The sequence below is a fragment of the Enterobacter sp. MGH 38 genome, from assembly GCF_000492855.1.
GTDB classification, from domain to species: domain Bacteria; phylum Pseudomonadota; class Gammaproteobacteria; order Enterobacterales; family Enterobacteriaceae; genus Enterobacter; species Enterobacter hormaechei_C.
In genome coordinates this window covers 1021781-1079451 of record NZ_KI535607.1, presented here as the reverse complement: position 1 = coordinate 1079451, position 57671 = coordinate 1021781, and the positions used below count along the sequence as shown (strand labels likewise).

At 56.1% G+C, this 57671-nt stretch carries 50 protein-coding genes, 1 tRNA gene, 1 rRNA gene and 1 riboswitch; of the genes, 28 read left to right on the top strand and 24 right to left on the bottom strand.

Annotated features, from left to right (window positions below; translation table 11 throughout):
* Positions 1–292 precede the first annotated feature (292 nt).
* Together rhaS and rhaR are read left to right on the top strand one after the other, a co-directional pair.
* On the top strand, positions 293–1129 hold the full coding sequence (rhaS, locus tag L384_RS15790) for an HTH-type transcriptional activator RhaS (RefSeq protein ID WP_022652068.1): 837 nt from the start codon (positions 293–295) through the stop codon (positions 1127–1129).
* 73 nt (positions 1130–1202) lie between these two features.
* Positions 1203–2051, top strand: a complete 849-nt coding sequence (gene rhaR / locus L384_RS15795; protein WP_022652067.1) for an HTH-type transcriptional activator RhaR — start codon at positions 1203–1205, stop codon at positions 2049–2051.
* Here rhaR and rhaT read toward each other — a convergent pair whose 3' ends face one another.
* Complete coding sequence (rhaT, locus tag L384_RS15800) at positions 2052–3086, bottom strand: L-rhamnose/proton symporter RhaT (RefSeq protein ID WP_022652066.1); 1035 nt, start codon at positions 3084–3086, stop codon at positions 2052–2054. It abuts the gene before it with no gap.
* A gap of 288 nt (positions 3087–3374) precedes the next feature.
* Between rhaT and sodA the strand changes: the two genes are divergently transcribed.
* Positions 3375–3995: a superoxide dismutase [Mn] gene (gene sodA / locus L384_RS15805; RefSeq protein ID WP_003861999.1), complete on the top strand. Its 621-nt coding sequence runs from the start codon at positions 3375–3377 to the stop codon at positions 3993–3995.
* A 66-nt stretch (positions 3996–4061) separates the two neighbouring features.
* Entirely contained in the window at positions 4062–4736 is a 675-nt protein-coding gene (gene yiiM / locus L384_RS15810) for a 6-hydroxyaminopurine reductase (protein ID WP_003862001.1), read from the top strand.
* 52 nt (positions 4737–4788) lie between these two features.
* Here the strand turns inward: yiiM and cpxA are convergent, their stop codons facing one another.
* Both cpxA and cpxR read right to left on the bottom strand, forming a co-directional pair.
* Positions 4789–6162: an envelope stress sensor histidine kinase CpxA gene (cpxA, locus tag L384_RS15815; protein ID WP_015569937.1), complete on the bottom strand. Its 1374-nt coding sequence runs from the start codon at positions 6160–6162 to the stop codon at positions 4789–4791.
* Positions 6159–6857, bottom strand: coding sequence for an envelope stress response regulator transcription factor CpxR (gene cpxR / locus L384_RS15820; protein ID WP_003862004.1), 699 nt, complete (start codon positions 6855–6857; stop codon positions 6159–6161). Before cpxR ends, cpxA begins: the two co-directional genes overlap by 4 nt.
* Before the next feature lie 150 nt (positions 6858–7007).
* Here cpxR and cpxP point away from each other — a divergent pair, with 150 nt between their 5' ends.
* The 6 genes from cpxP to L384_RS15850 all read left to right on the top strand — a co-directional run bounded on the left by cpxP (position 7008) and on the right by L384_RS15850 (position 13152).
* On the top strand, positions 7008–7514 hold the full coding sequence (cpxP, locus tag L384_RS15825; protein WP_003862006.1) for a cell-envelope stress modulator CpxP: 507 nt from the start codon (positions 7008–7010) through the stop codon (positions 7512–7514).
* Between the two features lie 153 nt (positions 7515–7667).
* Complete coding sequence (fieF, locus tag L384_RS15830) at positions 7668–8552, top strand: CDF family cation-efflux transporter FieF (protein WP_022652064.1); 885 nt, start codon at positions 7668–7670, stop codon at positions 8550–8552.
* A 184-nt stretch (positions 8553–8736) separates the two neighbouring features.
* Positions 8737–9699, top strand: a complete 963-nt coding sequence (pfkA, locus tag L384_RS15835; RefSeq protein ID WP_003862009.1) for a 6-phosphofructokinase — start codon at positions 8737–8739, stop codon at positions 9697–9699.
* Between the two features lie 230 nt (positions 9700–9929).
* Positions 9930–10919, top strand: coding sequence for a sulfate ABC transporter substrate-binding protein (locus L384_RS15840; RefSeq protein ID WP_003862012.1), 990 nt, complete (start codon positions 9930–9932; stop codon positions 10917–10919).
* A gap of 111 nt (positions 10920–11030) precedes the next feature.
* Entirely contained in the window at positions 11031–11774 is a 744-nt protein-coding gene (locus L384_RS15845; protein WP_003862014.1) for a CDP-diacylglycerol diphosphatase, read from the top strand.
* A gap of 73 nt (positions 11775–11847) precedes the next feature.
* Positions 11848–13152 carry an SLC13 family permease gene (locus tag L384_RS15850; protein WP_023323890.1) on the top strand — a complete coding sequence of 435 codons (1305 nt, stop codon included), beginning with the start codon at positions 11848–11850 and terminating at the stop codon, positions 13150–13152.
* Positions 13153–13199: 47 nt separating this feature from the next.
* On the opposite strand, the gene tpiA is transcribed toward L384_RS15850, so the two are convergent.
* A complete protein-coding gene (gene tpiA, locus L384_RS15855) occupies positions 13200–13967 on the bottom strand; it encodes a triose-phosphate isomerase (RefSeq protein ID WP_003862019.1) in 768 nt (255 codons plus the stop codon).
* 111 nt (positions 13968–14078) lie between these two features.
* Entirely contained in the window at positions 14079–14675 is a 597-nt protein-coding gene (locus L384_RS15860) for a DUF1454 family protein (protein WP_003862020.1), read from the bottom strand.
* Positions 14676–14787: 112 nt separating this feature from the next.
* Between L384_RS15860 and L384_RS15865 the strand changes: the two genes are divergently transcribed.
* Positions 14788–15207 carry a DUF805 domain-containing protein gene (locus L384_RS15865; RefSeq protein WP_003862022.1) on the top strand — a complete coding sequence of 140 codons (420 nt, stop codon included), beginning with the start codon at positions 14788–14790 and terminating at the stop codon, positions 15205–15207.
* Here the strand turns inward: L384_RS15865 and fpr are convergent, their stop codons facing one another.
* From fpr to L384_RS15885, 4 genes are all read right to left on the bottom strand, one after another.
* Complete coding sequence (gene fpr / locus L384_RS15870; RefSeq protein ID WP_003862024.1) at positions 15208–15954, bottom strand: ferredoxin--NADP(+) reductase; 747 nt, start codon at positions 15952–15954, stop codon at positions 15208–15210.
* Between the two features lie 96 nt (positions 15955–16050).
* A complete protein-coding gene (glpX, locus tag L384_RS15875) occupies positions 16051–17061 on the bottom strand; it encodes a class II fructose-bisphosphatase (RefSeq protein WP_023315041.1) in 1011 nt (336 codons plus the stop codon).
* A gap of 123 nt (positions 17062–17184) precedes the next feature.
* Positions 17185–18693, bottom strand: a complete 1509-nt coding sequence (gene glpK / locus L384_RS15880; protein ID WP_023323889.1) for a glycerol kinase GlpK — start codon at positions 18691–18693, stop codon at positions 17185–17187.
* A gap of 21 nt (positions 18694–18714) precedes the next feature.
* Positions 18715–19560: an MIP/aquaporin family protein gene (locus L384_RS15885; protein ID WP_003862030.1), complete on the bottom strand. Its 846-nt coding sequence runs from the start codon at positions 19558–19560 to the stop codon at positions 18715–18717.
* A 399-nt stretch (positions 19561–19959) separates the two neighbouring features.
* Between L384_RS15885 and zapB the strand changes: the two genes are divergently transcribed.
* On the top strand, positions 19960–20199 hold the full coding sequence (gene zapB / locus L384_RS15890) for a septal ring assembly protein ZapB (protein ID WP_003862031.1): 240 nt from the start codon (positions 19960–19962) through the stop codon (positions 20197–20199).
* An 80-nt stretch (positions 20200–20279) separates the two neighbouring features.
* On the opposite strand, the gene rraA is transcribed toward zapB, so the two are convergent.
* From rraA to priA, 7 genes are all read right to left on the bottom strand, one after another.
* A complete protein-coding gene (gene rraA / locus L384_RS15895; RefSeq protein ID WP_003862032.1) occupies positions 20280–20765 on the bottom strand; it encodes a ribonuclease E activity regulator RraA in 486 nt (161 codons plus the stop codon).
* 92 nt (positions 20766–20857) lie between these two features.
* Positions 20858–21784 carry a 1,4-dihydroxy-2-naphthoate polyprenyltransferase gene (gene menA / locus L384_RS15900; RefSeq protein WP_114078568.1) on the bottom strand — a complete coding sequence of 309 codons (927 nt, stop codon included), beginning with the start codon at positions 21782–21784 and terminating at the stop codon, positions 20858–20860.
* A 63-nt stretch (positions 21785–21847) separates the two neighbouring features.
* Positions 21848–23179, bottom strand: coding sequence for an HslU--HslV peptidase ATPase subunit (hslU, locus tag L384_RS15905; protein ID WP_003862035.1), 1332 nt, complete (start codon positions 23177–23179; stop codon positions 21848–21850).
* Between the two features lie 9 nt (positions 23180–23188).
* Positions 23189–23719, bottom strand: coding sequence for an ATP-dependent protease subunit HslV (gene hslV / locus L384_RS15910; RefSeq protein ID WP_003862036.1), 531 nt, complete (start codon positions 23717–23719; stop codon positions 23189–23191).
* 94 nt (positions 23720–23813) lie between these two features.
* Positions 23814–24782 carry a cell division protein FtsN gene (ftsN, locus tag L384_RS15915; protein WP_003862037.1) on the bottom strand — a complete coding sequence of 323 codons (969 nt, stop codon included), beginning with the start codon at positions 24780–24782 and terminating at the stop codon, positions 23814–23816.
* A 92-nt stretch (positions 24783–24874) separates the two neighbouring features.
* On the bottom strand, positions 24875–25900 hold the full coding sequence (gene cytR / locus L384_RS15920) for a DNA-binding transcriptional regulator CytR (RefSeq protein WP_003862038.1): 1026 nt from the start codon (positions 25898–25900) through the stop codon (positions 24875–24877).
* Positions 25901–26019: 119 nt separating this feature from the next.
* Positions 26020–28215: a primosomal protein N' gene (priA, locus tag L384_RS15925; RefSeq protein ID WP_023323887.1), complete on the bottom strand. Its 2196-nt coding sequence runs from the start codon at positions 28213–28215 to the stop codon at positions 26020–26022.
* Between the two features lie 200 nt (positions 28216–28415).
* Here priA and rpmE point away from each other — a divergent pair, with 200 nt between their 5' ends.
* Together rpmE and L384_RS15935 are read left to right on the top strand one after the other, a co-directional pair.
* The gene (gene rpmE / locus L384_RS15930; protein WP_003862040.1) at positions 28416–28628 is read left to right on the top strand and encodes a 50S ribosomal protein L31; all 213 of its coding nucleotides are present in this window, start codon (positions 28416–28418) and stop codon (positions 28626–28628) included.
* A 321-nt stretch (positions 28629–28949) separates the two neighbouring features.
* Complete coding sequence (locus L384_RS15935; protein WP_022652056.1) at positions 28950–29630, top strand: oligogalacturonate-specific porin KdgM family protein; 681 nt, start codon at positions 28950–28952, stop codon at positions 29628–29630.
* Between the two features lie 42 nt (positions 29631–29672).
* Here L384_RS15935 and metJ read toward each other — a convergent pair whose 3' ends face one another.
* Positions 29673–29990 (bottom strand): met regulon transcriptional regulator MetJ, encoded by a 318-nt coding sequence (gene metJ, locus L384_RS15940; protein WP_003862042.1) that lies wholly within the window; start codon positions 29988–29990, stop codon positions 29673–29675.
* A gap of 275 nt (positions 29991–30265) precedes the next feature.
* Here metJ and metB point away from each other — a divergent pair, with 275 nt between their 5' ends.
* The 4 genes from metB (at position 30266) to katG (ending at position 37303) form a co-directional block, all read left to right on the top strand.
* Complete coding sequence (metB, locus tag L384_RS15945) at positions 30266–31426, top strand: cystathionine gamma-synthase (protein ID WP_023323886.1); 1161 nt, start codon at positions 30266–30268, stop codon at positions 31424–31426.
* 2 nt (positions 31427–31428) lie between these two features.
* Positions 31429–33861 carry a bifunctional aspartate kinase/homoserine dehydrogenase II gene (locus tag L384_RS15950; RefSeq protein ID WP_003862044.1) on the top strand — a complete coding sequence of 811 codons (2433 nt, stop codon included), beginning with the start codon at positions 31429–31431 and terminating at the stop codon, positions 33859–33861.
* A 226-nt stretch (positions 33862–34087) separates the two neighbouring features.
* Positions 34088–34978 (top strand): methylenetetrahydrofolate reductase, encoded by an 891-nt coding sequence (gene metF / locus L384_RS15955; RefSeq protein ID WP_003862045.1) that lies wholly within the window; start codon positions 34088–34090, stop codon positions 34976–34978.
* A gap of 144 nt (positions 34979–35122) precedes the next feature.
* The gene (gene katG, locus L384_RS15960) at positions 35123–37303 is read left to right on the top strand and encodes a catalase/peroxidase HPI (protein WP_003862046.1); all 2181 of its coding nucleotides are present in this window, start codon (positions 35123–35125) and stop codon (positions 37301–37303) included.
* A 92-nt stretch (positions 37304–37395) separates the two neighbouring features.
* Here katG and L384_RS15965 read toward each other — a convergent pair whose 3' ends face one another.
* From L384_RS15965 to argE, 5 genes are all read right to left on the bottom strand, one after another.
* The gene (locus tag L384_RS15965; RefSeq protein ID WP_023315034.1) at positions 37396–38499 is read right to left on the bottom strand and encodes a bifunctional L-1,2-propanediol dehydrogenase/glycerol dehydrogenase; all 1104 of its coding nucleotides are present in this window, start codon (positions 38497–38499) and stop codon (positions 37396–37398) included.
* A gap of 12 nt (positions 38500–38511) precedes the next feature.
* Positions 38512–39174, bottom strand: a complete 663-nt coding sequence (fsa, locus tag L384_RS15970) for a fructose-6-phosphate aldolase (protein ID WP_023315033.1) — start codon at positions 39172–39174, stop codon at positions 38512–38514.
* A gap of 128 nt (positions 39175–39302) precedes the next feature.
* Complete coding sequence (locus L384_RS15975) at positions 39303–40067, bottom strand: helix-turn-helix transcriptional regulator (protein ID WP_023323885.1); 765 nt, start codon at positions 40065–40067, stop codon at positions 39303–39305.
* 57 nt (positions 40068–40124) lie between these two features.
* On the bottom strand, positions 40125–42776 hold the full coding sequence (ppc, locus tag L384_RS15980) for a phosphoenolpyruvate carboxylase (RefSeq protein ID WP_017383108.1): 2652 nt from the start codon (positions 42774–42776) through the stop codon (positions 40125–40127).
* A 271-nt stretch (positions 42777–43047) separates the two neighbouring features.
* Positions 43048–44199, bottom strand: a complete 1152-nt coding sequence (gene argE, locus L384_RS15985) for an acetylornithine deacetylase (RefSeq protein ID WP_023323884.1) — start codon at positions 44197–44199, stop codon at positions 43048–43050.
* A gap of 88 nt (positions 44200–44287) precedes the next feature.
* Between argE and argC the strand changes: the two genes are divergently transcribed.
* The 4 genes from argC to oxyR all read left to right on the top strand — a co-directional run bounded on the left by argC (position 44288) and on the right by oxyR (position 48777).
* Positions 44288–45292, top strand: coding sequence for an N-acetyl-gamma-glutamyl-phosphate reductase (gene argC / locus L384_RS15990; RefSeq protein WP_023323883.1), 1005 nt, complete (start codon positions 44288–44290; stop codon positions 45290–45292).
* Positions 45293–45298: 6 nt separating this feature from the next.
* A complete protein-coding gene (argB, locus tag L384_RS15995; protein ID WP_086527949.1) occupies positions 45299–46075 on the top strand; it encodes an acetylglutamate kinase in 777 nt (258 codons plus the stop codon).
* Positions 46076–46180: 105 nt separating this feature from the next.
* Positions 46181–47554: an argininosuccinate lyase gene (gene argH, locus L384_RS16000; protein ID WP_003862053.1), complete on the top strand. Its 1374-nt coding sequence runs from the start codon at positions 46181–46183 to the stop codon at positions 47552–47554.
* 305 nt (positions 47555–47859) lie between these two features.
* Positions 47860–48777 carry a DNA-binding transcriptional regulator OxyR gene (gene oxyR / locus L384_RS16005; protein WP_003862055.1) on the top strand — a complete coding sequence of 306 codons (918 nt, stop codon included), beginning with the start codon at positions 47860–47862 and terminating at the stop codon, positions 48775–48777.
* Here the strand turns inward: oxyR and sthA are convergent.
* Positions 48760–50160, bottom strand: a complete 1401-nt coding sequence (sthA, locus tag L384_RS16010) for a Si-specific NAD(P)(+) transhydrogenase (protein ID WP_003862057.1) — start codon at positions 50158–50160, stop codon at positions 48760–48762. The genes oxyR and sthA overlap by 18 nt on opposite strands.
* Positions 50161–50356: 196 nt before the next feature.
* Between sthA and fabR the strand changes: the two genes are divergently transcribed.
* Together fabR and L384_RS16020 are read left to right on the top strand one after the other, a co-directional pair.
* Entirely contained in the window at positions 50357–50995 is a 639-nt protein-coding gene (fabR, locus tag L384_RS16015; protein ID WP_003862059.1) for an HTH-type transcriptional repressor FabR, read from the top strand.
* A gap of 9 nt (positions 50996–51004) precedes the next feature.
* Positions 51005–51364 (top strand): YijD family membrane protein, encoded by a 360-nt coding sequence (locus tag L384_RS16020; RefSeq protein WP_003862061.1) that lies wholly within the window; start codon positions 51005–51007, stop codon positions 51362–51364.
* Positions 51365–51454: 90 nt separating this feature from the next.
* Here the strand turns inward: L384_RS16020 and trmA are convergent, their stop codons facing one another.
* Positions 51455–52555, bottom strand: coding sequence for a tRNA (uridine(54)-C5)-methyltransferase TrmA (gene trmA / locus L384_RS16025; RefSeq protein WP_003862063.1), 1101 nt, complete (start codon positions 52553–52555; stop codon positions 51455–51457).
* 104 nt (positions 52556–52659) lie between these two features.
* A riboswitch (cobalamin riboswitch) is annotated at positions 52660–52836 on the top strand.
* Positions 52837–52901: 65 nt separating this feature from the next.
* Here trmA and btuB point away from each other — a divergent pair.
* The 4 genes from btuB to L384_RS16045 all read left to right on the top strand — a co-directional run bounded on the left by btuB (position 52902) and on the right by L384_RS16045 (position 57623).
* On the top strand, positions 52902–54752 hold the full coding sequence (gene btuB, locus L384_RS16030) for a TonB-dependent vitamin B12 receptor BtuB (RefSeq protein ID WP_023323882.1): 1851 nt from the start codon (positions 52902–52904) through the stop codon (positions 54750–54752).
* Complete coding sequence (gene murI / locus L384_RS16035; RefSeq protein WP_003862067.1) at positions 54697–55548, top strand: glutamate racemase; 852 nt, start codon at positions 54697–54699, stop codon at positions 55546–55548. The genes btuB and murI overlap by 56 nt, the downstream gene beginning before the upstream one ends.
* A 386-nt stretch (positions 55549–55934) precedes the next feature.
* Positions 55935–57476: ribosomal RNA gene (locus L384_RS16040) — 16S ribosomal RNA — on the top strand.
* 70 nt (positions 57477–57546) lie between these two features.
* A tRNA-Ile gene (locus L384_RS16045) sits at positions 57547–57623 on the top strand.
* The last annotated feature ends 48 nt before the right edge of the window (positions 57624–57671 follow it).

Sequence of the window (57671 nt, the reverse complement as noted above, 5' to 3'; positions counted from 1 at the left end):
CTTTCTTAAGTCATTAGCGAGGAGTGTAAGAAAGGGAAGAAATAGCCACCTTCTCGCCACTGACAGCCCAAATCTCGCGCTGGCAAGAAAGCAAAGATGAACGTGAGGGAGTTCACAGTTTCCAGTAATGGCGGGGTTTGCAGGCAGTGTGACGCTGACCGCATTTCCCGATCTTTCCGCCTGTTTCTTGAAAAACCGACAGCTTTTGCGCGGTTTGCTGTCAAAAATTTAAGGTGAGCGTGAAAGGCCTTAATTACTATTTTGAGAACTTTTCTCATTGGTGGGGGCCGTTATGACCGTACTGCACAGCGTCGATTTTTTTCCTACGGGGGCTTCGCCGGTCGCGATTGAGCCACGGCTGCCTCAGGCTGCGTTCCCGGAGCATCATCATGATTTTCATGAAATTGTGATTGTTGAGCACGGAACGGGCATCCACGTGTTTAACGGTCAGCCGTATACCATCAGCGGCGGTACGGTATGCTTCGTGCGCGATCACGACAGGCACCTGTATGAACATACCGACAACCTGTGCCTGACCAATGTGCTCTATCGTTCTCCGGATGCGTTCCAGTTTCTTTCCGGGCTGAATCAGCTGTTGCCGCAGGAGAAGGACGGCCATTATCCGTCGCACTGGCGGGTGAATCAGTCCACGTTGCAGCAGGTGCGTCAGCTGGTGAGCCAGATGGAGCAGAGCGAGGATGGACAGGAGACGCACGCCATTGCTACCCGCGAGCTGCTGTTTATGCAGCTGCTGGTGCTGCTGCGGCGCAGCAGCCTGGTGGAAGGGCTGGAAAATAACGACGCGCGCCTGAATCAGCTGATGGCATGGCTGGAAGATCATTTCGCCGAAGATGTCTGCTGGGAAACGCTGGCGGATGACTTTTCGCTCTCGCTGCGCACGCTGCATCGTCAGCTCAAGCAGCATACCGGCCTGACGCCGCAGCGTTACCTTAACCGTCTGCGCCTGATCAAAGCGCGTCACCTTTTACGTCATACCGACGAAAGCGTCACCGATATCGCCTATCGCTGCGGTTTCGGCGACAGTAACCACTTTTCGACGCTGTTTCGCCGGGAGTTTAGCTGGTCGCCGCGCGATATTCGTCAGGGGAAAGACGCGTTGCTTCAGTAACGCGAGGGCAGTCACCGTTTTTTTGCTGCAAAAAGGCTAATAATGTCCGGTTATTCGCCGTAGAGGTTGTGGTGTGGCTGCTCAGCTCATTCTTCGCAAAGATGATTTTTTTGCCTCCGCGAGTCAGGCCGTCGCGGTGGCCGACCGCTACCCGCAAAACGTCTTCGCCGAGCACACCCACGAGTTTTGCGAGCTGGTGCTGGTGTGGCGGGGCAATGGCCTGCACGTCCTCAACGACCGTCCCTACCGCATCACGCGCGGAGACCTGTTCTACATCCGCGCTGAAGACAAACACTCCTACGCCTCGGTTAACGATCTGGTGTTGCAGAACGTCATCTATTGCCCCGACAGACTTAAACTGAATGTCGACTGGGCGGGCAATATCCCCGGTTTTCATAATGCCAGAGGCGAACCGCACTGGCGCTTAAGCAGCAACGGCATGGCTCAGGTGCGCCAGACGATTTCCCAGCTGGAGCAGGAGAGCCAGAAGAGCGATCCGGCGGCTAACCAGATGTCGGAGCTGCTTTTCGCCCAGCTGGTGATGACCCTGAAGCGCCATCGTTACGCTACGGATAATCCCTCTGCCACCATGCAGGAAGCGCTGCTGGATAAGCTCATCACCCGGCTTGCGGGCAGTCTGAACAAGAGTTTCGTGCTGGAAAAATTCTGCGAGCAGGAGCAGTGCAGCGAGCGCGCGCTGCGCCAGCAGTTCCGCACCCAGACGGGGATGACGGTAAACCACTATCTGCGCCAGCTGCGCATCTGCCACGCCCAGTACCTGTTACAGCATACGGAGCTGATGGTGAGTGAAGTGGCGATGCGCTGCGGCTTTGAGGACAGTAACTACTTCTCGGTGGTGTTTAACCGTGAGGTGGGGATGACGCCGGTTCAGTGGCGTCATCGCAGTCGAAAGGCAGCGTAATCAGTTCGCCATGCCGAGGCCGACGATATTGGCCGCAATGATAATCACCACGCAGCCCAGGCTCAGCACGCCAACCGGACGACGCCCGGCGTTGTTCCACTCTTTCAGCACCAGCCCAACCAGCCCGCCACACAGCACGTAGAAGCTCATGTGCAGCATCCAGCTCATGTAGTCATACTGCGCCGGAATACTGGCGTGACCCCAGGCGTAGAAGAAGAATTGCAGATACCACATCAGGCCGCCAAGGGCGGAGAGCAGGACGTTGGTGACGATCAGCGGTTTTGCCAGCGAGAAGTCGGCTTTTACCGACAGGTTGTTCACTTTTGCCAGACGAATAAAACAGAAGCCGAGGTTTACCAGCGCGCCGCCGCCCATGATCACCACGTAGCTTGGCAGGGCAACGTACAGCGGATCGACGCCCAGCGCCGCAGCGGCGTCGTGCATCGGTTTGGCGGCATTCATGGCGAACGACATGCCCGCCGAGAAGACGCCGCACATCACCGCCAGCAGCAGCCCTTTCTTCAGGTTGAACTCTTCGGCTTTGATGCCCATCTTGCGTTCTTTCAGCTGGCCCGCGCGGGTGACGATGCCCACGCCGATCACCGCCACCAGCACGCCCAGCAGGGTCATTCGCCCTCCCTGGGTGTTGATCAGCACATCGAAGTTGCCGTTGAGGATTGGCGTCATCAGGGTGCCAACAATCAACGTTATGCCAATCGCGATGCCAATCCCCATCGACATGCCGAGGTAGCGCATGGTGAGGCCGTAGTTGATATTACCGATGCCCCACATCGCGCCGAACAGGAATACCGGCAGCAGGGTGGAGGCGTTGAAGGAGGAGAAGTAGCCCCAGAAATCGGGCAGCAGCATGGCGCTGATTGTCCACGGCAAAATCAGCCAGGACACGGTACCGCCAACGGACCACATGGTTTCCCATGACCAGCCTTTCACCTTTTTAAACGGGGCATAGAAACAGGCTGCACTGGCCGCGCCTATCAAATGCCAGAAGATACCCATCGTAATCGCATGATTCATTTTTACATCCTCATCGTTTTTATAGCCGGAGGCTTCCCGCCGACTTGATGAGTGTAAAAATGAGGCGGTTTGGGAACCTTCAGAAGGTTGCCGCACTTTTGTTTTGAATGGCAATCAGCACGTTAACCGCGTGAGCAGACTCACAATTCCTTCATTTCTCAAAAACCGAATAACCTTATAAAAACTACGGCATTGATAATCATTTTCAATATCATTTAATTAACTATAATGAACCAACTGCTTACGCGGCATTAACAGCTGTGCCGCCCGACAATAATGGAGAGGATTATGAGTTATACACTGCCATCCCTGCCGTATGCCTACGACGCACTGGAACCGCATTTCGACAAGCAGACGATGGAAATCCATCACACTAAACACCACCAGACCTACGTGAACAACGCGAATGCTGCGCTGGAAAGCCTGCCAGAGTTCGCTAATCTGCCTGTTGAAGAGCTGATCACCAAACTGGACCAGCTGCCAGCAGACAAGAAAACCGTGCTGCGCAACAACGCGGGCGGTCACGCTAACCACAGCCTGTTCTGGAAAGGCCTGAAAACCGGCACCACCCTTCAGGGCGACCTGAAAGCGGCTATCGAGCGTGACTTCGGTTCCGTTGACAACTTCAAAGCGGAATTCGAAAAAGCCGCTGCAACCCGTTTCGGCTCTGGCTGGGCGTGGCTGGTTCTGAAAGGTGACAAACTGGCGGTCGTTTCTACCGCTAACCAGGATTCCCCGCTTATGGGTGAAGCTATCTCTGGCGCATCCGGCTTCCCAATTCTGGGTCTGGACGTGTGGGAACACGCTTACTACCTGAAGTTCCAGAACCGTCGCCCTGACTACATCAAAGCCTTCTGGGACGTGGTGAACTGGGACGAAGCAGCAGCGCGTTTCGCCGCTAAAAAATAAGGTTGCATTGACGCCTGTGAGAAGCGAGTCTGATGACTCGCTTTTTTTGTATCTGAAGGAGTGGAGATGCATTACCCGGTGAATGTGTTTACAGGCAAGGTAAGGGAGTACGAAGGCAGCCGCCCGAGTGCCATCGCCAAAGTGCAGGTCGACGGTGAGCTGACGTTGACCGATCTCGGGCTTGCGGGTGACCAGCAGGCTGAAAAGAAAATCCACGGCGGGCCCGATCGCGCGCTGTGCCACTATCCGCGCGAGCACTATCAGCACTGGAAAACCGAATTTCCTGAACAGGCTGACCTCTTCGTCGCCCCCGCGTTTGGCGAAAATCTCTCAACGGAGGGGCTGACGGAGAAGAACGTCTTTATCGGCGATATTTACCGCTGGGGCGATGCTTTGATTCAGGTCACCCAGCCGCGCTCACCGTGCTTTAAGCTTAATTACCATTTCGGCATTCAGGATATGTCGGCCCAGTTGCAAAACGCGGGTAAAACCGGCTGGCTGTATCGCGTTGTGCAGGCGGGACAGGTTTCGGCGGATGCGCCGCTTGAGCTGGCTTCGCGTTTGAGTGAGGTGTCGGTGTACGAGGCCTGCGCAATTGCCTGGCATATGCCGTTTGATGACGATCAGTATCACCGTCTGCTGTCAGCGGCGGGATTATCCACCAGCTGGACCAGAACGATGCAGAAGCGGCGGATAAGCGGCAAGATCGAGAGCAGTTCGCGGAGATTATGGGGGAAATAGTTCCCGCAGAAAGTAGGCCGGGTAAGGCGAAGCCGCCACCCGGCACATACGGTTACGAACGCTTATACAGCGGCAGCCACAGCGTTAACCTGAGCCCGCCCAGCGGGCTGTCATCGGCTTTCACCCAGCCACGGTGCTGTTGCATGGCGGTTTCAACAATCGCCAGACCCAGTCCCGTACCGCCAGATTCACGGTCGCGTGCCTCGTCGGTACGGTAGAACGGACGGAAAATCTGCTCGCGATCTTCCGGGCTGACGCCAGGACCGTCGTCGTCGACAATGACGGTTATCCCGTCTTTATCCACCGAGAACGCCACCTCAATCTTCGTGTGCGAGTAGCGCAGGGCGTTACGCACGATATTCTCCAGCGCGCTTTCCAGCGTGTTGGGGTTACCGTAGAGCGGCCACGGGCCCGGCGGGAAGTTGACGGTGAACGATTTGCCCATCTGCTCCGCTTCGAACGCCGCGTTGTCCAGCACCTCATGCCAGAGGTGATTGGCTTTCACCGTTTCGCTCACCAGCGCGTTTTTCTGCTGATTGCGCGACATCACCAGCAGATCGTTTATCATGCTGTCCAGGCGATGCGCTTCCGTCTCAATACGCTCCAGCTCTTTGCTCTCACCGCTGCGGCGGCGCAGCAGGGCGGTACCCAGCTGTAAGCGCGTGAGCGGGGTACGCAGTTCGTGCGAGATATCCGACAGCAGGCGCTGCTGGGCCGTCATCATGCGATCGAGCGCGCTCACCATCTGGTTAAAACTGGTCCCGGCGGCCAGGAACTCCTGCGGCCCGGATTCCAGCTCCGGATGCTGCCTCAGGTTGCCCTGCGCCACTTCGTCCGCCGCATTTTTCAGCTTACGCGCCGGTTTCGCCAGGCTCCACGCCAGCCATAACAGCAGCGGGGAACTGACCAGCATCGTGACAATCAACAGCAAAAGCGGACGGTCAAACAGCAGGTTGATGAAGTCGGACTGGGAACTGCTCGCAGGGCGAATCAGGTAGAGCTGATAATTGTCTTCCCCGTCCCGAACCGAGAAAGGACCAACCATCTCTACCCGACCATATTTCTTTTTCTGTGGGTGATCGGCGTTATCCGCCTGGCCAATAAAGTTGCGGATAATCTGCATTTCATTGCGATCGGCTCCAATCACGCGACCTTCGCTGGTGACCAGTAAAAGACGTTGTCCGGGGGGCGCCCACTTGTCGATAGCGCGAAACAGCCTGCGCCACCACATTAAATCGTTCGGCGGATCGTTTGCCAGCTCCGCTTCCACGTGCTGCTCGATCATCACGCCCTGACGTTGCTCGCTGTCGAGTAGCTCCGTCATCTGGCGTGAGTCGAGTTTTGGCAACATCAAAACGAGCATTAAAACCAGTGCCAGCGTCAGCCAGAAGATGGCGAAGATGCGGGCGGTTAAGCTGCCTATCATGAAGCGGAAACCATCAGATAACCACGACCACGCAGGGTTTTGAACCAGGGATGACCGTCTTTACGCTCCGGCAGCTTACGGCGCAGGTTCGAGATATGCATGTCGATGGCGCGGTCAAACGGGGTGAGGCGTTTGCCCAGCACTTCCTGGCTTAAGTGTTCACGCGACACCACCTGGCCGAGATGCTGCGCCAGCAGATACAGCAGGGTGAACTCGGTGCCGGTTAGCTCCAGCGTTTCACCGTCGAAGCTCGCTTCCTGTCGGCCCGGGTTCAGGCTCAGGGAGTCCACTTCCAGCGTAGGTGAGCTGTTGTCGGTATTCTGCTGCTGCTCGCTCCAGTGAGAGCGGCGCAGGATCGCGCGAATACGGGCCACCAGTTCACGGTCGTTGAACGGCTTAGGTAAATAGTCATCCGCACCCAGCTCAAGGCCGAGTACGCGGTCAAGCTCGCTGCCGCGTGCGGTCAGCATAATGACGGGGGTCTGGTGTGTCTGGCGAAGCTCTTTCAACGTATCAATACCGTTTTTCTTCGGCATCATGACGTCGAGCAAAAGTAAATCGATGCTGTCGTCAAGGAGACTCAGCGCCTGCTCGCCATCATGGGCAACCAGGACGTTGAAACCTTCCATGTCGAGCAACTCCTTTAAAAGAGATGTGAGCTCTCGGTCATCATCAACTAACAGGATTTTATTCATTGTTTAAATACCTCCGAGGCAGAAATTACGACATCAAGGCTATCTAATCCATGACTTTACGTTGTTTTACACCCCCTGACGCATGTTTGCAGCCTGAATCGTAGACTGTCTCTCGTTGAATCGCGACACGAAAGATTTTGGGAGCAAGTGATGCGCAAAGTTACCGCTGCCGTCATGGCCTCAACGCTGGCCTTCAGTGCGTTTAGCCAGGCTGCTGTAGCTATCATCAGCGATAACGGTTCCTCAGCAGAGGGCGCAACGCAGCACAGCAGCCAAAGCCATATGTTTGACGGCATAAGTTTAACCGAACATCAGCGTCAACAGATGAGAGATCTGATGCAGAGGGCAAGACACGACCAGCCCCCTGTTAATGTTAGCGAAATGGAGACAATGCATCGCCTTGTCACCGCAGAAAATTTTGACGAAAGCGCTGTACGCGCTCAGGCCGAAAAAATGGCGCAGGAACAGGTTGCCCGCCAGGTAGAGATGGCGAAGGTTCGCAACCAGATGTTCCACCTGCTAACGCCCGAGCAGCAAGCGGTTTTGAATACCAAACATCAGCAACGTATGAACCAGTTGCGTGAGGTTGCACGGATGCAGCGAAGCTCAGATATGACGCTTTTCAGTAGCAATAGCAGTACCCGTAGTAACCAGTAAACCCTGTTTTCCTTGCCATAGACACCATCCCTGTCTTCCCCCACATGATGTGGGGGTTTTTTTTGCCCATCGTTCCGGTTTGTTAACGCTTTATTCATCCTTTCACTCCACCACCATCCGTTATACTAGCGCCATGGCATGACAGGAGTGTTTATGAATCAATCCTATGGACGGCTGGTAAGCCGGGCCGCAATAGCCGCGACGGTGATGGCGTCGTGTTTACTGATCATTAAAATTTTCGCGTGGTGGTACACCGGATCGGTCAGTATTCTGGCGGCGCTGGTGGACTCACTGGTGGATATTGCCGCCTCGCTGACCAACCTGCTGGTGGTGCGCTACTCGCTGCAACCGGCGGATGAAGAGCATACGTTTGGCCACGGCAAAGCGGAATCGCTGGCCGCGCTGGCACAAAGCATGTTTATTTCGGGCTCTGCGCTTTTCCTGTTTTTGACAGGCATTCAGCATCTTGTTTCGCCGTCACCAATGAACGATCCGGGCGTTGGCGTGGTCGTAACGGTAGTTGCACTTATAAGCACACTTGTTCTTGTAACGTTCCAGCGCTGGGTTGTACGCAAAACACAAAGCCAGGCTGTACGGGCCGATATGCTTCATTATCAGTCTGATGTTATGATGAATGGGGCTATTCTTATTGCGCTTGGTCTGGCCTGGTATGGCTGGCATCGGGCCGATGCGTTGTTTGCGTTAGGGATAGGGATCTATATTTTATACAGCGCCTTGCGGATGGGGTATGACGCGGTACAGTCGCTTCTTGACCGTGCGCTTCCGGATGCAGAACGTGATGAAATTTATGCCATCGTGACCAACTGGCCCGGCGTCAGTGGTGCTCACGATCTTCGTACGCGGCAGTCAGGGCCGACCCGCTTTATTCAGATTCATTTGGAAATGGAAGACAACCTGCCACTGGTTCAGGCGCATATGGTCGCTGAACAGGTGGAGCAGGCGATTTTGCAGCGTTTCCCTGGGTCAGACGTCATTATTCACCAGGACCCATGCTCTGTCGTACCCAGGGCGTTTTGAGCTTTCGTAATTCGTTGTAAAAAAGTGAGCCAGAGCAGCATTTTGTGGATAAATTACCACCATATGGCCTGACCTGAATCAATTCAGCTGGAAGGGATTGATATACTATTTGCAGTATTCGACGGTTGAACAGTTTCTTCCGGCAGCAGATTTCAATTTTGCATTCCTAAGTTCAGAGGTAGTCATGATTAAGAAAATCGGTGTGTTGACAAGCGGCGGTGATGCGCCGGGCATGAACGCGGCAATCCGTGGGGTTGTCCGTGCAGCGCTGACGGAAGGTCTGGAAGTTTTTGGTATCTATGACGGTTACCTGGGTCTGTATGAAGACCGCATGGTTCAGCTCGACCGCTACAGCGTGTCTGACATGATCAACCGTGGCGGTACTTTCCTCGGTTCTGCACGCTTCCCGGAATTCCGTGACGAACACATCCGTGAAGTGGCTATCGAAAACATGAAAAAACGGGGTCTGGATGCGCTGGTGGTTATCGGCGGCGACGGCTCCTACATGGGTGCAAAACGTCTGACTGAAATGGGCTTCCCGTGCATCGGCCTGCCTGGCACCATCGACAACGACATTAAAGGCACCGACTACACCATCGGTTACTTCACCGCGCTGGGTACCGTTGTGGAAGCGATTGACCGCCTGCGTGACACCTCTTCCTCTCACCAGCGTATTTCCATTGTTGAAGTGATGGGCCGTTACTGCGGTGACCTGACTCTGGCAGCGGCAATTGCCGGTGGCTGTGAGTTCGTGGTGGTGCCGGAAGTGGAATTCAGCCGTGAAGATCTGGTCGCTGAAATCAAAGCTGGTATCGCGAAAGGCAAAAAACATGCGATCGTTGCCATCACCGAGCACATCTGTGACGTTGACGAGCTGGCGAAGTACATCGAAACCGAAACCAAACGCGAAACCCGCGCGACCGTTCTGGGTCACATTCAGCGTGGCGGTTCCCCAGGCCCGTACGACCGTATCCTGGCGTCCCGCATGGGCGCGTACGCGATCGAGCTGCTGCTACAGGGCCACGGCGGCCGCTGCGTCGGTATCCAGAACGAGAAACTGGTTCACCATGACATCATCGACGCCATTGAAAACATGAAGCGTCCGTTCAAAGGTGACTGGCTGGACTGCGCGAAAAAACTGTACTGATTGGCTCTGTTGCCCGGTGGCGGCAAGGTAAATGCAAAACGGTAACCCTTGGGTTACCGTTTTTTATGGTTGCTCCCTCTCCCGTGGGAGAGGGTTGGGGTGAGGGCATCAGGCCGCTCATTCATTTTTTTATTCCTTCACGTTATAGCCAATCTTTTTTTATTCTTTAATCATCGATTAGCTTTCTGGCACGCTGCATTCATCAAAACACTACACAAGAGAGCTGGGCGATGAATAAATGGGGCGTGGGGTTAACATTATTGCTGGCATCAACCAGCGTTCTGGCAAAGGACATTCAGTTACTGAATGTGTCGTACGATCCGACGCGTGAACTGTACGACCAGTACAACAAAGCTTTCGCGGCGCACTGGAAACAGGAAACCGGCGATAACGTGGTGGTTCGCCAGTCTCACGGCGGTTCCGGTAAGCAGGCGACATCGGTGATCAACGGTATCGAAGCCGACGTGGTGACCCTGGCGCTGGCTTATGACGTGGATGCGATCGCGGAGCGTGGCCGTATCGACAAAAACTGGATCAAGCGCCTGCCGGACAACTCTGCGCCATACACCTCGACCATCGTCTTCCTGGTGCGCAAAGGCAACCCGAAACAGATTAAAGACTGGAACGACCTGATTAAGCCTGGCGTGTCTGTCATTACCCCGAACCCGAAAAGTTCCGGCGGCGCACGCTGGAACTACCTGGCGGCCTGGGGCTACGCGCTGCACCACAACAACGGCGATCAGGCCAAAGCACAGGACTTCGTCAAAGCACTGTTTAAAAACGTCGAAGTGCTGGACTCCGGCGCGCGCGGCGCAACCAACACCTTCGTCGAGCGCGGCATCGGCGACGTGCTGATCGCCTGGGAAAACGAAGCCCTGCTGGCGACCAACGAGCTGGGTAAAGACAAGTTCGAGATCGTCACCCCGAGCGAATCCATCCTCGCTGAGCCGACCGTCTCCGTCGTCGATAAGGTTGTTGATAAGAAGGGCACCAAAGCGGTGGCGGAAGCCTACCTGAAGTACCTCTACTCACCGGAAGGGCAGGAAATTGCGGCGAAAAACTTCTACCGCCCACGCGATGAGGCCGTCGCGAAGAAATACGAAAACGCCTTCCCGAAACTGAAGCTGTTTACTATCGATGATGTTTTTGGCGGCTGGACCAAAGCGCAGAAAGAGCACTTCTCTAACGGCGGCACCTTCGACCAGATCAGCAAGCGCTAAGCGTTTTACAAAGAACGACACGGTAACCCGGTGTGAGAAATCCGCCGGGTTTTTTATTTGGTCATCATTTTGCGTTACTCTTTTGCCTCTATTGAAAACAGGGAACGCGTTGTGAAAAAAATTATCTTACTGATTCTGATCGTTATCGCCCTTGCCGCAGGCGGCGTGTACTGGATGAAAGCGGGTAATCCGAATGCGTTGCGTCATATCGTTCTCGACCAGTGTGTGCCCAACCAGCTGCATAACCGTAACCCGGCACCGTGCGCGCAGGTGAAGCCAGATGCGGGCTACGTGGTGTTCAAAGACCGCAACGGACCGCTGCAATACCTGCTGATGCCCACGTACCGTATCAACGGCACTGAAAGCCCGCTGCTGACAGAGCCGCAGACACCGAATTTCTTCTGGCTGGCATGGCAGTCTCGTCATTTTATGAGCATGAAACGAGGGGCCGACGTGCCTGACAGCGCCGTTTCGCTAACCATCAACTCCCCGACCGGGCGCACGCAAAACCATTTTCATATCCACATCTCCTGTCTGCGCCCAGACGTGCGCGAGAAGCTGAACGCGTCGCAGGGGCAAATCAGCACCCAGTGGTTACCGCTTCCGGGCGGGCTGGAAGGGCATGAATACCTTGCCCGTCGGGTGACGGAGAACGAACTGGTGCAGCGCAGCCCGTTTATGATGCTGGCGGAAGAGCTGCCAGAAGCGCGCGACCATATGGGACGCTTCGCGCTGGCGATGGCGCAGCAGTCAGACGGCTCGTTTGTATTGCTGGCGACAGAGCGTAATTTGCTTACCTTTAACCGCGCGTCGGCTGAGGAATTGCAGGATCATCAATGCGATATCCTGAAGTGACCCCACCATAAATAGCGTTTACTCGCCCTGCCTGTCGCCGTAGACTTGCTGAAAAATTCTACAGGAGACAGGTATGTCGCTCTGGTTAATGCATCCTCTGCTGCTTCCCTCGCTGATCGTCGGCGTCACCATCGTGCTGTGGGCGACGTCGCTGTTGCCCGAATTTATCACCGCGCTGCTGTTTTTCACGGCGGCGATGGCCGCCAGAATCGCCCCGCCGGAAGTAATCTTCGGCGGCTTCGCCTCGTCTGCCTTCTGGCTGGTGTTCAGCGGCTTTGTGCTGGGTGTGGCGATTCGGAAAACCGGCCTGGCGGACAGGGCCGCCCGGGCGCTGTCGGCAAAGCTTACCGACTCCTGGGTGCTGATGGTGGCAAGCGTTGTGCTACTGAGCTATGCCCTGGCATTCGTGATGCCGTCGAACATGGGACGTATTGCGCTGCTGATGCCGATTGTCGCCGCGATGGCGAAGCGGGCCGGCATTCCTGATGGCTCGCGGGCCTGGTTTGGCCTGGCGCTGGCGGTCGGGTTTGGCACCTTCCAGCTCTCGGCCACTATTTTGCCCGCCAACGTGCCCAACCTGGTGATGAGCGGCGCGGCGGAAGGCTCATACGGTATCCACCTCAACTATGTCCCGTATCTGCTGCTGCACACGCCGGTGCTGGGTATTCTCAAAGGCCTGATTCTGATTGGCCTGATCTGCTGGCTGTTCCCCGGCAACCCGAAACCGGCGAAGGATCTCGCGCCATCGGAACCGATGGGGCGTGACGAAAAACGGCTCGCCTGGCTGCTGGCGGTGGTGTTGACGATGTGGGTGACGGAGAGCTGGCACGGCGTGGGCCCAGCGTGGACAGGGCTGGCGGCCTCGGTCGTCGTTATGCTGCCGCGTATAGGTTTTATCACCGGGGAGGAGTTCTCGGCGGGGGTGAATATGCGCACCTGTATTTACGTCGCGGGTATACTCGGGCTGGCCATTACGGTGACGCAGACCGGTATGGGTGCGGCCGTAGGCGAGGCGTTGCTCCATATCATGCCGCTGGATGCAGATCGCCCGTTTACCAGCTTCCTGGCGCTGACGGGGATCACCACGGCGCTCAACTTCATTATGACCGCCAATGGCGTTCCGGCGCTGTACACCACGCTGGCGCAGAGCTTCTCGGACGCGACCGGCTTCCCGCTGCTGTCGGTGATCATGATTCAGGTGCTGGGGTATTCCACACCGTTGCTGCCGTATCAGGCGTCGCCGATTGTGGTGGCGATGGGCTTAGGGAAAGTGCCTGCGAAGGCGGGGATGCTGCTCTGCCTGGCGCTGGCGATTGCGACGTATCTGGTGCTGCTGCCGCTGGATTATTTGTGGTTTAGCGTATTAGGACGTTTGTAGTGGTTTTGTAGGGCGGGTTAGCGAAGCGCCACCCGCCCCAAAGGCAATTACGCCTGCTTAGCCGCTTCTGCCGCTTTAACGATCACCGCGAAAGCGTCTGCTTTCAGGGATGCGCCACCAACCAGCGCGCCATCGATGTCTGGCTGGGTGAACAGCTCAGCTGCGTTTGATGCGTTAACGGAACCGCCGTACTGGATGATGACCTGCTCCGCCACTTTCGCGTCTGCTTTTGCAATGTGGTCACGAATGAACTTGTGCACCGCCTGTGCCTGCGCTGGAGTTGCAGATTTGCCGGTACCGATCGCCCAGACTGGCTCGTAAGCGATAACCGCGCCTTCGAACGCTGCCGCGCCCTGGGTTTTCAGCACAGCGTCGATCTGACGTGCGCACACTTCTTCGGTTTTACCCGCTTCGTTTTCTGCTTCGGTTTCACCGATGCACAGAACCGGGATCAGACCCTGCTCTTTCAGCACAGCGAATTTCTTCGCGATGAACTCGTCAGATTCTTTGTGGTAGGTGCGACGCTCAGAGTGGCCGATGATGATGTATTTCGCGCCGATGTCTTTCAGCATTTCAGCGGAGGTTTCACCGGTAAACGCGCCAGACAGGTTAACGTCAACGTTCTGCGCGCCCAGAATGATGTGGCTGCCGTCAGCGGCACGTTTAGCCAGATCCAGGTACATATCCGGCGGAGCGATAGCAACCGCGCAGCCGGTCACGCCAGCCAGCTCTTTACGCAGGTTAGCAACCAGTTCGTTTACCATGTGGCGGCTGCCGTTCAGTTTCCAGTTACCCATCACTAAAGGATGTCGCATTTCAATTCTCCACGCTCAATAAGCGAATTAAGGAATATGGCCACCCTTAAGGGCAGCATGGTCTGTGAATCAGTATAGAGATTTTCCCTCGAAAGGCTTTGCTTTTTGTCATTAATTCGCCCCCTCGAGTGCGTCTGATAGGGCCAGCTTAATCGGTTCAACCGCGAAGGTCAGCCCCTTTTCGCCGTTATCTGCGACGACATAGCGAACGGCACCTTCCGTATCGGCGTAATAGCGTTTGTTTTTCCCCGCGGTAAGTAGTTTTTGCAGCTTTTGCTGGCTTTGTGCTTTCGTGAAGGTGGGGGTAAAGGCGCGCAGAATAGCGCTCATGTACTCCAGCGCTTTCGCTTTCGCCGCTTTCTGCTCTGGGCCCTGAATCGGCAGCCAGGTGATCTGCATGCTTTTGATTTTTAACGTTCCGCGCTCAAGGGCGGTAGAGGCATACAGATTCTCGTTAATTTTGCTGGCCGCGCGGGTCAGGGTCGGCGTATCGCGGGCGCTGTCAATCGCTCGGAACTCTCCCAACGGAAGTGAGGGGTTTTCTTTGTTGAAGGCTTCGCGGAACTGGCTGATAGATTGATCGAAAGAGGGAGCGCCCGCCAGAAGATAGGGGGCGGTGACCGGGGAAGCCGTTTCCGTGGCGTACAGGGAAAAACTGGCGCTCAGCATCGCTAAACACAAATAAAGAGAGTGTGCCGAACTTTTCATCAACATTGCCCCTGGCCGTCATTGCCCATGATTAAAACGATATCTGGTCGGCTTGTCAAAAGGTCACAACTCCAGGGTAAAATGCGGGCTAAACAATAATAAGGAACCTTACATGACCATACAGCAGTGGCTGTTTTCATTCAAAGGGCGTATTGGGCGCCGTGACTTCTGGATCTGGATTGCAACGTGGGTTGTCGCCATGCTGCTTCTGTTTTTTGTTGCCTACAACGCATGGCTGAGCACGCAAACCGCGGCATTTGCGCTGGTCTGTTTACTGTGGCCAACCGCCGCCGTGGTGGTGAAACGTCTGCACGATCGTGGCCGCTCCGGCGCATGGGCTTTCCTGATTATTCTGGCGTGGATGCTGGTGGCGGGGAACTGGTCATTGCTGCCCTCAATCCTCCCATGGGTGGTGGGCAGACTGCTGCCGACGGTTATCTTTGTAATGATGGTTGTCGAACTGGGCGCGTTTATCGGCACCCAGAGCGAGAACAAATATGGAAAAGATACCCTTGAGGTGAAGTACCGCTGATCACCAGTAGTGTTCAGCGGTCATGTGGCCCGGCCGGCGGCGAAGGTGCTTCGTCATCTGTCGGGTATCTTTCAGCAGCTGCTGCGTATCGCGTACCATCTGCGGGTTACCGCACAGCATCACATGGCTGGTTTCGGTATTCATCGGTAAACCCACCGCCTCTTCCAGCGCGCCGCTTTCAATCAACGCCGGAACGCGACCGGTTAACGAGCCAGCTGCGGTTTCGCGGCTGACCACCGTCTGAATTTTTAACTTTCCGCCATATCGCTGTTCCAGCGCCTGCATCTGCGGCAAATAGCTCAGGTCTGCGGCGTAGCGCGCGGCGTGAACCAGCACGATATTTTTAAAGCGCTCCAGATCTTTGCCGTATTGCAGAATGGAAAGATACGGGCCGATGGCCGTGCCGGTCGCCAGCATCCAGAGCGTGTCACAGTCGGGGATTTCATCCAGCACGAAGAACCCCGCCGCGTCGGAGACAATCTGCACTTCATCGCCTGGCTTCAGCGCAGCGAGGCGCGGGCTGAGCTTACCGTCCGGGACGGTGACCAGATAGAACTCAAGGTCCGGGTTATCAGGCGCATTAACGTAAGAGTAGGCGCGCTGTACGCGTTCACCGTCGATATCCAGCCCGAGTTTGGCAAACTGCCCGGCAGTAAACGGATGAACGGGAGCGTGCAGCGTGAGGCTAAATAGCGCATCGGTCCAGAACTGTACCTTTGTGACTTTACCTGTTACCCAGTCCGCCATGATCTTCTCCTGTGCTGTTTCTCTCTTCTATCTTCCGTACTTGTGGGAAACATTTCCAGCCCATTCGGGCCGGAAAGCTCTATCGATCAAACGGTTTTACAGAATGTGCGTCTGTACGTCCGGATCTTTACGATCGAGATAATGAATGGACTTAATGCGGCGAATAGTGCGGGATTTACCGCGGATCAGCAGGGTTTCAGTGGTGGCCATGTTGCCCTTGCGGGTGATGCCGTCCAGCAGATCGCCTTTGGTGATGCCGGTTGCGGAGAAGACCACGTTATCGCTGCGGGCCATCTCGTTTAGCGCGAGCACTTTATTGGCCTCGATGCCCATCGCCGCGCAGCGCGCCAGTTCGTCTGCACCAATGCGAAGGTTCTCGTCGCTGTCGCCTTTCACCTCATGGCGTGGCAGCAGACGCGCCTGCATATCGCCGTCCAGCGCGCGGATCACTGCCGCAGAGACCACACCCTCCGGCGCGCCGCCGATGCCGTAAAGCACGTCGACTTCGCTGTCAGGCATGCAGGTCAGAATAGAGGCGGCAACGTCGCCATCCGGAATAGCAAATACGCGCACGCCAAGCGTTTGCAGGTACGCGATGGTGGCGTCGTGGCGCGGTTTTGCCAGAATGGTCACGGTGAGTTCGCTGAGCGCTTTACCCAGCGCCGCAGCGATATTGCGCAGGTTGGCGTCCAGCGGCAGACTAAGGTCGATAGCGCCTTTAGCGCCAGGACCGACGATCAGCTTTTCCATGTACATATCGGGCGCGTTGAGGAAGCAGCCCTTATCGCCCACCGCCAGTACCGCCAGCGCGTTGGCCTGGCCCATCGCCGTCATGCGCGTGCCTTCGATCGGGTCGACCGCGATATCCACCGCATCGCCTTTGCCGGTCCCGACCTTTTCACCGATGTAGAGCATCGGCGCTTCGTCGATCTCGCCTTCACCGATGACGATAGTGCCGTCGATGTTAACCTGATTAAGCACAATGCGCATGGCGTGGACGGCTGCGCCGTCTGCGGTATTTTTGTCGCCACGGCCCAGCCACTTGTAGCCTGCGAGGGCGGCAGCTTCGGTGACGCGGGAAAACTCGATAGCAAGTTCACGTTTCATGAGGTACTCGTACAATCAAAAGGAATTGCACGAAGTTTATCACAGAGTGGGGAGGGGCGAGGGGACCGGTGCGGTTGGAGCCCCTCACCCTAACCCTCTCCCCAGGGGAGAGGGAATATAGGCTTACTCGTCGTGCTCTTCCCACGCCAGGGCACGTTTCACCGCTTTCTTCCAGCCGCTGTAGCGGTAGTTGCGCTCGGTGGTTTCGATGCCAGGACGGAATTCGCGTTCGATAACCGCTTTTTCCTGAAGCTCGTCGAGGTTTTGCCAGAAGCCAACCGCCAGACCTGCCAGATACGCCGCGCCCAGCGCCGTCACTTCTCGCACCTCAGGACGTTCAACGCGAGTGCCCAGAATGTCGGACTGGAACTGCATCAGAAAGTTGTTGGCTACTGCACCGCCGTCCACGCGCAGGGCGTGCAGACGAATGCCAGAGTCAGCCTGCATCGCTTCCAGCACGTCGCGCGTCTGGTAGGCGATGGATTCCAGCGTCGCGCGAATGATGTGGTTTGAGTTCACGCCGCGCGTCAGGCCGAAAATCGCGCCGCGGGCGTACGGATCCCAGTACGGTGCGCCCAGACCGGTGAACGCTGGCACCACGTACACGCCGTTGGTGTCTTTCACTTTGGTCGCGAAGTATTCGGAGTCAAACGCGTCGCTAATCAGCTTCATCTCGTCGCGCAGCCACTGAATGGAGGCACCCGCCATGAATACCGCGCCTTCCAGGGCATAGTTCACTTCGCCGCGCGGGCCGCAGGCGATGGTGGTCAGCAGACCGTTTTCTGATTTCACCGCTTTCTCGCCCGTGTTCATCAGCATAAAGCAGCCGGTGCCGTAGGTGTTCTTCGCCATCCCTTCTTTTACGCACAGCTGGCCGAACAGGGCTGCCTGCTGGTCACCGGCGATACCGGCGATAGGAATACGCGTGCCGCCTTTACCGCCAATGTTGGTCTGGCCGTACACTTCTGAAGATTTACGCACGTCTGGCAGCATCGCTCGCGGAATGTCCAGCGCGTCCAGCATCTTGTCATCCCACTCCAGAGTGTTGATGTTGAACAGCATGGTGCGCGAGGCGTTGGTGTAGTCGGTGACGTGAACGCGTCCCTGAGTCATCTTCCAGATAAGCCAGGTATCGACGGTACCGAAGAGCAGCTCGCCACGACGTGCGCGCTCGCGTGAACCTTCCACGTGGTCGAGGATCCACTTCACTTTGGTGCCGGAGAAATAGGGGTCAACCACCAGGCCGGTGGCGCTGCGCACGTACTCTTCCATCCCGTCGCGCTTCAGCTGTTCGCAGATCTCTGACGTACGGCGGCACTGCCAGACGATGGCGTTGTAGATGGGCTTACCGGTTTCGCGCTCCCAGACCACAGTCGTTTCACGCTGGTTGGTGATACCGATAGCGGCAATCTGGTCAGAACTGATGTCGGCTTTCGCCAGCACTTCCACCAGCGTGGCGCTTTGTGACGCCCAGATCTCCATCGGGTCGTGTTCAACCCAGCCTGGACGCGGATAAATTTGCTCAAATTCGCGTTGAGACACGCTGACAATGTTCGCGTCATGATCCATTACGACAGCGCGGGAGCTGGTAGTGCCCTGGTCGAGCGCAACGATATATTTTTTTTCGGTCATGGTATGTGTCCCGTAGTCAGATTACAGCGAAGCTTTTTGTTGTGTGGTGGAAGTTGTCTCTTTTTCCTCTTCCACACAGGTGTCGCACGGTAAGTGGCGACCAATTAATTTGCGATAGCCGAATGCGCCCAGCGCCGCCCCTACAATTGGCCCGAACAGCGGAACCAGGAAGTAAGGAATGTCTTTGCCGCCCGTGAAGGCGACATCGCCCCATCCCGCAAAGAAGGCGAAGGTTTTTGGACCCAGGTCACGCGCCGGATTCATCGCAAAACCGGTCAGCGGACCCATGGATGCGCCAATCACCGCAATCAGAAGGCCAATCAGAAGTGGTGCCAGCGGGCCGCGCGGAATGCCGTTTCCGTCGTCGCCCAGCGCCATAATGACGCCCATCAGAATAGCGGTAATCACCATTTCAACTGCGAACGCCTGCACAAAATTGATATGCGGATTCGGATACGTTGAGAAAATGCCTGCCAGATCCAGACTTTCGACACTGCCACGCACCATATGATGCGTCTGTTCGAAGTCGATGAAAAGATTGTAATAAAGCCCGTAAACTAACGCCGCTGCGCAAAAGGCGCCGGCAAATTGCGAAATGATGAAAGGAACAACTTTGCGTCCGTCAAAGCACGCGAATAGCCACAACGCGATGGTCACCGCCGGGTTAAGATGTGCGCCGGAAACCCCTGCGGTCAGGTAGATGGCCATCGCCACGCCCAGACCCCAGATAATACTGATTTCCCACTGACCAAAACTGGCACCCGCCACTTTCAGTGCAGCGACACAGCCTACTCCGAAGAATATCAACAACCCGGTACCCAGGAACTCGGCAATGCACTGGCCTTTTAAGGTTGATGTCTGACTCATAATCGGAATCCTGCAAAAGAGTAATGTTTATTGTTTGCGTGACCGCCCGTGACAGTCACGATGCCCTGTAGACATAGTGTTAATTTATCGTTAACGAGCACAAACGAGAAATATCGAAATCGAAATGTGTGGTCTGTGTCAATAAAATGAGCGTTTTCGCGCCATAAGGCGCGTTTTTGCATCAGGTAATGATTGTGGGTTGAATCATTTCTTTAACTTATGGGTTAACAACTTAGGGGTATATGCGGCGAACGCACCAGGACGAGGCCGAAAAGTGTTGCAAACCGCGATCTGCGTGGCATGCCGCTGGACAGGGGCGACGGCGCTCCATACAATCGGAACATATGTTGTGCGCGTTTACGTTAAAGCGTCGCCTTGCAATTCAGGAGAGGTAGGATCATGTCTTTAGAAGTGTTTGAGAAACTGGAATCGAAAGTACAGCAGGCGATTGACACCATCACGCTGCTGCAAATGGAAATTGAAGAACTGAAAGAGAAGAACAACTCCCTGTCTCAGGAAGTTCAGAACGCTCAGCACAGCCGCGAAGAACTGGAGCGCGAAAACAACCAGCTGCGCGAACAGCAGAACGGCTGGCAGGAACGCTTGCAGGCGCTGCTGGGACGTATGGAAGAAGTCTGATTTCCTTGGGAATGAATTGAACAGGCCGGGTAAGGCGAAGCCGCCACCCGGCTTTTTTATGCATCTCGCTTACCGATTAACTACTCAATATCCAGCGCATCCTCAGAAAGGATAATGCCGGTATTGTCAGCATAAAGGTGGTCACCAGAGAAGAAGGTCACGCCGCCGAAGTTAACGCGCACGTCGCTTTCGCCGATGCCTTCACCCGCTGCGCCAACCGGAATGGCGGCAATGGCCTGAATACCGATATCCAGATCTTCCAGATCGTCCACCTGGCGCACGGAGCCGTAGACCACAATCCCTTCCCACTCGTTTTGCACCGCAAGGCGGGCGAGGTCCGCATCGATCAGTGCACGGCGCACTGAACCGCCACCATCCACCAGCAGAACGCGGCCACGACCGTTCTCTTCGAGCAGATCGTACAGCAACCCGTTGTCCTCGAAACATTTCACCGTGATGATTTGTCCGCCAAACGACGACCGTCCACCAAAGTTGGAGAACAGGGGTTCAACGACGTTGACATCTTCCTGGTAGATGTCACAAAGCTCGGAGGTATCGTATTTCATAGGTTTAACGCTCTGTTGCTGCGAATGTGTTCAGTATATCGTGCGAAATGCGTTGTTGGCAAAATCATCAATTGTTAATTGATATTTGTCAGCTAACTCAGCGTCTGGCTTAAGACAATCCCGATGACGAACAGCAGGTTAGTCAGTAACGCGCCTTTTACCGTACGTTCCAGCATCGGCGGCATGGCGGCCGGGCTGAGTTCACGCATGACATAGCGGGCCTGCTTAATCAGCAGCGGTGCGGCGAGCACAAACAGCCAGCCCCACAGGCTGTGCAGAGAAATCAGGTTGAACAGCGCCAGGCAGACCAGCGCGCCGATGAGCAGGCAGGCGTGATAGCGGCGTGCATTCACCGGCCCCAGACGCACCGCAAGGGTGTTTTTACCGTTCTCGCAGTCGCTGTCGATGTCGCGCAGGTTATTGATATTTAGCACCGCTGTCGCCAGCAGGCCACAGGCGGTCGCGGGCAGGAACAGGGCAGGGATCACCGTATGCGCCTGCAAGTACCAGCTTCCCATCACGCTTAGCCAGCCGAAGAAAACCAGCACGGAGATATCGCCCAGGCCAATATATCCGTAAGGGCGCGTGCCGACGGTATAGGTAATGGCCGCGATAATGGCGAGCAGGCCCAGCACCAGGAAGCCAATGAAGTCGCTGGTGGTTTTCGAGGCGACCGTCACCAGCGCCAGCCCGGACAGGCAAATTAACACCACGGTGATAATCAACGCCCGCTTCATCTGTGCCTGGGTGATCACCCCTTTTTGCATCCCGCGCAGCGGCCCGATACGGTCAGGCTTGTCGCTGCCTTTTACCGCATCGCCATAATCATTCGCGAGGTTAGAGAGGATTTGCAGCAGCCCGGCGGTAATGAGCGCCAGACCTGCTACCAGCGGATCGAAATGACCCTGCCACCAGGCAAGCGCGGTGCCGACAATAATAGCGGCAAAAGCCAGAGGAAGCGTTTTAGGGCGCAGACTTTCGAGCCACGCCTGCGTACGGCTGATATCAGTCATAGTTATTTAGCCAATAAAAAATGGGGGCAATAGCCCCCATCAACAGTGATGAAAATGCATTGAACGCGATTATAGAATAAAACGGCTCAGATCTTCATCTGCCACTAACGCATCCAGGTGTTTGCCCACATAGTCTGCGTCAATGGTAATGCTTTGACCGTTAAGGTCGCTCGCATCATAAGAGATGTCTTCCATCAGGCGTTCCAGCACGGTGTGCAGACGACGCGCACCGATGTTCTCGGTGGTTTCGTTGACCTGCCACGCGGCCTGGGCGATGCGCTTGATACCGTCATCGGTAAATTCAATGTTCACGCCTTCGGTCGCCATCAGCGCTTTGTACTGTACGGTCACAGAAGCGTTTGGCTCAGTCAGGATACGTTCGAAATCTTCGGTGGTCAGCGCCTGCAACTCAACGCGGATTGGCAGACGACCCTGGAGTTCCGGGATCAGGTCAGACGGGCTGGCAATCTGGAACGCACCGGAGGCGATAAACAGAATGTGGTCAGTTTTAACCATGCCGTGCTTGGTGGAGACGGTGCATCCTTCCACCAGCGGCAGCAGGTCGCGCTGAACGCCTTCGCGGGAGACATCCGGGCCGGACGCGTTGCCGCGCTTACAGATTTTGTCGATTTCGTCGATAAACACGATACCGTGCTGCTCAACCGCGTCGATAGCGTCCTGTTTCAGCTCCTCCGGGTTAACCAGCTTCGCGGCTTCTTCTTCAATCAGCAGCTTCATCGCGTCTTTGATTTTCAGCTTACGCGCTTTCTGCTTCTGCCCGCCCAGGTTCTGGAACATGGACTGCAACTGGCTGGTCATCTCTTCCATGCCCGGAGGCGCCATAATTTCCACACCCATTGGCGCGGCAGCGAGATCGATCTCAATCTCTTTATCGTCCAGCTCGCCTTCGCGCAGTTTTTTGCGGAATGCCTGACGCGCAGCAGAAGGTTCAGACTGCTGTTCAGCCTGTCCCCAGTTGTTTTTTGCCGGTGGGATCAGCACGTCGAGAATACGCTCTTCGGCCATCTCTTCGGCGCGATAGCGGTTTTTCTCAATCGCCTGGACGCGCACCATCTTAATCGCCGAATCGGTCAGATCGCGGATGATGGAGTCCACTTCTTTACCCACATAGCCCACTTCGGTGAACTTAGTGGCTTCAACTTTGATGAACGGCGCGTTAGCCAGTTTGGCCAGACGACGGGCGATTTCGGTTTTACCCACACCGGTCGGGCCGATCATCAGAATATTTTTTGGCGTCACTTCGTGGCGAAGCTCTTCGTCGAGCTGCATGCGACGCCAGCGGTTACGCAGTGCGATAGCCACGGAGCGCTTGGCATTGTCCTGGCCGATAATGTGTTTGTTCAGTTCGCTGACAATTTCGCGTGGGGTCATTTCAGACATGGGCGATCCTTACGCTTTAGACGGTAATTCTTCGATGGTGTGATTGTGGTTGGTATAGATGCAGATATCACCTGCAATATCCAACGCTTTCACCGCGATATCGCGCGCGTTCATGTCGGTATTTTCCAACAGCGCACGGGCTGCGGCCTGGGCGTACGGGCCGCCAGAGCCGATGGCAATCAGGTCGTTTTCAGGCTGAACTACGTCGCCGTTACCGGTGATGATCAGCGAGGCGTTTTCGTCAGCCACGGCCAGCAGCGCTTCGAGCTTGCGTAGCATGCGGTCGGTACGCCAGTCTTTTGCCAGCTCAACGGCGGCTTTCACCAGATGACCCTGATGCATTTCCAGTTTGCGTTCAAACAGTTCAAACAGCGTGAAGGCATCAGCCGTGCCGCCTGCGAAACCGGCGATCACTTTGTCGTTATAAAGACGACGTACTTTCTTCACGTTGCCTTTCATGACGGTATTACCCAGCGTGGCCTGGCCATCACCGGCAATTACCACCTGGCCGTTACGGCGTACACTTACTATTGTTGTCACGAGCAGACCCCCTGGTTACAGATTCGGGAAACAGAAGCCCTGAGCCTGTGCTCAGGGCTGAATTAAATGATAGATGGGGGGGATTTTGGGGGTTTCAACCCCCGGAGGCGAGTCGAATGCAGTTTGTGTGGCCAGCCACTTTCAAACGGGAAATGGTGCCGTCTGCGTTTTCTTTGCCTTTGACCGGTCCAATCACTACGCGATTCCAGCCGTTATTGGTGGTAATGCGTGAGTCAAATCCTTCAAATGCCAGCTGAGCACGCACCGTTTCTGCCTGTTCGGCGCCTTTAAACGAACCGCACTGAACCATCCAGCGGCGTTCATCTTTTTTCTCAGCCGTCTGCTTCGGCACCTCGGTCTCTTTGGTGACCGGCGCAGCCTGCTGCGTTTTTGGCTGTTGCGCAGTGGTATGCGCAGGCGTCTGCAACAGATCCTGATACGGCTGTGCCGTTTGCTTCTGCGGCTGCGCCTTCGGTTGCTGCTGGACAGGCTGAGTTTGTACGGTACGCGTCTGCTGCTGCGGTTGTGAACGCGGCTGCTGTACCGGCTGCGTCTGCGTCCACTGCTGCTGTTGCGTTTGCTGCTGAGCCTGACGCTGGCGCTGCAATGTTTGCTGACGCTGCGCCGGGGTTTGTTCGTTCCACGGCACTTCGTTCAACTGCGTAGGCTGCTGGCGCATGTCCGCCTGCATCTGAGCGAGCAATTGACGCTGTTCGTCCGTCAGCTGATCGGCATTCTTCACTTCACCCCCGGCAGAAGGCTCGGTAGGCGCACGTACGCCAGGCTGGCGGCTTTCCAGCTCTTTAATGTAGCGCCAGCGCTCTTCAGGCTTAGGAGGAAGGCCGTTGCCGACGACCTTGTTACCCTGAAGGGCTTCAGACTCTTCTTTTTTATGATGCGTAATGAAGTAGAGGCCGCCAATAAAGGCCACCAGCACGGCCGCAGCAATGGCGACCATGGCTGGGGAGACAGCAGACAGGCTACGTTGCTTGCTTTTTGAACTACTCTTTTTGCGTCGCGAAGGTGCCGGCTGGCCGCGACGTACATAATCTCGTTGTGCCACTATCGTTTCGCTGTATTTATTCGTTCGTCAGCCCGCCATGTTACTTAAGCGACGGGGCTTTGACCAGATAAGGGTGTCGAAAGGTATTTACTTTAAGTTAATGCCTGGGTAGAGCCGCGCACAATTAGCTCACAATCCAGTAGCCGTGACCCACTGCTAACTGTTTGACCGTGCAGCTGATCCAGCAAAAGCAGCATCGCTTCCCGGCCAATGTCATACCGCGGCTGTGCAACGGTCGAAAGCGGCGGATCGCAAAACTCCGAAAGCGAAATATTATCAAAACCGATTATCGACAGGTCCTGCGGCACACGCAGGCCGTGACGTTTGGCGTAGGATAACGCCCCTAGCGCCATCACGTCGCTGTGGCAGAAGACCGCGGTAGGCGGTTCTGGCAAGGCCAGCAATTTTTCCAGCGCCTGCCCGCCCGCTTCAAAGGTGAAATCACCGCGCGCAATGTAGTGCGGATCGACGATAGCCCCGGTACGGCGCAGCGCCTGAACGTAGCCCTGCAAGCGGTAATGACACAGCGGCATCTCTTCTGGTCCGGCGATACAACCGATGCGCTTATGCCCCAGTTCCTGAAGATAGTTCACGGCGTTGAACGCGGCGGTGAGGTTATCGATATGAACGGTTGGCAGCTCCAGCTCCGGCGCGAATTCGTTCGCCATGACCATCGGCGGTAAATTGCGCTGTTCTTCAATGCTGGCATCAAACGGCAGGCGTGAGCCAAGCAGCAGCATGCCATCAATCTGCTTGGTGATGATCAGGTCGATGAACGTTTTTTCCTGCTGGTTCTGGTGGGCACAATCGCCAATCAGCACCAGATAGCCCTGGGCGGCGGCCGTGACTTCAATGCCGCGGATGATTTCGCTGAAGAAGGGATCGCAGATGTCGGGCACGATCACCAGGATGGTGCGGGATTCGTTGCGTTTTACGTTACGCCCCATGGCTTGCGGAAAATAACCGACCTCAAGCGCCGCCTTTTCAACCCGGTTTCGGGTCGCCTGGGAGACTTTGTCAGGGTTCATCAATGCGCGGGACACGGTTGCTGTTGAGACTTGTGCTTTCTCGGCAACGTCTTTCATGGTCGCCGAGGCAACCTCTTTCCTGGACTTCAACGTCTTCTCCTCGCCTGAACACCGAACTGCGGACCGCACCATTTTTACAGATAGTTAATGGAATCGGTTACAGAATTTTCATAAAAAGTGTGAGGCGCATTAAATTTTTCGATCCGTCTTCAGCCTTCAATCGGATCGACGTCCAGAACCCACTTCACTTTTCGCGCTTCCGGCAGGGTATTGATCAGCGCCAGCGTGCCGCTGACGATCTGCTGTAAACGGATACGCGAGGGGTGCTGAAGTAAGAGTTGCCAGCGGAAACGGCCGCCGCGTTTCGGGGCGAGCGCGGGTACCGGGCCTAAAATCCACAGCTGATTATCCACCAGCGGGCTGGCTTGCAGGAGGTTTCTCAGCTGTTGCAGGAACAGCGGCGCCTGCTGGTTATTATGGTCTTCCGCACGGATGATAACGTGGCTGGTCCACGGGGGAAGCTGCATCGTCTGACGTTCGGCCAGCGCCTGGTCCGCGAAGGCGTCATAGCCTTTGTGCAGCAGGGTTTGCAGCAGCGGATGTTCAGGGTGGTGCGTTTGCAGCACCACCTCGCCCTGCTTACCCGCTCGACCAGCGCGACCGGCAACCTGGGTATAAAGCTGGGCGAAACGCTCGGCGGAGCGAAAATCCGCGGAGAACAGCGCGCCGTCGACGTCCAGCAGGGCGACCAGCGTCACGTCCGGGAAGTGGTGCCCTTTCGCCAGCATCTGAGTACCAATCAGGATACGCGCGCCGCCACGATGTACTTCCGCCAGTTGCTGCTCCAGCGCCCCTTTACGGCTGGTGGTATCCCTGTCGATACGGGAGATGGGCACATCCGGGAAGAAGGGCGCGAGCGCCTGTTCAAGCTGTTCCGTTCCCAGACCGACCGGCACGATGTGCGTTGAGCCGCAGGACGGGCACTGACGGGGGACCGGACGCTGGCTGTCGCAGTGGTGGCAGCGCAAATGGCGCTGAGCCTGGTGGAAGGTGTAGTAGTGATCGCAGCGCGGGCACTCCGCGATCCAGCCGCAGTCGTGGCACAGCAGCGCAGGCGCAAAGCCGCGGCGGTTCAGGAACAGGATCACCTGGTTGCCCGCCTGCAAATGCTGACGCATGCGGCTAATCAGCGCAGGCGCTAACCCGGCCTGCACCTGCTGACCTTTCAGATCCAGCACATGCTGAATGGCCGGGCGGGCATTTCCCGCGCGGCGCGTCAGGCGCAGCATGTGGTATTTACGCTGGCGAACGTTGTGCAGCGTTTCAAGCGCGGGGGTGGCAGACCCGAGAATAATGGGGATTTGCTCGCTGTGGGCGCGGTACACGGCTAAGTCGCGGGCGTGATAGCGCCAGCCTTCCTGCTGTTTATAGGAGCTGTCATGCTCTTCATCGATCACGATAACGCCGAGATTTTTAAACGGCGTAAACAGCGATGAACGGGTGCCGATCACAATCGCCGCTTCGCCGTTTTTCGCTTTCAGCCAGGCGCTGAGGCGCTCGCTGTCGTTCAGGCCGGAGTGCAGAACCTCAACGGGCGCATTAAAACGTTCACGGAAACGCGCGATGGTTTGCGGCGTCAGGCCGATTTCCGGCACCATCACCAGCGCCTGTTTGCCCTGCGCGAGCACGTTTTCCAGCACGCTCAGATACACTTCGGTTTTACCGGAGCCGGTGACGCCCGCCAGCAGCCAGGCGGAAAAACGATCGGCAGCGCTGTGAATCGCGCCTACGGCGGTGGCCTGCTCGGTATTCAGACGCAGACGATCGCCCGAGACGGAAAAGCCGTCGCGCCAGTCGTGAAGGGCAGGTGCTTCACTGGCCAGCTCGCTCAGCCCTTTCTTCCTTAATGCCTGCAACGCGGTTTCGCTTACCTCAAGCTCGTCGACCTGATGGCGCCAGATTTTTCCCTGGCGCAGCGCGGCCAACGCCTGCTGCTGTTTTTGCGAGCGCTTCAGGCTGTTAATGTCCACCGCCTGGCCCTGCTCGGTGGCAAACCAGTACCACATTGGCGCGTGGCTGGCGCTCTTACCCTGGCGCAGCATAATGGGCAGGGCATGGAACAGGACGTCGCCAATCGGATGATGATAATAATCTGCCGCCCACAGCAGCAGTCGCCAGGTGCTGGTGGAGTAAACCGGCTCGCTGTCCAGCACCTCAACAACCGATTTCAGCTCGTTAAGCGGCAGTTCGCTTTTGTCGCTGACGGACACCACGATCCCCACGCGCTGCTGTTTGCCAAACGGCACGGTCACGCGACAGCCCGCTTTGGCGCTCATGCTGTCGGGCAGCAGGTAGTCAAAGGTGCGGGGAAGCGGAACGGGCAGGGCAACGTGAGCGACGGGCATCGAATCTTCCTGACTTGAAAAGTGGCGCGTTAGTATACACATTAGTGAAAGCGGCGTGCGGATCAGTTTGCATACGTTGGTCAAATTCTGTATGATTCGCCGCCTTTGGTGTATTTTACGCCAAAGAACTTACATTCAACATCGCGTGGTGTCTGGCGTTAGGGCTGGAAGAGCGACGCGGCCTTAACTGAGGTTCTCCCATGAAAAAAGATATTCACCCGAAATACGAAATGATTACTGCAAACTGCTCTTGCGGTAACTCTATCCAGATCCGCTCTACCGTGGGTCACGATCTGAACCTGGACGTGTGCGGCAAATGCCACCCGTTCTACACTGGTAAGCAGCGTGATGTTGCAACCGGTGGCCGTGTTGACCGCTTCAACAAGCGTTTCAGCATCCCGGGCGCTAAATAAGCATCCAGAAGAAACCGCCTCCGGGCGGTTTTTTTGTGCCTGTAATATCTCTCCTGAATTAATTCTGTATTTATATTTTCTCTTCAAATATATATTTTAATTTTTCCGAAAAATAATCACCGTGTCTTAATATATTCCTATTTATACGGATAGTGAGCTTTATCTCTGTATTCTTGGCCTGTTTGCCATTTTATTGCCGGATATGGCAATAAATAAAAGGTTTCCCTCTGGGTGTAAAATTACACTGCGCTCGACATAAATTCTTATTTGCCATTTCAACAGCGATGGCTTTCAGGGTGTATTTACTTTGAGGGAAAAAGGATGAAACTGAAGCAACTTTTATTCGTGCTTCCATTACTATCGTGCGCGGCGCAGGCGGGATATGTTGATTACCGACACGAGTATTACGACGATGGACGTAACTATGACCGTGTGTACATGTCACACCGTTTCGGGACGGGCTTTGGTGTGGCCGTAGAGGCCGTCTCACGCTCAGACGAAAAGCAATCTAATGATGCGCTCAATAATATGGAGAGTAACAGCAACGAATATACTGCCAGCTACCAGTTTACCTGGCAGGGATTTATCTGGCAGCCGGGTGTCGCGGTTGAAATGGGTGACGACATGGCTATTTATAAACCCTATTTACGCGTACAGTATAATATTAATGAAAGCTGGTGGACGGCGTTCCGTTATCGTACCGAATATACCCGCCGTAATGCAGACGGTAAAGATGACAGACTGGTATATCGCCCGGAAATGTGGCTGGGATATAATATTGATAACTGGATGTTTGAGCTGAACGGAATTTATAAATTCGCCGACAACGAAGATCTGTATAACAACAAAAAAGAGGATTACGAATATAACTTCCGCGTGGCGTATAACATCGATTCGTGGGTGCCATTCGTGGAGGTGGGTAATGTCTCTTCCGGCTATAACACTGCTACCACTGACGACCGACAAACGCGTCTGCGTGTCGGCTTAGGTTACAACTTCTGAGAAACCATCCCGCTGAGCACCCTCAGCGGGACCGCATCGCTGTTAGTATTCCCAGGTCTCCGGGTCGATACCCAGTTCACGCATGATCACCTTCGCCTCTTCCGGGATTTCGTCACTGCGTTCTTTACGCAGATCGTCATCGTTCGGCAACGGTTGGCCGGTAAACGCATGCAGGAACGCTTCGCACAGCAGTTCGCTGTTAGTGGCGTGACGCAGGTTGTTCACCTGACGACGCGTACGTTCATCGGTGAGGATCTTCAACACCTTCAGAGGAATGGACACCGTGATTTTCTTGACTTGCTCACTCTTCTTACCGTGCTCAGCGTATGGGCTGATATATTCGCCGCTCCATTCAGCCATGAGATACCTTTAATCCTCTCAGTCATTAATCTAAAGGTGCAAAACCCGTAACCATCAGTTTTGAACCGTAATCTTGCGTAGTTTACCGTAGAGACGATACCGAGGCACGGATATTGCCGCTGTAGCGTGTCCTAAAGCATATAATTTTAACGGCTATTTGCGCATTGCTCAATCTATACGCAAAGAAGTTTAGATGTCCAGATGTATTGACGTCCATACTTTCAATGTTTACTCTGGTGCCTGACTTTTCACCTCATTCGCCAGGAAGCCTCACCATGACGCGTAAACAGGCCACCATCGCAGTGCGTAGCGGATTGAATGATGACGAGCAGTACGGCTGCGTTGTCCCGCCAATTCATCTCTCCAGTACCTATAATTTCACCGGATTTAATGAACCTCGCGCGCATGACTACTCGCGTCGCGGCAATCCTACGCGCGACGTCACCCAGCGCGCGCTGGCGGAACTGGAAGGCGGCGCAGGGGCGGTATTAACCAATACCGGCATGTCTGCCATTCACCTGGTAACCACAGTGTTCCTGAAACCTGGCGATCTGCTGGTGGCGCCACACGACTGTTACGGCGGCAGCTATCGTCTGTTTGATAGCCTGGCGAAACGTGGCTGCTACCGTGTGCTGTTTGTCGATCAAAACGACGAACAGGCGCTGAAACAGGCGCTTGCCGAGCAGCCGAAGCTGGTTCTGGTGGAAAGTCCAAGCAATCCATTGTTGCGCGTAGTCGATATTGCGAAAATTTGTCAGCTCGCAAGGGATGCGGGAGCGATAAGTGTAGTGGATAATACGTTCCTCAGTCCGGCCCTTCAGAACCCACTGGCACTGGGTGCCGATCTGGTGTTGCATTCATGCACGAAATATCTGAACGGCCATTCTGACGTGGTGGCGGGCGTGGTGATTGCCAGAGATCCCGACGTTGTCACCGAACTGGCATGGTGGGCCAATAACATTGGCGTCACCGCGGGCGCGTTCGACAGCTATTTGCTGCTGCGCGGTATTCGCACGCTATCACCGCGTATGGACGTGGCGCAGCGTAATGCCCAGGCGATCGTGGATTTCCTGAAAAACCAGCCGCTGGTGAAAAAGCTTTATCACCCGTCGCTGCCGGAAAACCAGGGGCACGAGATTGCCGCGCGCCAACAGAAAGGATTTGGCGCGATGTTAAGTTTTGAACTGGACGGTGACGAGCAAACGCTGCGTCGCTTCCTGAGCGGGTTGTCATTGTTTACGCTGGCGGAATCCTTAGGGGGAGTAGAAAGCTTGATCTCCCACGCCGCAACTATGACGCACGCAGGTATGGCACCCGAAGCACGTGCCGCCGCCGGGATTTCCGAGACGCTGCTGCGTATCTCGACCGGTATTGAAGATTCTGAAGATTTAATTGCCGATCTGGAAAATGGCTTCCGGGTCGCAGCCAAGGGGTAATCATGAGTGTGATAGCGCAGGCAGGGGCGAAGGGTCGTCAGCTGCACAAGTTTGGTGGTAGTAGTCTTGCTGATGTGAAATGTTACCTGCGTGTCGCAGGGATCATGACCGAGTATTCACAGCCGGGGGACATGATGGTTGTCTCTGCGGCAGGCAGCACCACCAACCAGTTGATTAGCTGGCTGAAACTGAGCCAGACCGATCGCCTCTCTGCGCATCAGGTGCAACAGTCCTTACGTCGTTACCAGAGCGAACTGATTGCCGGTTTGCTGCCTGCGGACGTGGCGGACGGGCTGATTAGCGCTTTTACGCACGACCTTGAGCGTCTGGCCGCTCTGCTGGACAGCGGCATTACCGATGCGGTGTATGCCGAAGTGGTTGGCCACGGTGAAGTGTGGTCTGCGCGCCTGATGGCCGCCGTGCTGCAACACCTGGGTGTGGAAGCCGCCTGGCTCGACGCGCGTGATTTCCTGCGTGCCGAACGTGCCGCGCAGCCGCAGGTGGACGAAGGGTTGTCCTACCCGCTGCTGCAACAGCTGCTGGTGCAACATCCCGGTAAACGTATTGTCGTCACCGGCTTTATCAGCCGCAGCAATGCCGGCGAAACCGTTCTGCTGGGCCGTAACGGCTCTGACTACTCGGCAACACAGATTGGTGCCCTGGCGGGCGTGTCCCGCGTCACCATCTGGAGCGACGTGGCCGGTGTGTACAGCGCGGACCCGCGCAAAGTGAAAGATGCCTGCCTGCTGCCGCTGCTGCGTCTCGACGAAGCGAGCGAGCTGGCGCGTCTGGCGGCCCCGGTGCTGCACGCGCGCACGCTACAGCCGGTTTCCGGCAGCGACATCGACCTGCAACTACGCTGTAGCTACACGCCGGATCAGGGTTCCACCCGCATCGAGCGCGTGCTGGCATCCGGTACGGGCGCGCGCATTGTCACCAGCCACGATGACATCTGCCTGATTGAGTTCCAGGTGCCTGCGGGCCAGGATTTCAAACTGGCGCACAAAGATATCGACACCATCCTGAAACGTGCTCAGGTGCGTCCGCTGGCCGTTGGCGTGCATAACGATCGCCAGCTGTTGCAGTTCTGCTATACCGCCGAAGTGGTGGACAGCGCCCTGAAAATTCTGGATGAAGCGGGCCTGCCGGGCGAGCTTCGCCTGCGTCAGGGGCTGGCGCTGGTGGCGATGGTAGGCGCGGGCGTCACCCGTAACCCGCTGCACTGCCACCGCTTCTGGCAGCAGCTGAAAGGCCAGCCGGTGGAGTTCACCTGGCAATCAGAAGAGGGCATCAGCCTGGTTGCCGTTCTGCGTAAAGGGCCAACCGAAAGCCTGATTCAGGGCCTGCATACCTCCCTGTTCCGTGCGGAAAAACGCATCGGCCTGGTGCTGTTTGGTAAAGGCAACATCGGTTCCCGCTGGCTGGAGCTGTTCGCCCGCGAACAGGTCACGCTCTCGGCGCGTACCGGGTTCGAATTCATTCTCGCAGGCGTGGTGGACAGCCGCCGCAGCCTGCTGAACTACGAAGGGCTGGATGCCAGCCGCGCGCTGGCCTTCTTTAATGATGAAGCCGTCGAGCAAGATGAAGAGTCGCTGTTCCTGTGGATGCGTGCGCACCCGTATGACGATCTGGTAGTGCTGGATGTGACCGCCAGCGAGCAGCTGGCCGATCAGTATCTGGATTTCGCCAGCCACGGGTTCCACGTCATCAGCGCCAACAAGCTGGCGGGCGCGAGCAGCACTGATAAATATCGCCAGATCCACGACGCGTTCGAAAAAACGGGTCGTCACTGGCTGTATAACGCCACCGTTGGCGCAGGTCTGCCGGTTAACCATACCGTGCGCGATCTGATTGAAAGCGGCGACAGCATTCTGGCGCTGAGCGGGATCTTCTCCGGCACGCTCTCCTGGCTGTTCCTGCAATTTGACGGCACCGTGCCGTTCACCGACCTGGTGGATCAGGCGTGGCAGCAGGGTTTAACCGAGCCGGATCCGCGCGTTGACCTTGCCGGTAAAGACGTGATGCGCAAGCTGGTGATCCTGGCGCGTGAAGCCGGCTACGACATTGAGCCGGGTCAGGTACGCGTTGAGTCGCTGGTGCCTGCGGGCTGCGAGGAAGGGTCCGTCGATCACTTCTTCGAGAACGGCGACGAGCTGAACGAGCAGATGGTGCAACGTCTGGAAGCAGCTAACGAGATGGGGCTGGTGCTGCGTTACGTGGCGCGCTTCGAGGCGAACGGTAAAGCGCGCGTGGGCGTGGAGGCGGTGCGTCCTGAACATCCGCTGGCGGCGCTCCTGCCATGCGACAACGTCTTCGCCATCGAAAGCCGCTGGTACCGCGATAACCCGCTGGTGATCCGTGGCCCGGGCGCGGGGCGCGATGTCACCGCCGGAGCCATTCAGTCCGACATTAATCGTCTGGCTAAGCTGCTGTAACGTCTGCATTTCCCTCTCCCTGTGGGAGAGGGTCGGGGTGAGGGTATCAGACCGCACTCACCCCCATCATGAATGCCCTTCATCTTCCCTGAACAAACCTCACCGTTAATGTTGATTATTTCTGTTGACGTCATCCCGCTTTTCCGTCATTTTTACATCTGGACGTCTAAACGTATAGAAGTTCACAACACAACAGACAATGACACGCGATTGATAGGGGTAGGGTATGAGCTTTTTTCACGCCAACCAGCGGGAAGCACTGAACCAGAGCCTGGCCGAAGTAAACGGCCAGATTAACGTCTCTTTTGAATTTTTCCCGCCGCGCACCAGTGAAATGGAGCAAACCCTGTGGAGCTCTATCGATCGCCTGAGCAGCCTCAAGCCGAAGTTCGTCTCCGTGACCTACGGCGCCAACTCCGGTGAGCGTGACCGCACGCACAGCATCATTAAGGGCATTAAAGACCGAACCGGTCTGGAAGCGGCGCCGCACCTGACCTGTATCGACGCCACCCGTGATGAACTGCGCGCCATTGCCCAGGACTACTGGAATAACGGCATTCGCCACATTGTGGCCCTGCGCGGCGACCTCCCGCCAGGCAGCGGTAAGCCAGAGATGTTTGCCGCCGATCTGGTCGGCCTGCTGAAAGACGTTGCCGACTTTGATATCTCCGTGGCCGCCTACCCTGAAGTTCACCCGGAAGCCAAAAGTGCCCAGGCGGATCTGCTCAACCTGAAGCGTAAAGTGGAGGCTGGTGCTAACCGTGCGATTACTCAGTTCTTCTTTGACGTTGAAAGCTACCTGCGCTTTCGTGACCGCTGCGTCTCGGCAGGTATTGATGTCGAAATCATCCCTGGTATTCTGCCGGTCTCGAACTTCAAACAGGCGAAGAAATTCGCGGATATGACCAACGTGCGCATTCCGCTGTGGATGTCCAAAATGTATGAAGGGCTGGACGACGACCCGGAAACCCGCAAGCTGGTGGGAGCCAATATCGCGATGGACATGGTGAAGATTTTAAGCCGCGAAGGGGTGAAAGATTTCCATTTCTATACCCTGAATCGCGCGGAAATGAGCTATGCCATTTGCCATACGCTCGGTGTTCGCCCGGCGCTGTAAAGTAAAAAGCCCTCATAAAACGAGGGTTTTTTAATCGAACAGAGAGTTAAAAGGTATTAGCTATCGAATCTGTGGATTAATTCAACTATCTCTTATCGCTAGTGGTGTATATCGTAACGGTAACACTGTAAAGGGAGCATAGCGATGAGCATGTCAGACGAGACCAATAACGCGGCATCCGCCGGCAAATGTCCGTTCCACCAGGGCGGCGTCGATCACAGCGCGGGTGCAGGTACCGGCAGCAAAGATTGGTGGCCTAAACAACTCCGCATCGATCTTCTAAACCAACATTCCAACCGTTCGAACCCGCTGGGTGAAGACTTCGACTACCGCAAAGAATTCAGCAAGCTCGACTATTCCGCCCTTAAGGGCGATCTCAAAGCCCTTTTAACCGACTCACAACCGTGGTGGCCTGCCGACTGGGGAAGCTATGCGGGCCTGTTTATTCGTATGGCCTGGCACGGTGCGGGTACCTATCGCTCCGTTGACGGTCGCGGCGGCGCGGGGCGCGGCCAGCAACGTTTTGCGCCGCTGAACTCCTGGCCTGATAACGTCAGCCTGGATAAGGCTCGCCGTCTGCTGTGGCCAGTTAAGCAAAAATACGGACAAAAAATCTCCTGGGCCGACCTGTTTATCCTCGCGGGTAACGTGGCGCTGGAGAACTCCGGCTTCCGCACTTTTGGTTTCGGTGCCGGGCGTGAAGACGTCTGGGAACCGGATCTGGACGTGAACTGGGGCGATGAAAAAGCCTGGCTGACCCACCGTGACCCGGAAGCGCTGGCGAAGCGCCCGCTTGCGGCCACTGAAATGGGCCTGATTTACGTTAACCCCGAAGGGCCAAACGCCAGCGGTGAACCGCTGTCTGCGGCGGCGGCGATCCGCGCTACCTTTGGCAATATGGGCATGAACGACGAAGAGACCGTCGCGCTGATTGCAGGCGGCCATACGCTCGGTAAAACGCACGGCGCAGGCGAAGCCACGCATGTGGGCACTGACCCGGAAGCGTCGCCGATTGAAGCGCAGGGTCTGGGCTGGGCCAGCACGCACGGCACCGGTATTGGCGCTGACGCCATCACCTCCGGGCTGGAAGTTATCTGGTCTCAAACCCCGACCCAGTGGAGCAACTACTTCTTCGAGAACCTGTTCAAATACGAATGGGTGCAGACGCGTAGCCCGGCGGGCGCCATTCAGTTTGAAGCCGTGGATGCGCCAGAAATTATGCCTGACCCGTTTGACCCGTCGAAAAAACGCAAGCCAACCATGCTGGTCACCGACCTGACGCTGCGTTTTGATCCGGAATTCGAGAAAATTTCCCGTCGCTTCCTGAACGATCCGCAGGCCTTCAACGAAGCCTTTGCGCGCGCGTGGTTCAAGCTGACCCATCGCGATATGGGGCCAAAAGCGCGGTACATTGGCCCGGAAGTGCCGAAAGAAGATTTGATTTGGCAGGATCCGCTGCCTCAGCCGGTGTTCCATCCGACGCAGGAAGATATTGAAAGCCTGAAAGCGGAAATCGCGGCCTCTGGTCTCTCCGTGAGCGAGCTGGTTTCCGTGGCCTGGGCGTCGGCATCGACCTTCCGCGGCGGCGACAAGCGTGGCGGCGCTAACGGCGCGCGTCTGGCGCTGGCGCCTCAGCGCGACTGGGATGTGAACGCCGCGGCGGTACGGGCGTTACCGGCTCTGGAAGCTATTCAGCGCACCACTAATAAAGCCTCACTGGCCGATATCATCGTGCTGGCAGGTGTTGTGGGCGTTGAGCAGGCGGCGAAAGCGGCAGGCGTTTACGTCAACGTACCGTTTACCCCAGGCCGCGTAGATGCGCGTCAGGACCAGACGGACATCGAGATGTTTAACCTGCTCGAACCGGTTGCCGACGGTTTCCGCAACTACCGTGCGCAGGTGGATGTGTCCACCACCGAGTCGCTGCTGATCGACAAAGCCCAGCAGCTGACCCTGACCGCGCCGGAACTGACGGTGCTAATCGGCGGTCTGCGCGTACTGGGTGCAAACTTCGATGGCAGCAAGAATGGCGTGTTTACCAACCGCGAGGGCGTGCTGAGCAACGACTTCTTCGTTAATCTGCTGGATATGAACACCCAGTGGAAAGCGACCGATGACTCAAACGAGCTGTTTGCCGGTAGCGATCGCGCCAGCGGGGAAGTGAAATACACCGCCACCCGCGCCGATCTGGTCTTCGGTTCAAACGCCGTCCTGCGTGCGCTGGCCGAAGTTTACGCCAGCAGTGATGCACACGAGAAGTTCGTCCGTGATTTTGTTGCCGCGTGGGCGCGAGTGATGGATTTGGACCGGTTTGACGTGAAGTAACCCATGTGCCGGGTGGCGGCTACGCCTTACCCGGCCTACAAATTAAAGTGCCATGTAGGCCGGGTAAGCGCAGCGCCACCCGGCTTTTTTCGTTACTCCCACTCCTGCAAGAATCGCTGTCCATACTGGTCGGCCACCAGCAGCGCCGCATAGACCTGATCCGGCGTGACGCCGCCAGGCATGTTGTGAATGGTTTCACCTTCGGCGCAGGACGCTTCCGCGATCAGCCGCATTTTGGCCGGAATATCCTCTTTGATGTTCAGCTGCGCCAGGGTGATCGGCAGCCCAACGCTGTGGCAAAGCGCGGCGACGGTCTCAATTTCTTCAACCGGCGCGTTCTCCAGTACCAGCTGTGTCAGTGTGCCGAACGCGACCTTTTCACCATGGTAAAAATGATGCGCATCCGGCACCGCCGTCATGCCGTTGTGAATGGCGTGCGCCGCCGCCAGCCCGCCGCTTTCAAAGCCCACCCCGCTGAGATAGGTGTTGGCTTCGATAATGCGTTCCAGCGCCGGTGTGACGACATGCTGCTCTGCCGCCAGCATCGCTTTCTCGCCCTCTTCAACCAGCGTGTTGTAGCACAGCTCTGCCAGCGCTAACGCTGCCTGCGTGCACTTGCCACCCGCCATGGTCGTGGCGCCGCTGCGCGAACAGGCGCGCGCTTCAAACCAGGTTGCCAGTGCATCGCCAATCCCGGCGGCCAGCAGGCGCGCAGGTGCGCCTGCCACCACTTTGGTATCGACAATCACCATGTTCGGGTTGTGCGGCAGCATCAGGTAGCGATCGAACTCACCGCTGTCGGTATAAATCACGGAGAGGGCGCTGCACGGCGCATCGGTGGAGGCAATGGTCGGGGCAATAGCCACCGGCACGTCCATAAAGTGCGCCAGCGCTTTGGCGGTATCCAGCGTTTTTCCGCCGCCGATACCCAGCACCGCCAGGCAGTCGGCGCTGTCGGCCAGCTTTTTCAGGCGATCGATTTCATTTTGCGAACATTCGCCACCAAACGGTGCGATTTCGGCATGGAGTCCGGCTTTTTTAAAACTCTGACGCAGGGTTTCTTCAGCAAAACCCAGCACAAATTTATCGCCCACCACCAGCCAGCGATTCGCCAGCGGCTTCAGGTAGTCGCCGAGGCGAGTAAGAACATCTGCACCCTGGATGTATTTCCCCGGCGATTGAATAATACGGTCCATAACAGTTCTCCCTTAGAGGTTGAGGTTACCAAACGCGTTTTTCCAGTCCTGCTCGAACTTCTCTATGGCTGACTCTACCGCTGGTGTGTCGAGCATTTGTTGCGCTACGTCTAAGGGAAGCGTGATTGCCTCACATCCTGCCAACAGGCAATCCAGCGCCTGGCGCGGCGTTTTAAAGCTGGCAGCCAGCACCATGCTTTCCGGCGCATGCAGTTCCAGCAGGGACTGCAGCTCCTGTACCATGCCAATACCGTCGCCGCCCTGTGCGTCGACGCGGTTGACGTACGGCGCAACGTATTTCGCGCCTGCCAGCGCGGCCAGTAAACCCTGAGCGGCGCTGTAAACGGCGGTGCCCAGCGTGGTAATTCCCTCTTTCTTCAGCGCCTTAATCGCGATGAGCCCCTGTGCAGTGACGGGAATTTTTACCACGATGTCCGGCAGGGCATTGTTCAGCCGTTTTGCTTCCGCCACCATTTCTTCGGCATCGCGGCTCATGGTTTGAGCAAACAGCATGCCTTCCGGCCCAATGGCTTTTTGCAGGCGCGGCAGCACGTCCCAGATGGATTCACGGCTGGCGGCAATGATGCTTGGGTTGGTGGTGACGCCCGCGATGGGGAAGATGCGTGCAAGGCGTTCAACTTCCGCCACGTTGGCGGTATCCAGATACAGTTCCATTATTTTTCCTTAAGTCAGAAAGGTTGAATAAAGGGTAAGGCCCGGCTGAGTGCGGCGGATACAGGTCAATTTTGCCAAATACTGGACAAATGTAATGTCCTTAGCGAAGTGCGATAGCGATCACAATGCTATTTTTGGGCGATAAGCTGGCTGTGATACTGGCGACGATATTCGGAAGGGGAACGCTCGGTGTGCTTGCGAAAGAGGCGACAAAAGTAGTTGCTGTCAGGAAATCCGCAGCGTGCGGCAATATCTTTAATTTTGAGATCGTAGCCTTTCAGCAACTGGCGTGCATGTTCCAGCCGCGTTTGTGTCAGATACTCGTTGAACCCCACGTGGCCGATCTTCTGAAAGAGATGGGAAAGATAGTTCGGCGAGATGTAGAACGCCTGTGCCACGGATTCGCGCGTTAACGAAGAGGCGTAATTTTCTTCGATATAGCTACGAACGGCTTCGAATAGCGCCCGGCTGCGGTTAGCGGTGTGGATGTCACTCCCAAGCAGATCCCGGCAGTGGCTGAGCAAGCTTAATACCACCAGCATGGCTGTGTCTTGCTCGTCTGGCTGCATCTGTAATTCGGTGAGCGCTTGCAGAAGAAAAGCACCCGTTCTCGGGCCACGCCGGGGAACCTGCAGCTGCTGCAAAAGCGCGTTGTCACGCTGTAAATCGAGAGTCAGCTGCTGCTTACCGAAATGTATGCTCAGGGCGTTAGGCGGTGGAAGCGTGATGTGTCCAAAGGATGAAAATATCGCCTCACAGGGGGGAGCAAGGGTAATGACGAGGCAGGGAGATGTTCGGGGATGCTGTTCAGCCAGCGCTGAGAAATGAATCTGGCCCAGCGGTAACGTTCGGTTCACCAGGTCAGTCAAAATTCGGGTGATATCGGAATACATGAGAAGACTACCGAAACGTGCCGGGCGGCGCTAAAAACGCCTGCCCGGCATAAAGCATTACCCAGTGTTACGCATGCCCGCCGCAACGCCCGCAATCGTCACCATCAGCGCCTGTTCAACGCGTGGATCCGGCTCTTTACCTTCCTCTTCCGCCAGACGCGAACGGTGCAGCAGTTCAGCCTGTAAAACGTTCAGCGGGTCGGTGTAGATGTTACGCAGCTGGATAGACTCGGCGATCCACGGCAGGTCTTCCATCAGGTGGGAGTCGTTAGCGATGTCCAGCACCACTTTGATGTCGCCTTCCAGCAGTTCGCGCAGCTCTTTGCCCAGCGCCCACAGCTCCGGCTTCACCAGGCGCTGATCGTAGTATTCCGCCAGCCACAGGTCGGCCTTCGAGAAGACCATCTCCAGCATTCCCAGACGGGTAGAGAAGAATGGCCAGTCGCGGCACATGGTTTCCAGTTCGCTCTGCTTACCGTCTTCCACCACTTTTTGCAGCGCCGCACCGGCACCCAGCCAGGCTGGCAGCATTAAGCGGTTTTGCGTCCAGGCGAAGATCCATGGAATGGCGCGCAGGGATTCAACGCCACCGGTCGGGCGACGCTTTGCAGGACGCGAGCCCAGCGGCAGTTTACCCAGCTCCTGTTCAGGCGTGGCCGAGCGGAAGTAAGGGACAAAATCTTTGTTTTCACGCACGTAGCCGCGGTACAGATCGCAGGAGATGTCAGACAGTTCGTCCATAATCCGGCACCAGGATTCTTTTGGCTCCGGCGGCGGCAGCAGGTTGGCTTCGAGGATCGCGCTGGTATAAAGCGACAGGCTGCTGATGGTCACTTCCGGCAGGCCGTACTTGAAGCGGATCATCTCGCCCTGCTCGGTCACGCGCAGGCCGCCTTTCAGGCTTCCTGGTGGTTGAGAGAGCAGCGCCGCGTGTGCAGGCGCACCGCCACGACCAATTGAGCCACCGCGTCCGTGGAACAGGGTCAGCTCGATACCGGCTTTCTCACAGGTTTTGATCAGTGCATCCTGCGCCTGATACTGCGCCCAGGAGGCTGCCATCACCCCCGCATCTTTCGCGGAGTCGGAATAGCCGATCATCACCATCTGTTTGCCCTGAATAAAGCCGCGATACCAGTCGATGTTCAGCAGCTGGGTCATCACGTCGTTAGCGTTGTTCAGGTCGTCGAGAGTCTCAAACAGCGGTGCTACCGGCAGAGCATAGTCAATGCCCGCTTCTTTCAGTAGAAGGTGAACGCCCAGCACGTCGGACGGGGTCTTCGCCATGGAGATCACGTAGGCGGCCACCGATCCTTTCGGCGCATCTACAATCGCTTTACAGGTGTTGAGCACTTCGCGGGTGTCATTGCTTGGCTCCCAGTTGCGCGGCAGCAGCGGGCGCTTGGAGTTCAGCTCGCGGATCAGGAACGCCTGTTTGTCGGCTTCTGACCAGCTTTCATAGTCGCCGATGCCGAGGTAGCGGGTCAGCTCGCCCAGCGCTTCGGTATGACGGGTACTTTCCTGACGAACGTCGATACGCACCAGCGGCACGCCGAAACACTTCACGCGGCGCAGGGTGTCGAGCAGTTCGCCGTTGGCAATGATGCCCATCCCACAAGCCTGGAGCGATTTATAGCAGGCGTATAGAGGCTCCCAGAGCTGTTCGTTCTGGCTCAGCAGACCTTCCGGCTTCGGCAGGCGCTGGCCTTTCAGGCGCGCTTCCAGCCAGGCCTGAGTGGCCATCAGCTGACCGCGCAGCTTTTTCATCAGGAAGCGGTACGGCTCGCTGGCGCCTTCTTCACCGGCCAGCGCGCGCAGTTCCGGCGTCGCTTCCACCATCGACAGCTCGGAGATCAGTACCTGGATATCTTTCAGGAACAGGTCGGTCGCTTTCCAGCGGCTCAGCAGCAGGACGTGACGGGTGATTTCCGCCGTCACGTTCGGGTTGCCGTCGCGGTCGCCGCCCATCCAGGAGGTGAAGCGAACCGGCACAAAGTCGACCGGCAGGCGATAGCCCAGATTTTCTTCCAGCTGTTCGTTCAGCTCGCGCAGGTAGTTGGGTACCCCTTCCCACAGGCTGTTTTCCACCACCGCAAAGCCCCACTTGGCTTCGTCGACCGGGCTTGGGCGATGCTTACGAATTTCATCGGTGTGCCAGGACTGGGCAATCAGCTGGCGCAGGCGGCGCATAAGCTGGTTACGTTCGTAGTCGGCGATGTCTTTGTTATCCAACTGCTTCAGACAGTTGTTCACTTCCACCATTTTGTGGATCAGAGTACGACGGGTGATTTCGGTTGGGTGTGCGGTCAGCACCAGCTCCAGCGAAAGGGATTCCACCGCTTTTTTGATGGTCGCTTCGTTGAGGTCGGGCTGGTCTTTGAGTTTACGAAGGGTGCGGGCAATGACTTCCGGGTTGCTGGCTGCTTCGCCTTTTGGCGAAATGCTGTGGTATTGCTCAGCGGTGTTTGCCAGGTTCAGGAACTGGCTGAAGGCGCGGGCAACGGGCAGCAGCTCATCGTTGGAGAGGTTCTGCAAGGTGGTAAGCAGCTCCTGACGGTTGGCCTCATTACCGGCGCGGGAAGATTTGGACAGCTTGCGGATGGTTTCAACGCGGTCGAGGATGTTCTCCCCCAGTGCGTCTTTGATGGTATCTCCAAGCACTTTGCCGAGCATACTGACATTACTACGCAACGCGGAATATTGTTCGTTCATAAAAACCCAGTCACCCCATCATTTTTGTTTATGCCCAGGCGAAAATCTTCTGGACATTATTTTGTCATCTCCCTTTATAAAGCCACGTAAAACCCCCGTCGTCAATTGCTGCGAAAACGGTTCAGCAGACGAATAAATGCGGGCAATTTACGAAATTTAATTCGCATTGCGTCAGATAAGAGATGCTTATGGAAATGTGACGGTGATCATGCGATTTGTTGCCCTCACCCTAACCCTCTCCCACAGGGAGAGGGGACTTTTCGGTGCGGTTTTAATGCCAGCAGAAGTGATGCACAACCTGGGTAATGAGTTCGCGGGTGGGCTTGATGAAGCGGGTTTCGAGATATTCGTCCGGCTGGTGTGCCTGGTTGATGGAGCCAGGGCCCAGAACCAGCGTCGGGCACAGCGTCTGAATAAACGGCGCTTCGGTGCAGTAGTTCACCACGTCGGTTTTCTCGCCGAGCAGTTTTTCCACTACCTGAACCAGCTGATGGTCAGGCGGGCATTCGTAGCCTGGAATCGGCGGATGCAGTTCGGAGACCGTCAGACGGCCCGGCCAGCGCTCGCTGACCGCTGCCAGCGCTTCGTTCAGTAAGCCATCCAGATCGCTCAGCGTCATACCCGGCAGAGGACGGATATCCATATGCAGTTCGCAGCAGGCGCAGATACGGTTGGACGCATCACCGCCGTGCAGGCTGCCGAGGTTAAGCGTTGGGTAAGGCACGGTGAACGCCTCGTAGTGATAGCGCTCTTTCAGATCGTCGCGCAGGGTCATGATGCGGCCAATCGCGTCATGCATCAGCTCAATGGCGTTCACGCCGCGCGCCGGATCGCTGGAGTGGCCAGACTGGCCCAGTACGCGCACCGCGGTAGAAATATGGCCTTTGTGCGCCCGAATCGGTTGCAGAGAGGTTGGTTCGCCGATGATCGCGCAGTCAGGACGAATCGATGTGTTTTCAGAGAAATAACGTGCGCCCGCCATGCTGGTCTCTTCATCGGCGGTCGCCAGAATGTAGAGTGGTTTTTTCAGCTTCGTCACGTCCACGTCACGCAGCGCGTCGAGGATAAAGGCGAAGAAGCCTTTCATGTCGGCGGTGCCCAGACCATAAAGCTTGTTGTCATGCTCGGTCAGCGTGAACGGATCGCGCGTCCAGCGGCCATCATCAAACGGCACGGTGTCAGTGTGCCCAGCCAGCAGCAGGCCGCCCGCGCCATGTCCGGTACTGGCGAGCAGGTTAAATTTGTGGCGTGTTCCGGGGACGGGCTGAACCTCAACGTTAAACCCAAGATCGCTAAACCAACCCGCCAGCAGATTGATTAAAGACTCATTGCTCTGATCCAGGGCTTCTTCCGTCGCGCTGATGGAGGGTGTGGCGATCAGGGCGCGGTAAATCTCGATAAATGGCGGTAAGTTCATTTTCATTGTTGACACACCTTAGGTCGTGATAGTATCAATATTCATGCAATAAATGTGAATAAAAATACATTAACGTTGAGCATAAAGGAACCCGATGTTGAATACGCTGATTGTAGGCGCTAGCGGTTATGCGGGCGCAGAGCTTGTAAGCTACGTAAATCGCCACCCTCATATGACCATAACCGCTTTGACCGTGTCAGCGCAAAGCAATGATGCCGGAAAGTTAATTTCCGATTTGCATCCACAACTTAAGGGCGTGGTTGATTTGCCTTTGCAGCCCATGTCTGACATCAGCGAGTTTACCGACGGCGTTGACGTGGTGTTTTTAGCCACCGCACACGAGGTCAGTCACGACCTGGCGCCGCAGTTCCTGGCAGCCGGATGCGTGGTGTTCGATCTCTCCGGCGCGTTCCGCGTTAACGACGGCGCGTTCTACGAAAAATATTACGGTTTCACCCACCAGCATCCGGATCTGCTTGAAAAAGCGGTGTACGGCCTGGCGGAGTGGAGCGCAGATAAACTGAAAGAAGCGAACCTGATTGCCGTTCCGGGATGCTACCCGACGGCGGCGCAGCTTTCCCTGAAGCCGCTGATCGACGCGGGCCTGCTGGATCTGAACCAGTGGCCGGTGATCAACGCCACCAGCGGCGTGAGCGGTGCAGGACGCAAGGCGGCGATTTCCAACAGCTTCTGCGAAGTGAGCCTTCAGCCGTATGGCGTGTTTAACCACCGTCATCATCCTGAAATCACGACGCATCTGGGCGCGGACGTCATTTTCACCCCGCATCTGGGCAGCTTCCCGCGCGGGATCCTCGAAACCATTACCTGCCGCCTGAAGCCGGGTGTGAACAAAGAACAGGTGAACGAGGTCTTCACGCAGGCGTATGCGGACAAACCGCTGGTGCGCCTGTACGACAAAGGCGTGCCGGCGCTGAAAAATGTGGTCGGCCTGCCGTTCTGCGATATCGGCTTTGCCGTGCAGGGTGAGCATCTCATCGTGGTGGCAGCAGAAGATAACCTACTCAAAGGCGCTGCCGCACAGGCAATGCAGTGTGCAAATATTCGTTTCGGCTTCCCTGAAACGCAGGCTCTTATTTAAGGTGTGATGATGAACCCATTAATTATCAAACTCGGTGGTGTACTGCTGGACAGCGAAGAAGCGCTGGAGCGCCTGTTTAACGCACTGGTGAACTATCGTGAATCACACCAACGTCCGCTGGTGATTGTGCACGGCGGCGGCTGTGTGGTGGATGAGCTGATGAAAGGGCTCAACCTGCCGGTGAAAAAGAAAAATGGCCTGCGCGTCACCCCTGCTGACCAGATTGACATCATTACCGGCGCGCTGGCGGGCACGGCGAACAAAACGCTGCTGGCATGGGCGAAGAAACACCATATCGCTTCCGTTGGCCTCTGTCTGGGCGACGGTGACAGCGTAAAAGTGACCCAGCTTGACGAAGAGCTCGGCCATGTTGGACTGGCGCAGCCAGGTTCGCCTAAGCTGATTAACACCCTGCTGGAAGGCGGTTTTCTGCCGGTGGTGAGCTCAATCGGCGTGACCGAAGAGGGCGAGCTGATGAACGTTAACGCTGACCAGGCGGCAACCGCGCTGGCGGCCACGCTGGGCGCAGACCTGATCCTGCTCTCCGACGTGAGCGGCATACTGGACGGCAAAGGCCAGCGTATTGCGGAAATGACCGCCGCAAAAGCCGAGCAGCTGATCGATCAAGGCATTATCACCGACGGCATGATTGTTAAAGTGAATGCGGCGCTGGATGCGGCCCGCACGTTGGGTCGCCCGGTGGATATCGCCTCCTGGCGGCACGCGGAGCAACTCCCGGCGCTGTTTAACGGTACGCCGATTGGTACGCGTATTCTGGCTTAAGATTCTGTGCCGGATGGCGCTTCGCTTATCCGGCCTACGTGAATTTTGTAGGCCCGGTAAGCGCAGCGCCACCGGGCAAAAATATCATCATTAAGGAAATTCGTTATGGCACTTTGGGGTGGGCGTTTTACACAGGCAGCGGATCAGCGGTTCAAACAGTTCAACGACTCTTTGCGCTTCGACTACCGCCTGGCCGAACAGGATATTGTCGGCTCTGTGGCCTGGTCCAAAGCGCTGGTGACCGTTGGCGTGCTGACCGCAGACGAACAGCAGCAGCTGGAAGAGGCGCTGAACAATCTGCTGGAAGAGGTGCGTCTGGATCCGCAGCAAATCCTCCAGAGCGATGCTGAAGATATTCACAGCTGGGTGGAAGGCAAACTGATCGACAAAGTCGGCCAGTTGGGTAAAAAGCTCCATACCGGGCGTAGCCGTAATGACCAGGTGGCGACCGACCTGAAGCTGTGGTGCAAAGAGACCGTCGGCGAACTGCTGGCGGCGAATCGTCAGTTGCAGGGCGCGCTGGTGGACACCGCGCAGAACAATCAGGACGCGGTGATGCCGGGTTATACCCACCTGCAACGCGCGCAGCCGGTGACGTTCGCGCACTGGTGTCTGGCCTATGTTGAGATGCTGGCGCGTGATGAGAGCCGTTTACAGGATACCTTAAAGCGTCTGGACGTGAGCCCGCTGGGCAGCGGCGCGCTTGCCGGCACGGCTTATGAAATTGACCGTGAGCAGCTGGCAGGCTGGCTGGGCTTTGCCTCCGCCACCCGCAATAGTCTGGACAGCGTCTCTGACCGTGACCACGTGCTGGAACTGCTCTCAAATGCGTCTATCGGGATGGTGCACCTGTCGCGCTTTGCCGAAGACCTGATCTTCTTTAACTCTGGCGAAGCCGGGTTTGTGGAGCTGTCCGACCGTGTGACGTCCGGCTCCTCCCTGATGCCGCAGAAGAAAAACCCGGACGCGCTGGAGCTGATCCGCGGGAAATGTGGCCGCGTGCAGGGTGCGCTGACCGGTATGATGATGACCCTGAAAGGGCTGCCGCTGGCGTACAACAAAGACATGCAGGAAGACAAAGAGGGGCTGTTCGACGCGCTCGACACCTGGCTGGACTGTCTGCATATGGGCGCGCTGGTGCTGGACGGCATTCAGGTGAAACGTCCGCGCTGCCAGGAAGCGGCGCAGCAGGGGTATGCTAACTCTACCGAGCTGGCGGACTACCTGGTGGCGAAAGGCGTACCGTTCCGCGAGGCGCACCATATTGTGGGTGAAGCGGTAGTGGAAGCGATTCGTCAGGGTAAAGCCCTTGAAGAGCTGGCGCTTGCCGACCTGCAAAAATTCAGCGCGGTTATCGGGGATGATGTCTACCCGATTCTGGCCCTGCAATCCTGCCTGGATAAGCGTGCAGCGAAAGGCGGCGTGTCACCGAAGCAGGTAGCGCAGGCGATTGCGGATGCGAAAAACCGGTTGGTTTAAACCGTGCGGGCTGGTGCCCTCACCCCGGCCCTCTCCCACTGGGAGAGGGAGAAAAACGGAGCCTGGCTTAGTGCTGGGCTTTTTTTTACGCAAAAAAAAGCGGACCACGGGGTCCGCAAAAGTTCACGTTGGCTTTAGTTTTTCGAGTTTTGAGAGAAACTCGCTGACGGTGCGGGGACGTCAAGGGTCAAACACGTGCCGCCTCGTCTATGTGATGTATTATTCAACAGAATGCTTGATAGGGATAATCGTTCGTTGCTATGCTATCTATCGCCATGAACTATCGTGGCGACGGAGGATGAATAATGAATATTCGTGATCTTGAATACCTGGTAGCGTTAGCTGAGCATCGCCATTTTCGCCGCGCGGCAGACTCCTGCCATGTCAGCCAGCCAACGCTGAGCGGTCAGATCCGCAAGCTGGAAGATGAGCTGGGCGTGATGCTGCTGGAGCGCACCAGTCGTAAAGTACTGTTCACGCAGGCAGGTCTGCTGCTGGTGGATCAGGCGCGCACCGTACTGCGCGAGGTCAAAGTGCTCAAGGAAATGGCAAGCCAGCAGGGGGAAGCGATGTCCGGCCCGCTGCATATTGGCCTGATCCCAACCGTTGGCCCGTACCTGTTGCCGCAAATCATTCCGATGCTGCACCAGACGTTCCCGAAACTCGAAATGTACCTGCATGAAGCGCAAACCCATCAGCTGCTGGCGCAGTTAGACAGCGGTAAGCTCGACTGTGCGATTCTGGCGCTCGTTAAAGAGAGTGAAGCGTTTATTGAAGTACCGCTGTTCGATGAGCCGATGATGCTGGCGATCTATGAAGATCACCCGTGGGCGAACCGCGATCGCGTACCGATGGCCGATCTGGCCGGTGAAAAACTGCTGATGCTGGAAGACGGCCACTGTCTGCGCGATCAGGCGATGGGCTTCTGCTTCGAAGCGGGTGCCGATGAAGATACCCATTTTCGCGCAACCAGCCTGGAAACGCTGCGTAATATGGTGGCGGCGGGAAGCGGTATTACGCTGTTGCCGGCACTGGCGGTGCCGCACGAGCGTAAACGTGATGGCGTGGTCTATCTGCCGTGTATTAAGCCGGAGCCGCGTCGCACCATTGGTCTGGTTTATCGTCCGGGGTCACCGCTGCGCAGCCGCTATGAGCAGCTGGCAGAGGCCATCCGCGGTGCGATGGATGGCCATTTTGACAGCGCGTTAAAACAGGCGGTTTAAGCCGTTCAGCGCAGCGACCCGATAAGCTTCCGCCATGGTCGGGTAGTTAAAGGTGGTGTTAACGAAGTACTCAATGGTGTTGCCACCACCTTTTTGCTCCATGATCGCCTGGCCGATATGAATGATTTCCGCCGCGCGTTCACCGAAGCAGTGAATACCGAGGATCTCTTTCGTCTCGCGATGGAACAGGATCTTCAGTGTACCCACGCTCATTCCCACGATTTGCGCCCGCGCCAGATGTTTAAACTGGGCACGACCCACCTCGTAAGGCACCTTCATGGCCGTAAGCTGCTGCTCGGTTTTGCCGACAGAACTGATTTCCGGAATGGTGTAGATCCCCGTCGGGATATCTTCAATCAGATGCGCCGTCGCTTCACCTTTCACCAGCGCCTGTGCGGCGATGCGGCCCTGATCGTAAGCGGCGGAGGCCAGGCTTGGGTAACCAATCACGTCGCCCACCGCGTAAACGTGCGGCAGCGCAGTCTGGTACATGCTGTTGACCTTGAGCTGACCGCGGCTGTCGGTTTCAAGCCCGATATTCTCCAGCTGCAATGAATCCGTGTTGCCGGTACGGCCGTTGGCATACAGCAGGCAGTCGGCTTTCAGCTTCTTACCGGATTTCAGGTGCATGATCACACCGTCATCGCAGCCTTCGATTTTCTCGTACTCTTCGTTGTGGCGAATCACCACGCCACTGTTCCAGAAGTGGTAGGAGAGGGAATCTGACATCTCCTGATCGAGGAACGCCAGCAGCCGGTCGCGGGTGTTGATCAAATCAACTTTGACCTCCATTCCGCGGAAGATCGACGCATATTCACAGCCAATCACCCCCGCACCATAAATGATCACATGGCGTGGCTCGTGGTGCAGGCTGAGGATGGAGTCGCTGTCGTAAATGCGCGGGTGCGAGAAATCCACGTCTGCCGGATGGTAAGGACGGGAGCCGCAGGCGATCACAAATTTTTCAGCGGTGAGCGTCTCAACCGAACCGTCGTGGCACTCCAGCGCCAGGGTGTGTTCATCCACAAAATGCGCGTTCCCTTGCAGAATTTCACAGTGGTTGCGCTCATAGAAACCCTGACGCATGCGCGTCTGCTGGTTAATGACCGTGTCTGCGTGATTCAGGATATCGGCAAAGGAGGAGCGAAGAAGTCGGGAGTGGTCGCTGTAAAGAGGGTTCTGGTTAAATTCGATAATGCGGCTAACGGCGTGGCGGAGGGCTTTCGAAGGGATGGTGCCCCAGTGGGTGCAACCGCCGCCGACATTATGGTAGCGCTCAATAACCGCTACTCTGGCTCCCTGTTTTACCAGACCCATAGCAGCACCTTCGCCGCCGGGGCCGGAACCAATAACTATTGCGTCGTAATCGTAGGAATGTGGCATGGCAAGGCTTACCTGTTCTTATACATAAAAGCAACAGAATCATAACATCATTGCCAGGGTAACCCAATTATCGTTGTGCTTTTTTCGGGCAGTGGAGCACAAACCGCGCGTAAACAATCATTCACAAAGTCAGGTAAACAGATTAATTTTATTCTCTGGTATAGTGCCAACGGGCCTTTGGAAGGATTCAACTATCGTGATGGGCGTAAGAGCACAACAAAAAGAGAAAACCCGGCGTTCGCTGGTGGAAGCCGCATTCAGTCAACTGAGTGCTGAGCGGAGTTTTGCCAGTTTGAGCCTGCGTGAAGTGGCGCGCGAGGCCGGGATTGCGCCAACGTCCTTCTATCGTCATTTCCGTGATGTGGATGAACTGGGCCTGACCATGGTCGACGAGAGCGGTTTGATGCTGCGCCAGCTTATGCGTCAGGCGCGTCAGCGTATCGCCAAGGGCGGCAGCGTGATCCGCACTTCCGTGTCGACATTTATGGAATTTATCGGCAATAACCCTAACGCGTTTCGCCTGCTGTTGCGTGAGCGTTCCGGAACGTCAGCCGCGTTTCGTGCCGCCGTCGCGCGTGAAATTCAGCATTTCATCGCGGAACTTGCCGACTATCTTGAACTCGAAAACCATATGCCGCGTGCGTTTACTGAAGCACAGGCTGAGGCGATGGTGACGATTGTGTTCAGCGCGGGTGCTGAAGCGCTGGATGTCAGCATTGAACAACGTAAGCAACTCGAAGAGCGACTGGTATTGCAGCTGCGGATGATTTCTAAAGGCGCGTACTACTGGTATCGCCGTGAACAAGAGAAGTTGGCACATCAAAACGATGAGTGAAGGTGAGTAATGAAACAGTCAGGTCAGGATAAAGGAACGCTGTTGCTGGCATTGATCGCTGGCTTATCCATTAATGGTACGTTTGCGGCGGTTTTCAGCTCAATTGTACCGTTCTCGATTTTCCCGATTATCGCGCTGGTGCTGACGGTGTACTGCCTGCATCAACGTTATCTGAACCGCACGATGCCAGTTGGGTTACCGGGACTGGCCGCAGCCTGTTTTATTCTGGGTGTATTGCTTTATAGCACGGTGGTGCGCGCGGAGTATCCGGATATTGGCTCTAACTTCCTGCCTGCGGTACTGTCTGTGGCGCTGGTGTTCTGGATTGGCTCTCGCATGCGTAGCCGCAAGAGCGAGTTGCCGGAGTAGAGAAGGGTTTTGTAGTCGTTGTAGGGCAGGTAAGCGAAGCGCCACCTGCCAAAAAATGCCGGATGGCGCTACGCTTATCCGGCCTAAAGATTATCGTGCAGTAAGCAGTACGCCGCACTCCATATGGTGCGTATACGGGAACTGATCGAACAGCGCCAGACGTTCAACCTTGTGCGTCTGGCTTAATGTTTCCAGATTCTTGCACAGCGTCTCCGGGTTACAGGAGATGTACAAAATACGCGGGTACGCCTGCACCATCTTCTCGGTTTCGCTGTCCAGGCCACTGCGCGGCGGATCGACAAAAATTGTCTCACACTGGTAGCTCTTCAAATCAATCCCTTGCAGGCGGTTAAACTCGCGTACGCCGTTCATCGCCTGGGTAAACTCTTCTGCCGCCATACGAATAATTTGTACGTTATCAATATGGTTAGCGGCGATGTTGTACTGCGCGGCTGCCACCGACGGTTTGGCGATTTCCGTCGCCAGCACGCGTTCGAAGTTACGCGCCAGCGCCAGCGAGAAGTTGCCGTTACCGCAGTAGAGTTCCAGCAGATCGCCCTTAGACCCTTCCGTCGCCTTCAACGCCCACTCCAGCATCTGCACGTTCATGGCGGCATTCGGCTGGGTGAAGCTGTTCTCCACCTGACGGTAAACCATCTCTTTTCCTGCCACCGGCAGACGCTCGTCGATGTAATCCTGGTCCAGCATGATTTTGGTTTTGGTCGCGCGGCCAATCAGATGCACGTTGATATTCTGCGCGCGCAGCGCATCGCGCAGGGCTTCTGCCTGCTCGCGCCACTCGTCAGTCAGTGCTTTGTGATAGAGCAGAGAAACAATGGCCTGATTGCTTTGGGTGGTCAGGTAGTCAATCTGGAACAGCTTGTTGCGCAGTACCGGATTGTTGCGCACACCGTCGATCATCAGCGTCATCAGCTGGTTGATAAGCTCACTCGCCGCCGGAAAACTGTCTACGCGAATACGGGATTTCGTCTGCTGATCGAAAATGATGTGGTACAGGTCATCGCCATCGTGCCAGATGCGGAACTCAGCGCGCATACGGTAGTGGCTGACCGGAGAACGAAACACCTCGGGAACGGGCGCGTTGAAAGGCGTCATCATACTTTGCAGGCGGACAACTTTTTCTGCCAGCTGTGCGTCGTACTGTTCTGTCGGGAGGTGTTCGGGGGTCATGATGCGTCCTGAGTGATAAAGAATTACGCGGGGATTGTAGGGATTGTGCAGTGGATGTCCAGATTTAATGGCTAATAGCTATCTGGACATCTATACGTGTCTAATTGTAGCATTCTGTTTCCGGTCTCCTTAGAGTGAAAAGGGAATCCAGTGCAAATCTGGAGCTGACGCGCAGCGGTAAAGACTGGCGGGATGAGAGTTGTAGACACTGTGAAAATGGGAAGTCTTCATCCGTATAACGCCACCCAGCCCGAAGACCTGCCGGGATCACGTCGCATTTGGTTTCATCATCGCGTGCTATCGGTGAGGCCTGCGGCATCCTTCTTATATTGTGGATGCTTTAACAATGATTAAAAAAGTATCGCTGTTGACGGTGTTTTCCGTCACGGCATTTTCGGGCTGGGCGCAGGAAAGTGCCGACTCGTTGGTGGTGACAGCAAACCGTTTCGAACAACCAGCAAAAACCGTTCTGGCTCCGACCTCCGTCGTGACGCGTGAGGATATTGAACGCTGGCAGGCAACGAGTGTTGTGGAAATCATGTCACGCCTGCCGGGTGTGGACATCGCACAAAGCGGCGGGATGGGGTCGACCTCTTCAACGTTTATTCGCGGTACGGAATCCCGCCATGTTCTGGTACTGATTGATGGTATCCCTCTGAATAATGCCGGGATCAGCAACGTTCCCGATTTAAGCCAAATTCCGACGTCGCTGATTCAGCGTATTGAGTACATTCGCGGCCCACGTTCGGCGCTGTATGGCTCCGACGCGATTGGCGGTGTGATTAACATCATTACCGGGCGCGACAAGCCGGGTGCGGAAATTTCTGCGGGTGTCGGTTCAAAGGGGTATCAAAACTATAACGGTGCCTTCCAGCAGGTGTTCGATAAAACCAAAATCACCATGGCCGGTGATTATACCTATACCCGTGGTTTTGATATTGCCGCAAAAGATGCCCCGCGCCAGCCAGACCGCGATGGTTTTATGAGTAAATCGCTGTTTGGCTCGGTGGAGCAGCAGTTTACCGACAGCGTCAGCGGATTCGTCCGTGGCTTTGGCTACGATAACCGCTCCGCGTATGACGGTTACGATCACTATGGCGCGACCGGCATTGATGGGCGGCCGGACACGCGTCAGGTTTACAGCCAGAACTGGGACACCGGGTTGCGCTATAACCAGGGTATTTTCCAGTCACAGCTGGTGGCAGGGTATGGCCGTAGCAAAGATCAGAACTATGATCCGAAAAAAGGCCGCTACGCTGACTCCGCAACCATGGATGACGTGAAGCAGTACACCACCCAGTGGCTGAATACGGTTGAAGTGGGGCACGGCAATATCGGCGCGGGTCTGGACTGGCAGAAGCAGAAAACCCAGGCGGGTACGGGCTATCTGGAAAAAGGTTACGAACAACGTAATACCGGCGTGTTCCTTTCGGCGATGCAGCAGTTCAACAGCGTGACGCTGGAAGCGGCGGCGCGTAATGACGATAACTCTAACTTTGGCAATCATGCCACCTGGCAGACCAGCGCCGCATGGGAGTTCATCGACGGGTATCGCATCATCGGTTCTTACGGCACAGCGTATAAAGCGCCAACCATGAGCCAGATCCACAGTAAGGATTACGGCAATCCGGACCTGAAGCCAGAAGAGAGTAAGCAGTGGGAAGGTGGTTTTGAAGGCCTGACGGGGCCGGTAAACTGGCGTGTGACGGGCTATCGTAATGATATCGATAACCTCATTAATAGCGACCCACGGACTTACCGTTATTACAACGTCGATGAAGCCCGTATTAAAGGAATCGAGGCGACGGCCCAGTTCGACACTGGCCCGTTAGGGCATCAGATTTCTTACGACTACGTCGACCCGCGTAATGCGAAAACTAACGAAGTCCTGGCTCGTCGCTCAAAGCAACAGGTTAAGTATCAGCTTGACTGGCAGGTGTGGGATCTCGACTGGAATCTGGCGTACCGTTATCTGGGCACTCGCTATGACGTTGCCGTTGATCCGAATACCTATGCAACAGAACGCGTGAAAATGGGCGGCGTCAGCCTGTGGGACGTCGCGGTTTCATATCCCGTCACCTCTCATCTCACAGTTCGTGGTAAAATAGCCAACCTGTTCGATAAAGATTACGAGACAGTTTATGGCTACCAAACTGCAGGACGGGAATACACCTTGTCTGGCAGCTACACCTTCTGATCCGCGTCCCACCGTGCTGGTGTTTGATTCCGGCGTCGGTGGGCTTTCGGTCTATGATGAGATTCGGCAGCTCCTGCCGGATCTCCATTACATCTACGCCTTCGATAACGTCGCGTTCCCGTATGGGGAAAAGAGTGAAGACTTTATTGTTGAGCGTGTGGTTGAAATCGTCACCGCGGTACAAAAGCGTTATCCTCTGGCGCTGGCGGTCATTGCCTGTAATACGGCAAGCACGGTCTCTCTTCCTGCCCTGCGCGAAAAATTCCCGTTCCCGGTTGTGGGCGTTGTGCCGGCAATTAAACCTGCTGCGCGTCTGACGGCGAACGGCATCGTGGGTTTGCTGGCGACGCGTGGTACGGTAAAACGTCCTTATACGCGCGAGCTTATTGAGCGCTTTGCCAATGAATGCCAGATCGCCATGCTCGGTTCCGCGGAGCTGGTGGAAATGGCGGAAGCGAAGCTGCACGGCGAGACGGTCTCGCTTGAAGAGCTGCGTCGTATTCTGCGTCCATGGCTGCGGATGCAGGAACCACCGGATACGGTTGTTCTCGGCTGTACCCATTTCCCGCTATTACAGGAAGAGCTGTTAAAGGTTCTGCCTGAAGGGACCCGGCTGGTGGATTCCGGTGCTGCGATTGCGCGTCGGACGGCCTGGTTGCTGGAACACGAGGCGCCGGATGCGAAATCCGCTGATGCGAACATCGCTTTTTGTATGGCGATAACAAAAGAAACTGAACAACTTTTGCCCGTTTTACGTCGTTATGGCTTTGAAACGCTCGAAAAACTGGCGCTGTAGCACGGTTTTGAGCAAAAAAGAGACGGTTGAACGTTTTTTTTCAAAGAGGGGTTGTCAACGTCTGAGAACTCCCTATAATGCGCCTCCACTGACACGGAACAACGGCTTGCAAGCCGCCGGGGCAGCGGGGTTCAGAGATGAACGCCAACAGAAAAAAGTGAAAATAATTGCTTGACTCTGAATGAGGAAAACGTAATATACGGGACCTCGCAACGATGTGCTGAAAGCCGCGTTGCAACTGCTCTTTAACAATTTATCAGACAATCTGTGTGGGCACTCAAAGTGACATGGATTCTTAACGTCCTCGGACGAAAAATGAATACCAAGTCTCAACGAGTGAACACGTAATTCATTACGAAGTTTAATTCATTGAGCATCAAACTTTTAAATTGAAGAGTTTGATCATGGCTCAGATTGAACGCTGGCGGCAGGCCTAACACATGCAAGTCGAACGGTAACAGGAAGCAGCTTGCTGCTTTGCTGACGAGTGGCGGACGGGTGAGTAATGTCTGGGAAACTGCCTGATGGAGGGGGATAACTACTGGAAACGGTAGCTAATACCGCATAACGTCGCAAGACCAAAGAGGGGGACCTTCGGGCCTCTTGCCATCGGATGTGCCCAGATGGGATTAGCTAGTAGGTGGGGTAACGGCTCACCTAGGCGACGATCCCTAGCTGGTCTGAGAGGATGACCAGCCACACTGGAACTGAGACACGGTCCAGACTCCTACGGGAGGCAGCAGTGGGGAATATTGCACAATGGGCGCAAGCCTGATGCAGCCATGCCGCGTGTATGAAGAAGGCCTTCGGGTTGTAAAGTACTTTCAGCGGGGAGGAAGGCGATAAGGTTAATAACCTTGTCGATTGACGTTACCCGCAGAAGAAGCACCGGCTAACTCCGTGCCAGCAGCCGCGGTAATACGGAGGGTGCAAGCGTTAATCGGAATTACTGGGCGTAAAGCGCACGCAGGCGGTCTGTCAAGTCGGATGTGAAATCCCCGGGCTCAACCTGGGAACTGCATTCGAAACTGGCAGGCTAGAGTCTTGTAGAGGGGGGTAGAATTCCAGGTGTAGCGGTGAAATGCGTAGAGATCTGGAGGAATACCGGTGGCGAAGGCGGCCCCCTGGACAAAGACTGACGCTCAGGTGCGAAAGCGTGGGGAGCAAACAGGATTAGATACCCTGGTAGTCCACGCCGTAAACGATGTCGACTTGGAGGTTGTGCCCTTGAGGCGTGGCTTCCGGAGCTAACGCGTTAAGTCGACCGCCTGGGGAGTACGGCCGCAAGGTTAAAACTCAAATGAATTGACGGGGGCCCGCACAAGCGGTGGAGCATGTGGTTTAATTCGATGCAACGCGAAGAACCTTACCTACTCTTGACATCCAGAGAACTTTCCAGAGATGGATTGGTGCCTTCGGGAACTCTGAGACAGGTGCTGCATGGCTGTCGTCAGCTCGTGTTGTGAAATGTTGGGTTAAGTCCCGCAACGAGCGCAACCCTTATCCTTTGTTGCCAGCGGTTAGGCCGGGAACTCAAAGGAGACTGCCAGTGATAAACTGGAGGAAGGTGGGGATGACGTCAAGTCATCATGGCCCTTACGAGTAGGGCTACACACGTGCTACAATGGCGCATACAAAGAGAAGCGACCTCGCGAGAGCAAGCGGACCTCATAAAGTGCGTCGTAGTCCGGATTGGAGTCTGCAACTCGACTCCATGAAGTCGGAATCGCTAGTAATCGTGGATCAGAATGCCACGGTGAATACGTTCCCGGGCCTTGTACACACCGCCCGTCACACCATGGGAGTGGGTTGCAAAAGAAGTAGGTAGCTTAACCTTCGGGAGGGCGCTTACCACTTTGTGATTCATGACTGGGGTGAAGTCGTAACAAGGTAACCGTAGGGGAACCTGCGGTTGGATCACCTCCTTACCTTAAAGAACCTGCCTTTGCAGTGCTCACACAGATTGTCTGATGAAAAACAGCAGTAAAAAACCTCTACAGGCTTGTAGCTCAGGTGGTTAGAGCGCACCCCTGATAAGGGTGAGGTCGGTGGTTCAAGTCCACTCAGGCCTACCAAATTTTTGCTGATGCTGCGTTGCGGCGACACTCACATACCTGAGTATG

Coding starts and splice junctions, on each gene's coding strand:
- L384_RS15885 (WP_003862030.1), bottom strand. CDS start 19,560: ATGAGTCAGACATCAACCTTAAAAGGCCAGTGCATTGCCGAGTTCCTG.
- sthA (WP_003862057.1), bottom strand. CDS start 50,160: ATGCCACATTCCTACGATTACGACGCAATAGTTATTGGTTCCGGCCCC.
- L384_RS16020 (WP_003862061.1), top strand. CDS start 51,005: ATGAAACAGTCAGGTCAGGATAAAGGAACGCTGTTGCTGGCATTGATC.
- sodA (WP_003861999.1), top strand. CDS start 3,375: ATGAGTTATACACTGCCATCCCTGCCGTATGCCTACGACGCACTGGAA.
- fieF (WP_022652064.1), top strand. CDS start 7,668: ATGAATCAATCCTATGGACGGCTGGTAAGCCGGGCCGCAATAGCCGCG.
- metJ (WP_003862042.1), bottom strand. CDS start 29,990: ATGGCTGAATGGAGCGGCGAATATATCAGCCCATACGCTGAGCACGGT.
- cpxR (WP_003862004.1), bottom strand. CDS start 6,857: ATGAATAAAATCCTGTTAGTTGATGATGACCGAGAGCTCACATCTCTT.
- argC (WP_023323883.1), top strand. CDS start 44,288: ATGTTGAATACGCTGATTGTAGGCGCTAGCGGTTATGCGGGCGCAGAG.
- cpxA (WP_015569937.1), bottom strand. CDS start 6,162: ATGATAGGCAGCTTAACCGCCCGCATCTTCGCCATCTTCTGGCTGACG.
- glpX (WP_023315041.1), bottom strand. CDS start 17,061: ATGAAACGTGAACTTGCTATCGAGTTTTCCCGCGTCACCGAAGCTGCC.
- fpr (WP_003862024.1), bottom strand. CDS start 15,954: ATGGCGGACTGGGTAACAGGTAAAGTCACAAAGGTACAGTTCTGGACC.
- L384_RS15975 (WP_023323885.1), bottom strand. CDS start 40,067: ATGTATTCCGATATCACCCGAATTTTGACTGACCTGGTGAACCGAACG.
- trmA (WP_003862063.1), bottom strand. CDS start 52,555: ATGACCCCCGAACACCTCCCGACAGAACAGTACGACGCACAGCTGGCA.
- yiiM (WP_003862001.1), top strand. CDS start 4,062: ATGCATTACCCGGTGAATGTGTTTACAGGCAAGGTAAGGGAGTACGAA.
- glpK (WP_023323889.1), bottom strand. CDS start 18,693: ATGACCGAAAAAAAATATATCGTTGCGCTCGACCAGGGCACTACCAGC.
- oxyR (WP_003862055.1), top strand. CDS start 47,860: ATGAATATTCGTGATCTTGAATACCTGGTAGCGTTAGCTGAGCATCGC.
- L384_RS15865 (WP_003862022.1), top strand. CDS start 14,788: ATGACCATACAGCAGTGGCTGTTTTCATTCAAAGGGCGTATTGGGCGC.
- fsa (WP_023315033.1), bottom strand. CDS start 39,174: ATGGAACTGTATCTGGATACCGCCAACGTGGCGGAAGTTGAACGCCTT.
- hslU (WP_003862035.1), bottom strand. CDS start 23,179: ATGTCTGAAATGACCCCACGCGAAATTGTCAGCGAACTGAACAAACAC.
- L384_RS15860 (WP_003862020.1), bottom strand. CDS start 14,675: ATGAAAAGTTCGGCACACTCTCTTTATTTGTGTTTAGCGATGCTGAGC.
- L384_RS15965 (WP_023315034.1), bottom strand. CDS start 38,499: ATGGACCGTATTATTCAATCGCCGGGGAAATACATCCAGGGTGCAGAT.
- argB (WP_086527949.1), top strand. CDS start 45,299: ATGATGAACCCATTAATTATCAAACTCGGTGGTGTACTGCTGGACAGC.
- zapB (WP_003862031.1), top strand. CDS start 19,960: ATGTCTTTAGAAGTGTTTGAGAAACTGGAATCGAAAGTACAGCAGGCG.
- btuB (WP_023323882.1), top strand. CDS start 52,902: ATGATTAAAAAAGTATCGCTGTTGACGGTGTTTTCCGTCACGGCATTT.
- rhaS (WP_022652068.1), top strand. CDS start 293: ATGACCGTACTGCACAGCGTCGATTTTTTTCCTACGGGGGCTTCGCCG.
- metF (WP_003862045.1), top strand. CDS start 34,088: ATGAGCTTTTTTCACGCCAACCAGCGGGAAGCACTGAACCAGAGCCTG.
- L384_RS15850 (WP_023323890.1), top strand. CDS start 11,848: ATGTCGCTCTGGTTAATGCATCCTCTGCTGCTTCCCTCGCTGATCGTC.
- metB (WP_023323886.1), top strand. CDS start 30,266: ATGACGCGTAAACAGGCCACCATCGCAGTGCGTAGCGGATTGAATGAT.
- rpmE (WP_003862040.1), top strand. CDS start 28,416: ATGAAAAAAGATATTCACCCGAAATACGAAATGATTACTGCAAACTGC.
- L384_RS15935 (WP_022652056.1), top strand. CDS start 28,950: ATGAAACTGAAGCAACTTTTATTCGTGCTTCCATTACTATCGTGCGCG.
- murI (WP_003862067.1), top strand. CDS start 54,697: ATGGCTACCAAACTGCAGGACGGGAATACACCTTGTCTGGCAGCTACA.
- tpiA (WP_003862019.1), bottom strand. CDS start 13,967: ATGCGACATCCTTTAGTGATGGGTAACTGGAAACTGAACGGCAGCCGC.
- pfkA (WP_003862009.1), top strand. CDS start 8,737: ATGATTAAGAAAATCGGTGTGTTGACAAGCGGCGGTGATGCGCCGGGC.
- argE (WP_023323884.1), bottom strand. CDS start 44,199: ATGAAAATGAACTTACCGCCATTTATCGAGATTTACCGCGCCCTGATC.
- L384_RS15950 (WP_003862044.1), top strand. CDS start 31,429: ATGAGTGTGATAGCGCAGGCAGGGGCGAAGGGTCGTCAGCTGCACAAG.
- argH (WP_003862053.1), top strand. CDS start 46,181: ATGGCACTTTGGGGTGGGCGTTTTACACAGGCAGCGGATCAGCGGTTC.
- ppc (WP_017383108.1), bottom strand. CDS start 42,776: ATGAACGAACAATATTCCGCGTTGCGTAGTAATGTCAGTATGCTCGGC.
- L384_RS15840 (WP_003862012.1), top strand. CDS start 9,930: ATGAATAAATGGGGCGTGGGGTTAACATTATTGCTGGCATCAACCAGC.
- cpxP (WP_003862006.1), top strand. CDS start 7,008: ATGCGCAAAGTTACCGCTGCCGTCATGGCCTCAACGCTGGCCTTCAGT.
- katG (WP_003862046.1), top strand. CDS start 35,123: ATGAGCATGTCAGACGAGACCAATAACGCGGCATCCGCCGGCAAATGT.
- priA (WP_023323887.1), bottom strand. CDS start 28,215: ATGCCCGTCGCTCACGTTGCCCTGCCCGTTCCGCTTCCCCGCACCTTT.
- rraA (WP_003862032.1), bottom strand. CDS start 20,765: ATGAAATACGATACCTCCGAGCTTTGTGACATCTACCAGGAAGATGTC.
- rhaT (WP_022652066.1), bottom strand. CDS start 3,086: ATGAATCATGCGATTACGATGGGTATCTTCTGGCATTTGATAGGCGCG.